At 73.2% G+C, this 56,011-nt stretch carries 52 protein-coding genes (2 of these 52 cut by a window edge); 29 read left to right on the top strand and 23 right to left on the bottom strand.

What is annotated here, in order from left to right; translation table 11 throughout:
• The 5 genes from bioB to R2D22_RS31680 form a co-directional block, all read left to right on the top strand.
• A protein-coding gene (gene bioB, locus R2D22_RS31700; RefSeq protein ID WP_318108399.1) for a biotin synthase BioB crosses the window boundary here: on the top strand, positions 1–265 show its 3' end. Its footprint begins 998 nt before the window's first position; the window shows 265 of its 1,263 coding nt (coding positions 999–1,263); the start codon falls outside the window, past its left edge; its stop codon occupies positions 263–265.
• Positions 258–1,538: an adenosylmethionine--8-amino-7-oxononanoate transaminase gene (locus R2D22_RS31695; protein ID WP_318108397.1), complete on the top strand. Its 1,281-nt coding sequence runs from the start codon at positions 258–260 to the stop codon at positions 1,536–1,538. The genes bioB and R2D22_RS31695 overlap by 8 nt, the downstream gene beginning before the upstream one ends.
• Before the next feature lie 589 nt (positions 1,539–2,127).
• On the top strand, positions 2,128–2,844 hold the full coding sequence (gene bioD / locus R2D22_RS31690; RefSeq protein WP_318108396.1) for a dethiobiotin synthase: 717 nt from the start codon (positions 2,128–2,130) through the stop codon (positions 2,842–2,844).
• Positions 2,845–2,846: 2 nt separating this feature from the next.
• On the top strand, positions 2,847–3,188 hold the full coding sequence (locus R2D22_RS31685) for a VOC family protein (protein WP_318110107.1): 342 nt from the start codon (positions 2,847–2,849) through the stop codon (positions 3,186–3,188).
• Between the two features lie 42 nt (positions 3,189–3,230).
• On the top strand, positions 3,231–3,902 hold the full coding sequence (locus tag R2D22_RS31680) for a class I SAM-dependent methyltransferase (protein ID WP_318108394.1): 672 nt from the start codon (positions 3,231–3,233) through the stop codon (positions 3,900–3,902).
• Positions 3,903–3,929: 27 nt separating this feature from the next.
• Here R2D22_RS31680 and R2D22_RS31675 read toward each other — a convergent pair whose 3' ends face one another.
• Positions 3,930–4,301 carry a fic family toxin-antitoxin system, toxin component gene (locus R2D22_RS31675; protein WP_318108393.1) on the bottom strand — a complete coding sequence of 124 codons (372 nt, stop codon included), beginning with the start codon at positions 4,299–4,301 and terminating at the stop codon, positions 3,930–3,932.
• Positions 4,298–4,585, bottom strand: a complete 288-nt coding sequence (locus R2D22_RS31670) for a toxin-antitoxin system HicB family antitoxin (RefSeq protein ID WP_318108392.1) — start codon at positions 4,583–4,585, stop codon at positions 4,298–4,300. The genes R2D22_RS31675 and R2D22_RS31670 overlap by 4 nt, the downstream gene beginning before the upstream one ends.
• Before the next feature lie 52 nt (positions 4,586–4,637).
• On the opposite strand from R2D22_RS31670, the gene R2D22_RS31665 reads away from it, so the two are divergent.
• From R2D22_RS31665 to mug, 7 genes are all read left to right on the top strand, one after another.
• Complete coding sequence (locus tag R2D22_RS31665; protein WP_318108391.1) at positions 4,638–5,501, top strand: TIGR03621 family F420-dependent LLM class oxidoreductase; 864 nt, start codon at positions 4,638–4,640, stop codon at positions 5,499–5,501.
• A gap of 75 nt (positions 5,502–5,576) precedes the next feature.
• Complete coding sequence (locus tag R2D22_RS31660; RefSeq protein ID WP_318108390.1) at positions 5,577–6,014, top strand: GNAT family N-acetyltransferase; 438 nt, start codon at positions 5,577–5,579, stop codon at positions 6,012–6,014.
• A 178-nt stretch (positions 6,015–6,192) separates the two neighbouring features.
• On the top strand, positions 6,193–7,536 hold the full coding sequence (locus R2D22_RS31655) for a hemolysin family protein (protein WP_318108388.1): 1,344 nt from the start codon (positions 6,193–6,195) through the stop codon (positions 7,534–7,536).
• Complete coding sequence (locus R2D22_RS31650) at positions 7,533–8,552, top strand: hemolysin family protein (RefSeq protein WP_318108387.1); 1,020 nt, start codon at positions 7,533–7,535, stop codon at positions 8,550–8,552. Before R2D22_RS31655 ends, R2D22_RS31650 begins: the two co-directional genes overlap by 4 nt.
• Positions 8,553–8,645: 93 nt before the next feature.
• On the top strand, positions 8,646–9,425 hold the full coding sequence (locus R2D22_RS31645) for an SGNH/GDSL hydrolase family protein (protein ID WP_318108386.1): 780 nt from the start codon (positions 8,646–8,648) through the stop codon (positions 9,423–9,425).
• Positions 9,426–9,527: 102 nt separating this feature from the next.
• Positions 9,528–10,970: an adenylosuccinate lyase gene (gene purB / locus R2D22_RS31640; protein WP_318108385.1), complete on the top strand. Its 1,443-nt coding sequence runs from the start codon at positions 9,528–9,530 to the stop codon at positions 10,968–10,970.
• Positions 10,967–11,515 (top strand): G/U mismatch-specific DNA glycosylase, encoded by a 549-nt coding sequence (gene mug, locus R2D22_RS31635; RefSeq protein ID WP_318110105.1) that lies wholly within the window; start codon positions 10,967–10,969, stop codon positions 11,513–11,515. The genes purB and mug overlap by 4 nt, the downstream gene beginning before the upstream one ends.
• 6 nt (positions 11,516–11,521) lie before the next feature.
• On the opposite strand, the gene R2D22_RS31630 is transcribed toward mug, so the two are convergent.
• Positions 11,522–11,959, bottom strand: coding sequence for a hypothetical protein (locus R2D22_RS31630; RefSeq protein WP_318108383.1), 438 nt, complete (start codon positions 11,957–11,959; stop codon positions 11,522–11,524).
• A gap of 122 nt (positions 11,960–12,081) precedes the next feature.
• Between R2D22_RS31630 and R2D22_RS31625 the strand changes: the two genes are divergently transcribed.
• Positions 12,082–13,239 (top strand): ROK family transcriptional regulator, encoded by a 1,158-nt coding sequence (locus tag R2D22_RS31625; protein ID WP_318108381.1) that lies wholly within the window; start codon positions 12,082–12,084, stop codon positions 13,237–13,239.
• A gap of 73 nt (positions 13,240–13,312) precedes the next feature.
• On the opposite strand, the gene R2D22_RS31620 is transcribed toward R2D22_RS31625, so the two are convergent.
• Both R2D22_RS31620 and sigJ read right to left on the bottom strand, forming a co-directional pair.
• Positions 13,313–14,053, bottom strand: coding sequence for a GntR family transcriptional regulator (locus R2D22_RS31620; protein WP_318108380.1), 741 nt, complete (start codon positions 14,051–14,053; stop codon positions 13,313–13,315).
• Positions 14,054–14,318: 265 nt separating this feature from the next.
• Positions 14,319–15,200 (bottom strand): RNA polymerase sigma factor SigJ, encoded by an 882-nt coding sequence (gene sigJ, locus R2D22_RS31615; protein ID WP_318108379.1) that lies wholly within the window; start codon positions 15,198–15,200, stop codon positions 14,319–14,321.
• Between the two features lie 114 nt (positions 15,201–15,314).
• On the opposite strand from sigJ, the gene R2D22_RS31610 reads away from it, so the two are divergent.
• The 7 genes from R2D22_RS31610 to R2D22_RS31580 all read left to right on the top strand — a co-directional run bounded on the left by R2D22_RS31610 (position 15,315) and on the right by R2D22_RS31580 (position 24,424).
• Positions 15,315–16,148 (top strand): alpha/beta fold hydrolase, encoded by an 834-nt coding sequence (locus R2D22_RS31610; protein ID WP_318108377.1) that lies wholly within the window; start codon positions 15,315–15,317, stop codon positions 16,146–16,148.
• Between the two features lie 226 nt (positions 16,149–16,374).
• A complete protein-coding gene (locus R2D22_RS31605; protein ID WP_318108376.1) occupies positions 16,375–17,964 on the top strand; it encodes an alkaline phosphatase D family protein in 1,590 nt (529 codons plus the stop codon).
• Positions 17,965–18,064: 100 nt separating this feature from the next.
• Positions 18,065–18,484: a hypothetical protein gene (locus tag R2D22_RS31600; RefSeq protein WP_318108374.1), complete on the top strand. Its 420-nt coding sequence runs from the start codon at positions 18,065–18,067 to the stop codon at positions 18,482–18,484.
• Positions 18,481–18,804, top strand: coding sequence for a winged helix-turn-helix domain-containing protein (locus tag R2D22_RS31595; protein ID WP_318108372.1), 324 nt, complete (start codon positions 18,481–18,483; stop codon positions 18,802–18,804). The genes R2D22_RS31600 and R2D22_RS31595 overlap by 4 nt, the downstream gene beginning before the upstream one ends.
• A gap of 58 nt (positions 18,805–18,862) precedes the next feature.
• On the top strand, positions 18,863–20,230 hold the full coding sequence (locus R2D22_RS31590; protein WP_318108371.1) for an SWIM zinc finger family protein: 1,368 nt from the start codon (positions 18,863–18,865) through the stop codon (positions 20,228–20,230).
• Positions 20,227–22,926 (top strand): DUF7824 domain-containing protein, encoded by a 2,700-nt coding sequence (locus R2D22_RS31585; RefSeq protein ID WP_318108370.1) that lies wholly within the window; start codon positions 20,227–20,229, stop codon positions 22,924–22,926. Before R2D22_RS31590 ends, R2D22_RS31585 begins: the two co-directional genes overlap by 4 nt.
• Before the next feature lie 76 nt (positions 22,927–23,002).
• The gene (locus R2D22_RS31580) at positions 23,003–24,424 is read left to right on the top strand and encodes a GNAT family N-acetyltransferase (protein WP_318108369.1); all 1,422 of its coding nucleotides are present in this window, start codon (positions 23,003–23,005) and stop codon (positions 24,422–24,424) included.
• Here R2D22_RS31580 and R2D22_RS31575 read toward each other — a convergent pair.
• Positions 24,351–25,550, bottom strand: coding sequence for a trans-sulfuration enzyme family protein (locus tag R2D22_RS31575; protein ID WP_318108368.1), 1,200 nt, complete (start codon positions 25,548–25,550; stop codon positions 24,351–24,353). The two genes, R2D22_RS31580 and R2D22_RS31575, sit on opposite strands and share 74 nt — an antisense overlap.
• Before the next feature lie 59 nt (positions 25,551–25,609).
• Here R2D22_RS31575 and R2D22_RS31570 point away from each other — a divergent pair, with 59 nt between their 5' ends.
• The 3 genes from R2D22_RS31570 to R2D22_RS31560 all read left to right on the top strand — a co-directional run bounded on the left by R2D22_RS31570 (position 25,610) and on the right by R2D22_RS31560 (position 28,404).
• A complete protein-coding gene (locus R2D22_RS31570; protein WP_318108367.1) occupies positions 25,610–26,107 on the top strand; it encodes an Lrp/AsnC family transcriptional regulator in 498 nt (165 codons plus the stop codon).
• Positions 26,108–26,156: 49 nt separating this feature from the next.
• On the top strand, positions 26,157–27,848 hold the full coding sequence (locus tag R2D22_RS31565; protein ID WP_318108366.1) for a DUF885 domain-containing protein: 1,692 nt from the start codon (positions 26,157–26,159) through the stop codon (positions 27,846–27,848).
• 109 nt (positions 27,849–27,957) lie between these two features.
• A complete protein-coding gene (locus tag R2D22_RS31560) occupies positions 27,958–28,404 on the top strand; it encodes an Lrp/AsnC family transcriptional regulator (protein ID WP_318108364.1) in 447 nt (148 codons plus the stop codon).
• On the opposite strand, the gene R2D22_RS31555 is transcribed toward R2D22_RS31560, so the two are convergent.
• From R2D22_RS31555 to R2D22_RS31545, 3 genes are all read right to left on the bottom strand, one after another.
• Positions 28,394–31,570: an SMC family ATPase gene (locus tag R2D22_RS31555; RefSeq protein WP_318108362.1), complete on the bottom strand. Its 3,177-nt coding sequence runs from the start codon at positions 31,568–31,570 to the stop codon at positions 28,394–28,396. The two genes, R2D22_RS31560 and R2D22_RS31555, sit on opposite strands and share 11 nt — an antisense overlap.
• Positions 31,567–32,736 (bottom strand): exonuclease SbcCD subunit D, encoded by a 1,170-nt coding sequence (locus R2D22_RS31550; RefSeq protein WP_318108361.1) that lies wholly within the window; start codon positions 32,734–32,736, stop codon positions 31,567–31,569. Before R2D22_RS31550 ends, R2D22_RS31555 begins: the two co-directional genes overlap by 4 nt.
• Before the next feature lie 102 nt (positions 32,737–32,838).
• Positions 32,839–33,465 carry a YigZ family protein gene (locus tag R2D22_RS31545; RefSeq protein ID WP_318108360.1) on the bottom strand — a complete coding sequence of 209 codons (627 nt, stop codon included), beginning with the start codon at positions 33,463–33,465 and terminating at the stop codon, positions 32,839–32,841.
• 151 nt (positions 33,466–33,616) lie between these two features.
• On the opposite strand from R2D22_RS31545, the gene R2D22_RS31540 reads away from it, so the two are divergent.
• Positions 33,617–34,039, top strand: coding sequence for a CoA-binding protein (locus tag R2D22_RS31540; RefSeq protein ID WP_318108359.1), 423 nt, complete (start codon positions 33,617–33,619; stop codon positions 34,037–34,039).
• Between the two features lie 18 nt (positions 34,040–34,057).
• On the opposite strand, the gene R2D22_RS31535 is transcribed toward R2D22_RS31540, so the two are convergent.
• The 4 genes from R2D22_RS31535 to R2D22_RS31520 all read right to left on the bottom strand — a co-directional run bounded on the left by R2D22_RS31535 (position 34,058) and on the right by R2D22_RS31520 (position 41,294).
• Positions 34,058–35,629, bottom strand: a complete 1,572-nt coding sequence (locus tag R2D22_RS31535) for an ATP-binding protein (protein ID WP_318108358.1) — start codon at positions 35,627–35,629, stop codon at positions 34,058–34,060.
• Positions 35,630–35,633: 4 nt separating this feature from the next.
• Positions 35,634–40,004, bottom strand: a complete 4,371-nt coding sequence (locus tag R2D22_RS31530) for a tetratricopeptide repeat protein (RefSeq protein WP_318108357.1) — start codon at positions 40,002–40,004, stop codon at positions 35,634–35,636.
• A 110-nt stretch (positions 40,005–40,114) separates the two neighbouring features.
• Positions 40,115–40,678, bottom strand: coding sequence for a YbaK/EbsC family protein (locus R2D22_RS31525; RefSeq protein WP_318108356.1), 564 nt, complete (start codon positions 40,676–40,678; stop codon positions 40,115–40,117).
• Between the two features lie 43 nt (positions 40,679–40,721).
• The gene (locus tag R2D22_RS31520) at positions 40,722–41,294 is read right to left on the bottom strand and encodes a helix-turn-helix domain-containing protein (RefSeq protein ID WP_318108354.1); all 573 of its coding nucleotides are present in this window, start codon (positions 41,292–41,294) and stop codon (positions 40,722–40,724) included.
• A gap of 92 nt (positions 41,295–41,386) precedes the next feature.
• Here R2D22_RS31520 and R2D22_RS31515 point away from each other — a divergent pair, with 92 nt between their 5' ends.
• On the top strand, positions 41,387–42,253 hold the full coding sequence (locus R2D22_RS31515) for a DMT family transporter (protein WP_318110103.1): 867 nt from the start codon (positions 41,387–41,389) through the stop codon (positions 42,251–42,253).
• Between the two features lie 23 nt (positions 42,254–42,276).
• Here the strand turns inward: R2D22_RS31515 and R2D22_RS31510 are convergent, their stop codons facing one another.
• A complete protein-coding gene (locus R2D22_RS31510; protein ID WP_318108353.1) occupies positions 42,277–43,020 on the bottom strand; it encodes an acyltransferase in 744 nt (247 codons plus the stop codon).
• 117 nt (positions 43,021–43,137) lie between these two features.
• Here R2D22_RS31510 and R2D22_RS31505 point away from each other — a divergent pair, with 117 nt between their 5' ends.
• Positions 43,138–43,671 (top strand): gamma carbonic anhydrase family protein, encoded by a 534-nt coding sequence (locus R2D22_RS31505; RefSeq protein ID WP_318108351.1) that lies wholly within the window; start codon positions 43,138–43,140, stop codon positions 43,669–43,671.
• A gap of 76 nt (positions 43,672–43,747) precedes the next feature.
• Here the strand turns inward: R2D22_RS31505 and R2D22_RS31500 are convergent, their stop codons facing one another.
• The 3 genes from R2D22_RS31500 to R2D22_RS31490 form a co-directional block, all read right to left on the bottom strand.
• On the bottom strand, positions 43,748–44,404 hold the full coding sequence (locus R2D22_RS31500; protein WP_318108350.1) for a DedA family protein: 657 nt from the start codon (positions 44,402–44,404) through the stop codon (positions 43,748–43,750).
• A gap of 62 nt (positions 44,405–44,466) precedes the next feature.
• A complete protein-coding gene (locus R2D22_RS31495; RefSeq protein ID WP_318108348.1) occupies positions 44,467–46,944 on the bottom strand; it encodes a beta-glucosidase family protein in 2,478 nt (825 codons plus the stop codon).
• A gap of 141 nt (positions 46,945–47,085) precedes the next feature.
• Entirely contained in the window at positions 47,086–47,538 is a 453-nt protein-coding gene (locus R2D22_RS31490) for a DUF4442 domain-containing protein (RefSeq protein WP_318108347.1), read from the bottom strand.
• 82 nt (positions 47,539–47,620) lie between these two features.
• Between R2D22_RS31490 and R2D22_RS31485 the strand changes: the two genes are divergently transcribed.
• A complete protein-coding gene (locus R2D22_RS31485; protein ID WP_318108346.1) occupies positions 47,621–48,709 on the top strand; it encodes a DUF8017 domain-containing protein in 1,089 nt (362 codons plus the stop codon).
• An 84-nt stretch (positions 48,710–48,793) separates the two neighbouring features.
• Complete coding sequence (locus R2D22_RS31480; protein WP_318108343.1) at positions 48,794–50,113, top strand: MFS transporter; 1,320 nt, start codon at positions 48,794–48,796, stop codon at positions 50,111–50,113.
• Positions 50,114–50,153: 40 nt separating this feature from the next.
• Here the strand turns inward: R2D22_RS31480 and R2D22_RS31475 are convergent, their stop codons facing one another.
• The 5 genes from R2D22_RS31475 to R2D22_RS31455 all read right to left on the bottom strand — a co-directional run bounded on the left by R2D22_RS31475 (position 50,154) and on the right by R2D22_RS31455 (position 54,227).
• A complete protein-coding gene (locus R2D22_RS31475) occupies positions 50,154–50,999 on the bottom strand; it encodes a spermidine synthase (RefSeq protein ID WP_318108342.1) in 846 nt (281 codons plus the stop codon).
• Positions 51,000–51,003: 4 nt separating this feature from the next.
• Positions 51,004–51,870 carry a patatin-like phospholipase family protein gene (locus R2D22_RS31470; protein ID WP_318108340.1) on the bottom strand — a complete coding sequence of 289 codons (867 nt, stop codon included), beginning with the start codon at positions 51,868–51,870 and terminating at the stop codon, positions 51,004–51,006.
• Between the two features lie 181 nt (positions 51,871–52,051).
• On the bottom strand, positions 52,052–53,221 hold the full coding sequence (gene tuf / locus R2D22_RS31465; RefSeq protein WP_318108338.1) for an elongation factor Tu: 1,170 nt from the start codon (positions 53,219–53,221) through the stop codon (positions 52,052–52,054).
• Positions 53,222–53,332: 111 nt separating this feature from the next.
• Positions 53,333–53,476 carry a hypothetical protein gene (locus R2D22_RS31460; protein ID WP_318108336.1) on the bottom strand — a complete coding sequence of 48 codons (144 nt, stop codon included), beginning with the start codon at positions 53,474–53,476 and terminating at the stop codon, positions 53,333–53,335.
• Between the two features lie 52 nt (positions 53,477–53,528).
• Positions 53,529–54,227 carry a DNA alkylation repair protein gene (locus R2D22_RS31455; RefSeq protein ID WP_318108335.1) on the bottom strand — a complete coding sequence of 233 codons (699 nt, stop codon included), beginning with the start codon at positions 54,225–54,227 and terminating at the stop codon, positions 53,529–53,531.
• 68 nt (positions 54,228–54,295) lie between these two features.
• Between R2D22_RS31455 and R2D22_RS31450 the strand changes: the two genes are divergently transcribed.
• Positions 54,296–55,060 (top strand): TVP38/TMEM64 family protein, encoded by a 765-nt coding sequence (locus R2D22_RS31450; protein ID WP_318108333.1) that lies wholly within the window; start codon positions 54,296–54,298, stop codon positions 55,058–55,060.
• 4 nt (positions 55,061–55,064) lie between these two features.
• On the opposite strand, the gene R2D22_RS31445 is transcribed toward R2D22_RS31450, so the two are convergent.
• Positions 55,065–56,011: the 3' portion of a thiolase family protein gene (locus tag R2D22_RS31445; protein ID WP_318108332.1), read on the bottom strand. Its footprint extends 223 nt past the window's final position; 947 of the gene's 1,170 nt are visible here — the last part of the coding sequence; the start codon falls outside the window, past its right edge — the gene reads right to left on this strand; it ends in the stop codon at positions 55,065–55,067.

Here is a 56,011-nt window from a genome sequence, read left to right as displayed (position 1 = left end):
CCGGGCGGACGCGCTCGCCGCGGCGGGCGGCGGCGGCTGCGGCTCGGCCGCTTCGGCCGGTGGCTGCGGCTCGGCCGCGGACGCGGACTCCTCCGGCGAGGGTGCCGGCTGCGGCTCGCACGCGGGCGGCGGCTGCGGCCCGTGCGGCGGTCACGCGCCGGAGCCGGCCGCGGTCCCCGACACGGCGGCGGCGAACCCGGCCCGCACCGACCTGGTGGCCGTGCGCCGCCGCGGCGCGGGGACGGACCTGGCGCCGAATGCGTAGCGGCGAACTGCTGGCCCTGGACCGGGCGCACGTCTGGCACCCGTACGGCCCCATGCCGGGCCGTACGGACCCGCTGGTCGTGGCGTCCGCCGCCGGGGTCCGGCTCAGGCTGGCCGAGCCGGCGGAGGGCCGGGACGAGCTGATCGACGGCATGTCCTCCTGGTGGTCGGCGATCCACGGCTACAACCACCCCGTGCTCAACGAGGCGGCGCGCGGGCAGCTCGACCGGATGAGCCACGTGATGTTCGGCGGGCTCACCCACGAGCCCGCGGTCCGGCTCGCGGCGAAGCTGGTGGAGATCACCCCCGAGCCGCTGCAGCACGTCTTCCTCAGCGACTCGGGCTCTGTGGCCGTCGAGGTCGCGGCGAAGATGTGCCTGCAGTACTGGCGCTCGGTGGGTCGGCCCGCCAAGCAGCGGCTGCTGACCTGGCGCGGCGGCTACCACGGGGACACCTGGACGCCGATGTCGGTGTGCGACCCCGACGGCGGCATGCACGAACTGTGGTCCGGAGTGCTGACCCGCCAGGTGTTCGTCGGTCCGCCGCCGGTGGAGTACGAGGAGTCGTACGCGGAGCAGCTGCGCGAGGCGATCGGGCGGCACGCGGACGAACTGGCCGCGGTGATCGTCGAGCCGGTCGTGCAGGGCGCGGGCGGGATGCGGTTCCACACGCCGGAGTACCTGCGGGTGCTGCGGGAGGCCTGCGACGAGCACGGCGTGCTGCTGGTCTTCGACGAGATCGCAACCGGGTTCGGACGGACGGGCACGCTGTTCGCGGCGGACGCGGCCGGGGTCTCGCCGGACGTGATGTGCGTGGGCAAGGCGCTGACCGGCGGCTACCTGTCGATGGCGGCGACGCTGTGCTCGTCGGAGGTGGCGGACGGGATCTCGCGCGGCGAGGTGCCGGTGCTCGCGCACGGCCCGACGTTCATGGGCAACCCGCTCGCCGCGGCCGTGGCCTGCGCCTCGATCGACCTGCTGCTCGCGCAGGACTGGCAGCACGAGGTCAAGCGCATCGAGGCGGGCCTGCGCGAGGGACTCGCGGCGGCGGAGAGCCTGCCGGGCGTCCGGGAGGTCCGCGTGCAGGGCGCGATCGGCGTGGTCCAACTGGACCACGACGTCGACATGGCAGCGGCAACCACCGCCGCGGTACGGGAAGGCGTCTGGCTCCGCCCGTTCCGCGACCTGATCTACACGATGCCGCCGTTCGTGACGACCGACGAGGACGTCGCGAGGATCTGCGCGGCGGTACGCGCGGCAGCGGCAGCGGGCTGAGGCCTCGGCGCGTCGGGGGCCGTGCCCGCAAGGGCGCGGCAGCACCGGACCCGACGCACGCCTGCGCGGCGGTACGCGTGGCCGCGCAGGCGGGCCGACCGCAACGTGCGGGACGGGCGCGCGGCAGGGCTGTCGCCCGACGTGGTGGGGCGTTCGCCCCGCAAGTCGCGGGCGACCGGACTTGGACCCGCGCCTGCACGGCGGTACGCCGCCGCGCAGGCGGACCGACCGCAGCGTGCGCGACGGGTCGCAGGGCGAGGTCGGCGCAGACCTGGCGCGCGAACGCGCGGCTGAGCTGTCGCCCCGCAGGTCGCTGGCCGACTGCGCGGCGGTATGCGCCGCCGCGCAGGCGAGGGCTGACCCATACGCCGTGCGGGACGCCCGCAGGGGCGTACCCACGCTTCACCACCAGCCCCCGCCCCTGCTGTGGGCATACGTTCCGCAGGGGCGACGGGGGACCCCCTGCTCGAGCGAAGCCGAGAGCTTGGGGGAAGGTGGGCACAACGGGGCGGTGCTCTTGCGGGCGCCTCCGCTTCATGCGCCTCCCGTGACCGCGGGACGGGCGTCGTCACAAGAGAGGGACACGCACATGGCCGTCATCGTCGTCAGCGGCACCGGCACGGAGATCGGTAAGACGATCGTCACCGCGGCCGTGGCCGCCGTGGCCACCGCCGCCGGCCGCTCCGTCGCCGTGCTGAAGCCCGCGCAGACCGGGCTTCGCCCGGACGAGCGCGGCGACGCCGACGAGGTCGTCCGACTCTCCGGCGCCGTCGGCTCGGCCGAACTCGCCCGGTTCCCGGAGCCGTTGGCCCCGGGGACGGCGGCCCGCCGGGCCGGCATGGCCCCGGTCGGGCCGGCCGAGGTCGCCGCCGCGGCCCGCAAGCTCGCCGAGGAGTACGACCTCGTGCTCGTCGAGGGCGCGGGCGGCCTGCTCGTCCGCTTCGACGAGGCGGGCGGCACCCTCGCCGACGCCGCGCGCCTGCTGTCCGCGCCGGTCCTGGTCGTCACCCCCGCCGGCCTCGGCACGCTGAACTCCACCGCCCTGACGGCGGAGGCGCTGCGTGCCCGGGACATCGAGCAGCTGGGCGTCGTCGTGGGCAGCTGGCCGGCCGAGCCGGACCTCGCCGCCCGCTGCAACCTGGCCGACCTGCCGGAGTCGGCGGGCGCCCCGCTGCTCGGCGCGGTTCCGGACGGCGCGGGCGCGCTCGCGCCCGAGGAGTTCCGCGCGCGGGCGGGCGAGTGGCTCGCGCCACTGCTCGGCGGCACATGGGACGCGGACGCCTTCGCCCGCTCCGCGGGCTGCTGATCGTGCGGGCGAAGGTCAGCGAGCTCGTCGTCGACTGCGCGGACCCGGCGGCACTGGTGCGGTTCTGGGCGGCGCTGCTGGGCGGCACCCCGGTGGACCGCAGCGCGGACTGGTCGTACGTCGAGCCGCCGGGGTTCGTGCGGATCGCGTTCCAGCAGGTCCCGGAGGGCAAGACGGTGAAGAACCGGCTCCACCTGGACCTGGAGGCGGGTCCGCCCGCGGCCGCCGCCGACGCGGCGGTGCGCCTCGGCGCGGAGCGCGTCGGCGGGATCGTCACCGACACGCAGGGCGCCTTCCAGGTGATGCGGGACCCCGAGGGCAACGAGTTCTGCTTCGTGGACTGATCCGCGGGGGAGAATGGGCGTATCCGCCCGAGGAGGTCCGTCATGTCACCGCGCGCCCCGAAGGTTCCGCGAGACGCCGTGCACCATCCGCTGTTCGCACGCTTCTACGCGCGGTTCAGCGTCCAGGCGGATCTGAAGGGCGGGGTCGCGGCTCACCGCGAGGCGTTGCTGGCCGGCCTGTCCGGCCGGGTGATCGAGATCGGCGCGGGGAACGGGCTGAACTTCGCGCACTATCCGGGCACGGTCTCGGAGGTCGTGGCGATCGAACCGGAGCGTCATCTGCGGCAGTTGGCGACGGAGGCGGCGCTGCGCGCCGGAGTCCCGGTGGACGTGGCGCCGGGGGCCGCGGAGGCCCTGCCGGTGAAGAGCGAGGCGTTCGACGCGGCGGTGGCCTCGCTGGTGCTGTGCACCGTACGGGACCTCCCGAGGTCGCTGCAGGAGCTGTACCGGGTCCTTCGCCCGGGCGGCGAGCTGCGGTTCTTCGAGCACGGGCGGGCGCCGGGCCGGGCCATGGCGACCGCGCAGCGGGGCCTGGACCTGACGGTGTGGCCGCTGCTGTTCGGCGGCTGTCACACGGCCCGGGACCCGATCGCCGCCATCGAGGCGGCGGGGTTCGAGGCAGTTGACTACCGACGGTTCGTCATCCCGGAGAAGGGGCCGCGGATGCCCAGCTCGTACTGCGTACTGGGCTCGGCGCGACGGCCGCTCGCGTAGCGGACCGGCCCCTCGCCAAGGCCGCGCTCAGCGCGTCCAGTGGCGCAGCTCGTCGGCGATGGTACGCACGTCGCCCTTGCCGTCCTTGACCAACCGGGCCAGATCCCGGACCTGTTCGGGCGAGGTGACTACCTTCAGTCCGCAGGCGACGAGATAGCCGTAGGCGACGGCGGACGCGTACATCGCGTTGGAATGCTCCAATGCCGGTACGTGCAGCAGCAGTTGGAGTAGCGCCGCGGCACGGGCGTGCGGGTCGGGATAGACGGACACCCCGAAGATCTCCGCCTCGTGGCGGGCGACGGCGGCGACGAGCGCGCCCCAGTCGGTCACCTGCGGGTCCCCCGGGGTCTGGTGCTCGGCGACCATGAGCAGCCAGGACAGGTCGATCGTGACGTTCACGCGCGGGCGCCGCGCTGCGGATCACGTTCCGACGCGCTCTGCGGATCACGTTCCGACGCCCGCTCCGATCCGCGCTCCGACCCGAACTCCTCAGCGAACACCGTCTCGTACTGCCGCATGAAGTCGGCGGCGGCCTCGACGAACGTGCGGCCGGTTTCCCCCGCGTCCTGCTGGACGAGTTCCTCGATGTACCGGTTCACGCTCATCCCGCGCTGCTGGGCCCGTCGCCGGGCGGCTTCGGCGGTAGTTTCGTCCACGCGTACGTTCAGCTGCGTCTTGGCCACACGGCCACGCTAGCGCGGACCCGCTAGCACCGACAAGGGGAGGGACACCACCATGAGCTCGTCCGCCTTACCGTTCCGCTTCGGCGTCAACATGCTCACCCACGGGACCGGCGAGGAGTGGCGGGCCCGCTGCCGGCGCGCCGAGGAACTCGGGTACGACGTGATCCTGGTCGCGGACCATCTGGGCATGCCCGCGCCGTTCCCCGCGCTGGTCGCCGCCGCGGCCGTCACGAGCCGCCCGCGGCTCGGCACCTTCGTGCTGAACGCGGGCTTCTGGAACCCGGCCCTGCTGGCCCGCGAGGTCACCACCACGCAGGCACTGACCGACGGCCGGCTCGAGGTCGGGATCGGCACGGGCTATGTGCGGGAGGAGCACGACACCGCGGGCCTCGACTTCCTCCCGCCCGGCCGGCGGGTGGACCACCTGGAGCGCACGGTGGAGGAGTTGGACCGGCACCTGGACGGCCAGGCGCCCCCGCTCCTGATCGGTGGCAACGGCGACCGGGTGCTGCGGCTCGCCGCGCGCCGCGCCGGGGTGGCCGCCTTCGCCGGCGGACGCACCGAGGGCGGCCGGGTGCACGTGCTTTCCGCCGAGGAGATGGACGAGCGGGTGGCCGCGTACGAGCGCTTCGAGGCGGAGTCCGGCCGGGAGGCCCCGGCCGAGCGGAACCTGCTGATCCAGCGGGTCACGGTGACCGACGACCGCGCGGCAGCGGTGGCGGAGTTCCTGCCCGTCGTTCCCTACCTGACCGAGAAGCAGGTCCTGGACCTGCCGCTGCTCGCGTACGGGACCGCCCGGGAGATCGCCGACCAGCTGCGGGAGCGGCGCGAACGGTACGGCTTCTCGTACTACACGGTCCTCGACAACGCGATGGAGGAGTTCGGGCCGGTCCTGGCCGAGCTGCGCAAGGACTGACCGCCGGGACCGCGGGCGGTTCCACGGTGTGGAATCCGCTCGCGGTCCGGGCCCGGGCGCTGCTTGGCTGACCCCATGAGTGATCTTCGCATCCGCTGCGCCGCTTCCTCCGACATCGACGCCGTCCTCGTGTTCTGGCGCGAGGCCGCCGAGGGGACGAGCATCACCGACGACCGCGACGGGGTGGCCCGGCTCGTCGCCCGCGACCCCGAGGCCCTGCTCCTGGCCGAACGGGACGGCGTCCTGGTCGGCACCGTCATCGCCGGGTACGACGGATGGCGCTGCCACCTGTACCGGCTGGCCGTGCACCCCGCGCACCGGCGGCAGGGCGTCGGCGGCGCGCTGCTGGCGGCGGCCGAGGAGCGCTTCGTACGGCTCGGCGGGCGGCGGGTCGACGCGATGGTGCTGAACCGCAACGAGCTCGGGCAGCGGGCCTGGCGGGCCGCGGAGTACGGGCCGCAGGACCAGTGGACCCGCTGGGTCAAGCCGCTGTCCGCGCAGGAGCCGGTCTGACGGCGCCCGACCACCCCGCTTTGCCCGTCCTTTACCATGGTGACTTCCCCGCCGGGCGCGACCGCGTCCGCGATCCGACGACCGAAAGGTGTGAGCGTCCGTCCATGGGCGAGCCTCCCAGTAGCCGACATCGAGCGATCCCCCTCCCCCTGGCCGATCATGGGACGGAGGTGAACCGATGACCGAAGTGCTTCTGCTCGTGGTGGCGCTCCTGCTCGCGTTGGCGTGCGGCGCCTTCGTCGCGGCCGAGTTCTCCCTGACCACGGTCGAGCGCTCCGAACTCGAGCGGGCCGCCGAGCGGGGTGAGCGGGGGGCCTCCGGCGCGCTCAAGGCCGTCCGGTCGCTCACCTTCCAGCTCTCCGGCGCACAGCTCGGCATCACCGTGACCAACCTGATCGTCGGCATGCTCGCCGAGCCGTCGATCGCCGCGCTGCTGAGCGGGCCGTTCGAGGCGATGGGCCTGTCCGAGACCACCGCCTCGTCGGTGGCGCTGGTCCTCGGCACGGCCCTGTCGACCGTCGTCCTGATGGTCGTCGGTGAGCTGGTCCCGAAGAACTGGGCGATCTCCACGCCGCTGGCCGTCGCCAAGGTGGTGGCCACCCCGCAGCGGATCTTCACCGCCGCGTTCAAGCCGCTGATCAGCCACCTCAACAACACCGCGAACCGGATCCTGCGCCGCCTCGGCATGGAGCCGACGGAGGAGCTGGCCTCGGCCCGCTCGCCCAAGGAGCTGGTGGCGCTGGCCCGGCACTCCGCGAAGGAGGGCGCACTGGAGGCGGACACGGCCGAGCTGTTCGTCCGGACGCTGAACCTGGCGGAGCTGACGGCGGAGAACGTGATGACGCCTCGGGTCCAGGTCACCGCCCTCGACGTGCAGGCCACGGCCGAGGACGTCGCCAACGCGACCCGCGCCACCGGCCTGTCCCGCTTCCCGGTCTACCGGGGCAACCTCGACTCCGTCGTCGGCATCGCCCACATCAAGGACGTACTGGCCATACCGGCCGACGAGCGGCGCCGCAGGCGCGTCGGCGACATCGTGCGCGAGCCGCTGCTGGTGCCCGAGACGCTGACCGTGGACCGGCTCCTCGACCGGCTGTCCGGCAAGCGGACGATGGCGGTCGTCATCGACGAGTACGGCGGCACGGCGGGCGTGGTGACGCTCGAGGACATCGTCGAGGAGGTCGTCGGCGAGGTGCGCGACGAGCACGACCCGCACGAGACCCCGGACCTCGCCCGGGCCGGCACGGACGCGGACGGACGCGAGCTCTGGTCGGCGGACGGCGCGGCCCGTACGGACCAGCTGGAGGCCATCGGCATGCGCGTCCCGGACGGACCGTACGAGACGCTGGCCGGCGTGCTGGCGACCGACCTGGGGCGCATCCCCGAGGTCGGCGACAGCGTCGAGCTGGTCGGCTGGCGGCTGGATGTCGTGGACGCCTCCGGTCGGCGGGCGGCGCGGGTGCTGATGCACGCGCCGCTGTCCTCGGAAGCGGAGCACGAGACCGGGGAGGCGGGCCGATGATCGCGATCCAGTTGCTGATCGGCCTGCTGACGCTGGTCGTGAACGCCTTCTTCGTCGGCGCGGAGTTCGCGCTGATCTCCGTGCGCCGCAGCCAGGTCGAGCCGCTCGCGGAGGCCGGGAACCGGCGGGCGCGCAGCGTCGTGTGGGGCCTGGAGCACGTCTCGGCGATGCTCGCCGCGGCCCAGCTCGGCATCACGCTGTGCACCCTGGTGCTCGGCATCGTCGCCGAGCCGGCCATCGAGCATCTGCTGGAGCCGGTGTTCGACGCGATCGGCGTGCCGCACGGCGTGGCCGCCACGATCTCGTTCGCGATCGCGCTGGCCCTGGCGACGTACCTGCACATGCTGCTCGGCGAGATGGTGCCGAAGAACATCGCGCTGGCCGAGCCGACGCGCACGGCGCTCGCCCTCGGCCCGCCGCTGGTGACGCTGGCCCGGGCGCTGCGACCGGTGATCTTCGCGATCAACGCCTTCGCCAACGGGCTGCTGAAGCTGCTGCGGGTCGAGACGAAGAACGAGGTCTCGGCCACGTTCTCGGACGACGAACTCGCGCGTCTGGTCACGGACGCCGGGGACGCCGGGCTGCTGGACGACCGGGCGGCCGAGCGGCTGCACGACGCGCTGGAGCTGGGGCGCCGCCCGGTGCGCGACGTGGTGATGCCGGTGGAGCGCGTGGTGTACGCGCGGGTCGGCACGACCCCGGAGGAGCTGGAGGCCCTGTCGGCCGACTCGGGCTTCTCCCGCTTCCCGGTCGTCGACGCGGGGCGGCAGATCCTCGGCTACCTGCATGTGAAGGACGCCCTGGACATCACGCCGCGCGACCTGCCGTTCCCGGTGCAGGCGATGCGGCCGATCGCCCGGGTGCGGGCGGCGACCCCGCTGGACGACGTCCTGACTGCGATGCGGCGCAGCCGCACGCACCTGGCGGCGGTCCTCGACGAGGACGGCAAGCTGGCCGGTCTCGTCACCATGGAGGACGTGCTGCGGGAGCTGGTGGGCCGGCCGCTCGCGCCGTAGCCCCGGAGGCGGTGTGCGCGGGCCGGCGACGGATCCACCCGCGCGCACCGCACGGACCGACCCGCCCATACCGCGCGGTATGATCGCTCCGCCATGGAGATGAATGCCAACTACACCAGTCTCGTCGCGGTGGGCGACAGCTTCACCGAGGGCATGTCGGACCTTCTGCCCGACGGGACGTACCGGGGCTGGGCCGACCTCTTGGCCGCCCGGCTCGCGGCCCGCACCCCCGGCTTCCGCTACGCGAACCTCGCCGTGCGCGGCAAGCTGATCGGACAGATCGTCGACGAGCAGGTGGACGCGGCCGCCGCGATGAAGGCGGACGTGGTCACGCTCGTCGGCGGCCTCAACGACACCCTGCGGCCGAAGTGCGACATGGGCAGGGTGCGCGGGCTGCTCACCGAGGCGGTCGAGAAGCTGGCGCCGTCCTGCGGGCATCTGGTGCTGATGCGCAGCCCGGGCCGGAACGGCCCGGTCATGGAGCGCTTCCGCCCCCGGATGGAGGAGCTGTTCGCCCACGTCGACGAGCTGGCCGCCCGGCACGGCGCGACCGTGGTCGACCTGTACGGGGCCCCGGCCCTCGGCGACCAGCGGATGTGGGACGTGGACCGGCTGCACCTCACCGACGAGGGGCACCGCCGGGTGGCGGAAGCCGTGTGGCAGACGCTGGGCCTGCCGGCCGAGGAGGACTGGCGCGCGGTGCTGCCGCCGGCCGTCCGGCCCGGCTGGGCAGCCCGGCGGATCGGAGACGCACGGTTCGCGAGGGAGCACCTCGGGCCGTGGGTCGCACGCCGGCTGACCGGCCGCTCCTCGGGCGACGGCCTGCCGGCCAAGCGGCCGGAGCTGCTGCCGTACGAGCCGCCCGCCTTCTGACCCGGGCCCGCCCGGACCGGCGGACGTGACGGGCGTCTCGTAGCAAGCTCCCAACCGGGCCATGGCGCTGGCCTGCAGAAACCGCCAGTAGAATCTGGACACGTGACTGCTGTGACTGCGAAGCCCCGTATCCCCAATGTCCTGGCCGGCCGCTACGCCTCCGCGGAGCTCGCCGTCCTCTGGTCCCCCGAGCACAAGGTGAAGCTGGAGCGCCGGCTGTGGCTCGCGGTGCTGCGCGCCCAGAAGGACCTCGGGATCGAGGTGCCGGACGAGGCCCTCGCCGACTACGAGCGCGTCCTCGACCAGGTCGACCTCGGCTCGATCGCCGAGCGCGAGAAGGTCACCCGGCACGACGTGAAGGCCCGCATCGAGGAGTTCAACGCCCTCGCCGGCCACGAGCACGTCCACAAGGGCATGACCTCGCGCGACCTCACCGAGAACGTCGAGCAGCTGCAGATCCGGCTCTCCCTGGAGCTGATGCGGGACCGCACGGTCGCCGTCCTCGCCCGCCTCGGCAAGCTGTCCGGCGAGTACGCGGAGCTGGTCATGGCCGGCCGCTCGCACAACGTCGCCGCCCAGGCCACCACCCTCGGCAAGCGCTTCGCCACCGCCGCGGACGAGCTGCTCGTCGCGTACGGCCGCCTGGAGGACCTCCTCGGCCGCTACCCGCTGCGCGGCATCAAGGGCCCGGTCGGTACCGCCCAGGACATGCTCGACCTGCTCGGCGGCGACGCCGACAAGCTCGCCGACCTCGAGCAGCGCATCGCCGGCCACCTCGGCTTCGCGCACGCCTTCACCTCGGTCGGCCAGGTCTACCCCCGCTCGCTCGACTACGACGTGGTCAGCGCGCTGGTGCAGCTGGCCGCCGCGCCGTCCTCGGTCGCGAAGACGATCCGCCTGATGGCCGGTCACGAGCTGGTCACCGAGGGCTTCAAGCCCGGCCAGGTCGGCTCGTCCGCGATGCCGCACAAGATGAACACCCGCTCCTGCGAGCGCGTCAACGGCCTGATGGTCATCCTGCGCGGCTACGCGTCGATGGCCGGCGAGCTGGCGGGCGACCAGTGGAACGAGGGCGACGTGTCCTGCTCGGTGGTCCGCCGGGTGGCACTGCCGGACGCGTTCTTCGCGCTCGACGGTCTGCTGGAGACCTTCCTCACCGTGCTCGACGAGTTCGGGGCCTTCCCGGCCGTCGTCGCCCGCGAGCTCGACCGCTACCTGCCGTTCCTCGCCACGACCAAGGTCCTCATGGGCGCGGTCCGCGCGGGCGTCGGCCGTGAGGTCGCCCACGAGGCGATCAAGGAGAACGCCGTCGCCTCCGCCCTCGCCATGCGCGAGCAGGGCGCCGAGCGCAACGAGCTGCTCGACAAGCTGGCCGCCGACGAGCGCATCCCGCTGGACCGGGCGCAGCTCGACGCCCTGATGGCGGACAAGCTCTCCTTCACCGGCGCCGCCGCCGGCCAGGTCGCCGCCGTGGTCTCCCGCATCGAGGAGATCGTCAAGCAGCACCCGGAGGCCGCCGGCTACACCCCCGGAGCGATCCTCTGACCCGGTTCACCCCGGAGCAGCTTCAGGCCGCCCGCGACAACGTCGTCCCCGACGTGGTCGCGGGCGGCCTGTCCGTGCTCTTCTGCGGCATCAACCCCGGACTGCTGACAGCCGCGACCGGGCACCACTTCGCCCGGCCCGGGAACCGGTTCTGGCCGGTCCTGCACCTGTCGGGGTTCACTCCGCGCCTGATGCTGCCCGAGGAGCAGCGGGAGCTGCTGTCGTACGGGCTCGGCATCACGAACGTGGTGGCGCGGGCGACCGCGCGGGCCGACGAACTGACCGCCGAGGAGTACCGCGAGGGCGGCCGGATCCTGGCCGAGAAGGTCGAGCGGCTGCGCCCGCGCTGGCTGGCCGTCGTCGGCGTGACCGCGTACCGGGCGGCCTTCTCGGAGCCCAAGGCCCGCATCGGCCGGCAGGAGCGGATGATCGGCGGGACGCGGATCTGGGCGCTGCCCAACCCCAGCGGGCTCAACGCGCACTGGACCGCCGCGGCCATGGCGGAGGAGTACGGACGGCTGCGGGCCGCCGCGGCGGAGGACTGAGCGGCGTCAGGGCGGGTCGACGGTGGTGACCGCGGCCACGAGCCGGAGCGGCATCTCCTTGTCCCCGTACGCGACCCCGAGCACGATCCAGCGGCCGTCGACGCGCCAGAGGTGGACGTCCGGCACCGCGTTGCACAGCAGGTCCCAGGGGTCGGGTATGTGCTCGCCCGCGAAGCCCCGGGTGAGCAACGAGTCCAGGCTGAAGACCTGCGGTTCTCCCCAACGCACGGTGAGGAGCAGGGCCAGTCCCTCCCGTTCGGCCTCCCACTGCTCCTCGACATCCTCCCGGCACGATCCGTCGTCGTCCCGGAAGTCGTCGCTGGTGCTTAACTCCGCGACGTGGAAACCGGGACCGCTCTCGCCCACGTCCGATCGTCCGCGTCGGTCGGGGAAGGCACGCGTGCGCAGCAGGTCGAGGGTGGCGAGGTGCCGGGCGGCCGTCATGGATCCAGTAAAGCGAACCGCTCTGACAGCCGAGGGTCCGTCAGACGTCCACGTGCCTCGCCGTTCTCCGGAACCATTGAGTACGATCCGGCAGACACGCGCGCGAGCTGGGAGGACACACTGTGGGGCGGCTGACCGGCGGGGACCCGTCGCTGCTGCGGCGGATCAATTCCGCGGTGGTACTCCATGCTCTGCGGGGCGCCGACGCGCTCACGCTCACCGACCTGACCCGGGTGACCGGTCTGTCCCGGCCGACGGTCGAGGGCGTGACCGAGGGGCTGATCGCCGGCGGTCTGGTCGTCGAGGCCGCACCCGAGGAGGGCGAGACGCGTCGGCAGGGCCGGCCGGCCAGGCGGTTCCGGTTCCGCGCCGAGGCCGGGCACCTGCTGGGCATCGAGATCGGACCGCACCGGGTCGCCGCGCTGCTGTCCGGCCTCGACGGCCGGATCATCGGCGCCGGCGCGCGCGAGGTCTCCGAGACGGCCTCGGCGGACGAACGCCTGGAGCGGGTCCGGGCCGTCGTCGCGGACGTGCTGCGGCGCGCCGGGGTGGCCCGGAGCAACCTGCGGGCGGTCGGCGTCGGCACGCCCGGGATCGTCGAGACGGACGGCACGGTCCGGCTCGGCACGGCGCTGCCCGGCTGGACGGGCCTCGCGCTGGGCGAGCGGCTGCGCCGCTCGTTCCGCTGCCCCGTCCTGGTGGAGAACGACGCGAACGCGGCGGCGGTCGCCGAGCACTGGAAGGGCGCCGCCACCGACTCCGACGACATCGTCTTCGTGCTCGCCGGGCTCAGCCCGGGCGCCGGCTCGCTGATCGGCGGTCGGCTGCACCGCGGTTACGGCGGCGCGGCGGGCGAGATCGGGGCGCTGCACCTGCTGGGCCGCGAGGTCGCCCCGGAGACGCTGCTGTCGACGACGGACGAGCCGCTGCACCCGCTCGACGAGCAGGCGGTGGCGGAGGTCTTCGCGCTGGCGCGGGGCGGGGACGCGCGGGCCGAAGCGGCGGTGGAACGCTTCATCCAGCGGCTGGTGCACGACGTCGCCGCCTTGGTGCTGGCCCTGGACCCCGAACTGGTGGTGGTCGGCGGCTGGGCGGCCGGCCTGGACGGCGTACTGCAGCCGCTGCGCGAGGAGTTGGCCCGGTTCTGCCTGCGCCCGCCACGGGTGGCGCTGTCCCTGCTGGGCGAGGCTGCGGTCGGTACCGGGGCGCTGCGACTGGCGCTGGACCATGTCGAGGAGCAGCTGTTCGCGGTCGACGGGTCGGTGACGTCGCGCCGCTGAGACGGAACGGAAGCGGCCCCGGCGTTCGACGAACGCCGGGGCCGCTTCCGTGTGTTCCGGGTGGGCCGGGAGGTCAGGAGGCCATGACCAGGTCGCCCGAGTCCCCGAAGGTCAGCTTGCAGGTGTCCGCGCGGTAGGTGGCAACCGAGACCGCGGCCGTGCGGCCCTCGGAGAGGTAGCGGGTGGTGACGACGAGGACCGGGGCACCGGGGAGGCGGTCCAGCTCCTTGGCGTCGTCGGCGCGGGCGGAGCCCAGTTCGACGGAGCGGTCCTGGCCGTCGAGGACCAGGCGCTGCAGCTCGCGCAGGACGCCGCGGGCGCGGGCCGGACCGGCGGGCGCGTCGGCGGCGGGCTGACCGGGGACGCGGGCGAGCGGCACGTACAGCAGCTCGGCGGCGACGGCCTGGCCCTGCGTCACGCGCAGCCGGCGCACCACGTGGACGGGCTCGTCGGGCTCGGCCTCAAGGAGCCGGGCGACCGCGGCGGGCGGGGTGGCGGTGACGCAGTCGACGGACTGCCAGACGTCCTCGCCGGCGCCCGGCCAGGCCTGCTGGGTGGTGGAGACGTCGACGCCCATGCGCGGCGGGGCGACGGTGGTGCCGACCCCGCGGCGGCGCTGCAGCCGGCCCTCCAGCTCGAGCTGCTCGAGCGCCTGGCGGAGCGTGGCGCGGGCGACGCCGAAGCGGGCCGCGAGCTCGCGCTCGTTCGGCAGGATCTCGCCGACGGCGAAGTCCGAGTCCAGCGCCTCGCCGATCACGGTCTTGAGGTGCCAGTACTTCGGCTCCGGCACCGATTCCAGCTGCGTGGTCCCCACCCTGATCCTCCGCAATCGCCGTGTCCTCGGCGGCTTTTCCGCGCCCTTGTTTATTAAAGGTTCCTGCACTAACTCTGCGACCATAAGGCGGCACACCCCCTTGGTCAAGACCAATCCTGCGTCGGGTCGACTCAGTGGCAGCGCTCCGGGACCGATCGTTCACAGGACGTTCGTGCCGCCGTGAGCCGGGCGCAGCAAACCACCCCGCGTCCGGGCGGACGCGGGGCGGGCGGGGCGGGACGGTGAAGGGACGGCGGGGGCAGTCCTACGCGCGCACGGCCTGGAGCTTGTCCGGGTTGCGCATGAGGTAGACGCACTGGACCGCGCCGTCCGCGATCTCGATCTGGAAGACGACGGAGACCTTTCCACCGGCGTGGCCGACCAACGCCGGGGCGCCGTTGATCTCCTCGAAGCGGTACGTGAGGTCCCCGGCCTCGGCGCGGGAGACGGCGTACAGGAAGCGGCCCACCTTGTCGGCGCTCTCCATGATCCGCAGCGGCCCCTTGGCCTTGCCTCCGCTGTCGCCGACCAGCCGGACGTCGGGCGCGAGGAGCGCCATCAGGTCGGCGAGGTCGCCGCCGGCGGCTGCCGCGAGGAACCGCTCGGTCAGGTCGCGCCGCTCGGCGGGGTCGACGTCGTAGCGGGGGCGGCCCTCGTCGACGTGCTTGCGGGCCCGGCCGGCGAGCTGGCGCACGGCCGCTTCGGTCCGGTCGAGCGCGGCGGCGATCTCGGCGAACGGGAAGCCGAAGGCCTCCCGCAGCACGAACACCGCCCGCTCCAGCGGGGAGAGGGATTCCAGGACGACGAGGACGGCGAGCGAGACGGAGTCGGCGAGCAGCGCGCGTTCGGCGGTGTCGGGCACGGCAGGGCCGAAGTCGGTGACGACGGGTTCGGGCAGCCAGGGGCCGACGTAGGCCTCGCGGCGGGAGCGGATCTGGCGCAGACGGTCGACGGCCAGCCGGGTGGTGACGCGGACGAGGTAGGCGCGCGGTTCGCGGACGTCGTCGCGGTCCGCGGCGGACCAGCGCAGCCATGCCTCCTGGACCACGTCCTCGGCGTCGGCCGCGCGGCCGAGCATCCGGTAGGCCACCCCGGTCAGCATCGGGCGGAGCTCTTCGAACAGGTCGGTCACAGTGTCGATCGCCACGCCTCCATACCAGCCGAAGGGGCTGCGTCGTGTCCAGTTCGGTCTGCCCTCTTGAACTCCATGCTACTGAACGGTAATTCTTGTTGACAGGGCGTCTAAGACAGGAGCAGTCGCATGTCCGCACAGGTCGAGTTCACGGTCGAGTCCCCCGCCGGACCCCGCACGGTCTCGGTGACGTACGACCGCCGCGGCACGGGCGAACCGCTGCTGCTGCTCCACGGCATCGGCCACCACTGGCAGGCCTGGGAGCCGGTGATCCCCGTCCTCGCCGCCGAACGCGACGTCGTCTCCGTCGACCTGCCCGGCTTCGGCGCCTCCGCCCCGCTGCCGGACGGCTGCGCCTACGACCTGTCGACCGTCGTCCCCGTTCTCGGCGGGCTCTGCGCGGCGCTCGGCCTGGACCGGCCGCATGTCGCGGGCAACTCGCTCGGCGGTCTGCTCGCGCTGGAGCTCGGCCGGCAGAAGCTGGTCCGCTCGGTGACCGCGCTCTCCCCCGCGGGCTTCTGGTCGGAGAGCGAGCGGCGGTACGCCTTCGGCACCCTGCGCGCGATGCACGCCGCCGCCTCCGCGATGCCGGTGCCGCTGATCGAGGGGCTTTCACGTTCGGCGGCCGGCCGTACCGCCCTCACCAGCACCATCTACGCCCGCCCGGCACGCCGTTCGCCCGAGGCCGCGGTCGCCGAGACCCTCGCCCTGCGCTCCGCCACCGGCTTCCGTCAGACGCTCGCGGCGGGCCGCACCGTCCGCGTCACCGAGGACATCACCGGCCTCCCGGTCACCATCGGCTGGGGCACCCGCGACCGGCTCCTGCTGCGCCGCCAGGGCGTCCGCGCCAAGCAGGCGATCCCGGACGCCCGGCTGATCCGGCTGCCGGGCTGCGGCCACGTGCCGATGAACGACGACCCGGCGCTGGTCGCGCGCGTCATCCTGGACGGCAGCAGCCGCTGACCGAGCGGCGCGAGCGACCTTGACGGCCCGTCCAACCTGGGCGGCGCGAGCGACCTGAGAGCCGGGGCCGTTCGCGCTGACGTCTCGTCACCCGGGGGGCCCGCGCGGATGTTCCGGTGCGCGCGTTCGAGTCGTTGTTCATGTGGGGTTCGCGTCCGCGCCGCCGCGGGCCGTTAGGCATGGCACGGCGGGGCCGGCCCCGCCCGAACCCGCTTGGAGGCGCTCGATGTCGTACGGCTCATCCGGTCCGAACCCCGCCCGGCGCAGCGTGCTGCGCGGCTCCGTCGCCGCGACGGCCGCCCTCTCCCTCGGCTCCGCCGGGGCGCTCGGCGCGTCCGCCCCGGCGCTCGCGCTGTCGGGCCGGCCGCGCGCCGCCTGGGGTGTGCAGGCCGGTGACGTGACCGCGTCGTCGGGCCTGGTGTGGGTGCGCTCCGACCGGCCGGCCCGGATGCTCGTGGAGACCGCGGCGAGCGAGTCGTTCCGGGGTGCGCGGCGCTGGTACGGGCCGCTGCTCGGGGCCGGCAGCGACTTCACCGGCACGACGGCGCTGCGCGGGTTGCCGCCGGGCGAGCAGATCCACTACCGGGTCACCCTGGCCGACCCGGACGACCCGCGCCGCATCGGCGAGCCGGTCACCGGCACCTTCCGCACGGCTCCGGCGCGCCGCCGGGACGGGGTGCGCTTCCTGTGGTCCGGCGACATCGCCGGGCAGGGCTGGGGCATCAACCCGGACATCGGCGGCTTCCGGGCGTTCGAGGAGATGCGCGGGCTCGACCCGGACTTCTTCCTGTGCAGCGGCGACACGGTCTACGCGGACGGCGTGGTCCAGCCGAGCGTGACGCTGCCGGACGGCCGGATCTGGCGGAACGTGACGACAGAGGAGAAGGCGAAGGTCGCGGAGACCCTGGACGAGTACCGCGGCAACTTCCGCTACAACCTGCTGGACCACAACGTCCGGGCGTTCAACGCGCAGGTGCCGTCGATCGTGCAGTGGGACGACCACGAGGTGCGGAACAACTGGTACCCGGGGCAGATCCTGGACGATCCGCGGTACACGGAGAAGGACGTGGACGTGCTGTCCGCCCGCGCGCTGCAGGCGTTCGGCGAGTACTTCCCGGTGTCCACGCTGCACGCGCGCGGCGCGGACCGGCGGATGCACCGTGTTGTCCGGTACGGACCGCTGCTCGACGTCTTCGTCCTGGACATGCGCTCGCACCGGAACGCCAACTCGCCCGGCCGGCAGGCCGACGACACCACCGGAATCCTGGGCGCCGAGCAGCTGGAGTGGCTGAAGAGGGAGCTGGGCCGCTCGCGTGCAGTGTGGAAGGTGCTGGCCGCCGACATGCCGCTCGGCCTGGTGGTACCGGACGGGGCGACGAACATCGAGGCGATCGCGCAGGGCGACCCGGGCGCGCCGCTGGGGCGAGAGCTGCAGATCGCGGAGTTGCTGCGGTTCATCAAGCACCGCCGGATCACCGGCACGCTGTGGCTGACCGCCGACGTGCACTACACCTCGGCACAGCACTACGCGCCCGAGCGGGCCGCGTTCCAGGACTTCGCGCCGTTCTGGGAGTTCGTCTCGGGGCCCCTGGCGGCCGGCGGCTTCCCGGCGAACCGCCTCGACGCGACGTTCGGGCCGGAGCGCGTCTTCGTCCGGGCGCCGGAGCGCGCGAACCTGTCTCCGATGGAGAGCCCGCAGTACTTCGGCGAGGTCGACATCGACGGCGACAGCGGCGAACTGACGGTCCGGCTGCGGGCGGAGGGCGGGACGGTCCTGTTCACGAAGGTGCTGCAGCCGGGGCGGGTGGGCCAGTGACGAACCGGGCCCAGGCCACCTGATCACCCCTCAGTCTTGCCTCGATCGCATTCACTTGCCATAGTGGAAAGTAGTTGCCATCGAGACGAGGGGGATCGTCATGTCCGAACACACCGACGCGGCCGAGGCGTTGGGCCGCATCGCCCGCATGGAGGACGCGTCGCGCCGACAGGGCGGCTGGTACACCCGCTACCTGCTGGTCTTCGGCGCGACACAGCTGTTCCTGGTGCCGGCCGTGCTGTTGGGGCACGGCACGGCCCTCGCCGCGGTCGCGCTGTGCGTGCACGTGGTGGCCGTCGCCGGGCTGAGCCTGTACGCGGCTCGGCAGCGGACCGTACGGCGGGGCTTCGGACTCCGGCACGGACTGGCGATCGGGACCTGGGCCGTGGTCTACGGGGCGGCGGTGGTCCTGGGCGGCACGATGTTCGTGGACAGCGTGCCGTTCACCGCGGTCGCCACGATCTGCTGCGTGCTGCCGCTCGCCGCTATGGCCCTGCTGGAGAGGCGGGGTTCCGCGTGAGCGACACCGACGGAGGCGACGCGCCGGGCAGCCATCCCCGGCACGACCTGGAGCCGCTGCTGACCTCGCCGGTGCGACTGTCGGTCGTCGCCGCCCTCGCGCCCCAGCAGAAGGCCGAGTTCGCGTTCGTGCGGGACCTGGTGGAGGTGACCGACTCCGCGCTGTCGAAGCAGGTGGCGGCTCTGGAGGAGGCTGGGCTCGTGGCCGTGGACAAGGGCAGGGTGGGCCGGCGGGTGCGGACCTGGCTGTCGCTCACGGCACAGGGACGGGCCGTGTACCGGCGCCATCTGGACGCATTGCGGGCGATCGCGGGCGGGTGACGGCCGGGCCGCGGCCAGGACTTGGCCGTTGTCAGTGGCGGGTCCTACGGTCGTTGCCATGACGCGATCCGTACAGGCGCTCGCCTACGCACGCCCGTCCGCCCTGGAGTCGTCCGCCGGCGGGCGGGCGCTCGGCCTCGAGACGTCCGGGGGGCTCACGCCCACCGGGGTCGAGGCGCACCCCCGCTTCTTCGCCGGGTTCCTCAGCTCGCCCCGGGTCGCCGCCCGGGGGCTGCTCGCGGTGGCGGACGTCGCGGCCGCGCGCTACTACCAGCGGCCGAGTCCCGGGTCGCTGGATCCGGTGGTGACGGGCAACGGCGACCGGCTGCGGTTCGAGTCGTTCTCGGGGTGCGGCGGGGTGTACGCACGCCTGGACGTTCTCCGGGAGGGCCTGGACGGGGCGGAGACCGGGCACTGCACGACGAACGTCGACGTCAACAACCCACTGCGAGAGGCGCTTTCCCGGATGACCGGGGACGATCCGCTGCATCTGCGGGTCGGCCCTGAGGGGTTGGCGGCGACCACGCTCGGCGGGCGCCTGGTGGAGAAGAAGGTGCCGCTGCCGGACCGTTGGCTGCGCGGCTTCGCCGAGGCACAGGTGGTGTCCGCCGGGTTCGATCTGCGGGCCGAGCTGACCGGCGCGGAGGCGGTGCGGTTCCTGCGGGGGCTGCCGCGCTCGGGCGGCCGGGGCCGGGCGCCGCTCTGGGTCGTGCCGGCCGGCCGGACACTACGGCCGACGACCCGGCCCGGCCCGGGCGCGGTCTGCCTGCCGGGACCGGAACGCCTGGCGACCCTGGAGCGGGTGCTGCGGGACGCGACCGCGCTGCGGGTGTACGGGCCCGCGCCCGACGGCGCGGCCACCGCGAGCGCCTGGGAGGTCGTCCTGCCCGGCATGCGGCTGACGCTCACCCTGTCGCCGGACCCCGCACGCGGCTTCTCCGGCGAGGGCGGCGTCCTGGAGGCTCTGGCCACGGAGGAGGCCGCGCAGGACGCCGAGTTGGTGGCGGTGCTGCTCGCCTGGGAGCCGCGGATCGACCCTGCCGAGCTGGCGGAGCGGTCGGGTCTGACCGGGGCGCGGGTGCGCGCCGCGCTGACCCGGCTCGGGACGGCCGGCCGCGTGGGCTACGACGTGGCGGACGCGGCGTACTTCCACCGGGAGCTGCCGTACGACGCCGATCGCGCCGAGCGGCACAACCCCCGCCTCGTGGCCGCCCGCGCCCTGGTCGCGGAGGGCGCGGTGACGCTCGACGGCGACCTGGCCTCGGTCGCCTCCGGCGAACAGCGGTACCGGATACGGGAGTCGGGAGGTGCGCTGAGCTGCACCTGCCAGTGGTGGGCCGACTACCGGGGCCGACGCGGCCCGTGCAAGCACGCGCTGGCGGTCCGCATGGCGCGCCGCGGCGGAACCACCGGAGGAACGCGATGATCACCAGCAGGAACCCGTCGAAGCAGCTCCTGAAGAACGTCCGCGCGGGGCGCACCGCCGACGTCCCGGCACTGCTGAAGGTCCTGGACGCGACCGAGCGCAAGGCCCTGCTGATCGAGTTGAAGGCCGTGCGGGCCGAGTTGCGCGGTGGCACGCGGTGGGACGGGGCGTGGCGGCGCGTGGTCCAGGCGCTCCGGGTCGCGGGCGTGGGCTGCCAGACGGGCGCGGCGGCCGCCGCGACGTGGCTGGCCGCGCGGGACATGGAGGACTGGGGCGGCGAGTCGCACGCGGCCACGGTGGAGGTCCTGGCGGACCGCGCCCCGGCCTGGCTCGGCAACCTCGCGCAGCGGCTCGCAGACCGGCGGGGCTTCGTGGAGTTCGAGTTCGGGCTCGTCCAGGAGCTGGTGCTGCGCTCCGGCGGCGAGGTGCCCGCCACGGACGCGTACGTGGCGGGGTGGACCGGGTCCCTCGACCACGCGAACCTGGCCGAGCAGCTGAGGGCCCACCCCCACACCCGGCTGCTCGTGCGCCGGCTCTTCGAGCTGACGGAGACCCCCGGGCCGCTGAGCCGGAACACCGCCCGGTGGGATGTCGAGCCCGCCACACACACGAGCTGGCTGGAGGCCCTGGACCTCCTGACGACGGAGGGTGTACTCGACCGGCGGGACCTGCTGGAGGGCTGCCTGGCCCGGCTGGTGCGCGGCGGACGGCCGCACGATCTGCGGTTCCACCTCGCGCTGCTCCAGCGGCTCGCGCCGACACAGGAGGAGCTGCAGGCGCACACCGCCGACCTGCTCGGCATGGCCGCCGACGGTCCGTCGACCGTGGCCGGCTACGCACAGGAGGCGCTGGCCGTGCAGGTGCTCGCGGGCGAACTCCCGGACTCGCTGCTGGCGGAGATGTCCGGCGCGCTGCTCTTCCGTACCGAGAAGAAGCTGGTGCGGGCACAGCTGACGCTGCTCGGGAAGGTGCTGAAGCAGCGGCCCACGGTGGCCCCGGAGCTGCTGCCGTTGGTCGCGGAGGCGTTCGGACACGCGGACAGCGACGTCCAGCTGCGGGCGCTGAAGCTGGTCGGCGCGCATCTGAACGCGGTGGACGAGGCGGTACGGGAGGGACTGGCCGGGTCGGCAGAGCTGCTGAGTGCGGTGCACCGGCCGTCGGCCGTCGAGCTCTTCGGCACGACCCTGTCGGCCGAACCGGACCTGCCGTACGAGGAGTTCCTTCCCCCGGTCCCGGAGCGGCGGCGGCTCGCACCGGCCGCGGACACGCTGCCGGAGCTGGTGGAGGAGCTGGTGCCGCTGGTCACGGGCCGCCGTCAGCCCGCGCCCGAGGACTTCGAGCGGGCGCTCGACGGCCTTGTCCGGTATGCGGCACAGGACCGCGAGGCCCTGGCGGAGGGCGTACGCGGACTGGTCGCCGACTCATGGTGGATGAACGAGTCGATCCCCCGCAGCACCGCCTACTTCCAAGGCTCCGCGCGGGGCGTCGAGGCGGTGCTGGCAGCACTGTTCGGGAAGGTGACGAAGGAGCTCATCGACGCCGGCCGGGCGCGGCAGCACCTCCACCCGGACTGCACGCGGCACGTCCTGGAGGCTGCGCTCGAGCAGCGGCTGTGGGAGCTCGCGGACCTGATCGGCACGCCCGCGCTGCCGTTCCTGGTGGCCACACCCACCTGGCACACGGGCGCGGTGGACGCGGCCGAGCTGGTGGAGCGGCTGCGGCGCTATCGGGACGCGGGCCTCGAACCCGCGCCGGCGGACTTCGCGCAGGCACTGCTGCGGGTGCGCCGCACCGGACCGGAAGCGGCCGAGGCGGCTCGCGCGGCCGCGGATCTGGGCACGGCGGCCGGCGACCGGCTGGTGGAGTGGCTCGCCGATGCGGCACCGCTCGATCCGGTGATGCAGATCAAGCCGCCGGTCGAGAAGCGGGCCAACGGCTACCTCTACTGGTCGGAGCGGATCGACCTGACCGGCTGCGCGCGGCCCGGGCTGCGGCAGGACTTCCCGGGCGCGTTCAGGTGGCTGGTGCAGCCGTTCGACGGGCAGCCTGTGAGCTGCCGGCTCTGGGTCCACGAGAGGGAGCACCTGCCGCTGGTCCTGCCGGTGGACCGCGAGGCCCTGGCCACCTGGCTGCTGCCGAGACTCGTCGCGGGCGTCGAATGGGGCGAGCGGGGCGCGACCTGGTGGCTCCCGGCGTTCGCCGAGGCGGAGGGCGAGCTCGGAGCGGCGGGGGCGCTCGCTCTCGCGTGCGGCATGGCGAGCCCCCATGCGGCGGACCGGCTGTCCGCGGTGGACGCGCTGCTGGTGCTGGCCGCCCGCCGGGACCTGGACGCGGCCGCCGTCGGGACGGCCCTCGCCGGGCTGGTGCAGGACGGCTTCGCGAAGCCGAACCGGGTGGCGGACGCGACCCGCACGGCGGCGGCGACCGGCGCGTTCGCAACCGTCTGGTCGGTGCTCGCGGCGCTGCTGCCGGCCCTTCTCGAAGCGGAGAGGTCGGTGCGGGGGCTCGGTGATCTGCTGGCGGTGGCGGCCGAGTGCGTGGAGCAGTGCCGGGCGGGCGGGGCCCTGGCGGGGCTCGACCGGGTGGCGGCGCGGGGCGGCTCGTCCCAGGCGGTCGTCCAGGCGAAGCGGCTGCTGATCGCCCTCGCCCAGGGGACCGATCAGACCGCGACACAACTGGCGAAAAACAGTCAGTAATCCCCCAGATCGGCGCTTAACCCGTCAGTCACAAAGCGTTCGTGATCACGCAACACCGCTCGGTCACAGTGAATGCATGACTGATGTGACATCTGCGAAGAGTGCCCGCCGCCCGCACCACTGGCGGCACGATCTGATCGAACTGGCCGCCCTGTTCACGGCCGTGGTCGTGGCCGACACGATCGCCAAGACCGTCGTGCACGGACCGGACGGTCCGTACCTGCTGGTGTTCTCGGCGATCGCGCTCGTCGCCACGGCGGCCTTCCACACATGGTGGGCCCGGCGGCACAGTCATGCGCCGCCCGCCGGTGATCCCGGCGGCAGCGGGACCGCCCCGCTGCCGCAGAGCACCGACCGCACCGAAGACACCGACCGCGCCGCCGACGGCGAGCCCGGCGGGACGACCCTGTGGCGGATGCGGACCACCGTCCAGGACGCCCCGGGCAGTCTCGCCGCGCTGTGCACGGCGCTGGCCCGGCACCGCGTGGACATCCTCACGCTGCAGACCCACCCGCTCGCCGACGGCACGGTCGACGAGTTCCTGCTGCGCGCCCCGGCCGCGCTCCCGGCCGCCCGGCTGACCCACGAGATCGCCGCGGCCGGCGGCCACAGCACCTGGATCGAGCGCGCGGACGCCCACGACCTGGTCGACACCCCGACCCGGCTGATCGGCCTGGCCACCCGCACCGCCCTGGACGCCGCCGAACTCCCGCTGGCCCTGCGCCAGCTGCTCGGCCGCTGCACCATCCACTCGCTGCCCGCCGTCTCGCTGTCCGGCCGCCCGACCGGCGAGACCGCACCCGTCGAGGGCGTCCTGGAGGAGACGGAGATGCGGCTGCGCGACCCGAACGGCGGGGTGATCACCATCGAGCGGCCCTATCTGCCGTTCACCCCCACCGAGTTCGCCCGGGCCCGCGCGCTCGTCGAGCTCGACGCCCGGCTCGGCCCGCGGATCCCGCGCAGCCAGGACGTCCTCACCCTCCCCGAGGGCAACGAGATCACCGTCCGGCGCGCCGACCAGAACGACCTGACGGCCGCCCGCGCCATGCACGACCGCTGCTCCGAGCGCACCCTCGGCCTGCGTTACCACGGGCCGGTGGCGGACGCCGACCGCTACCTGAACCACCTGCTCAGCCCCCGCTACGGCCGCACCCTCGCGGTGCAGACCGCCTCCGGCCGTCTCGTCGCCCTCGGCCACCTGCTCTGGGACGGCGACGAGACGGAGGTCGCCCTGCTGGTGGAGGACGACTGGCAGCGCCGCGGCATCGGCTCGGAGCTGCTGCGCAGGCTGGTGGCCCTGGCGGTGGAGGACGGCTGCGGGAGCGTCTACGCGGTGACGCAGTCGTCCAACACCGGCATGGTCGCGGCGATGCGGGCGCTGAACCTCCCCCTCGACTACCAGATCGAGGAGGGCACCCTGGTGATCACCGCGCGGCTGGACGCGGCTCCGGTACCCGGCCGCCTTCCGCACGAGCGGTTCCAGCAGACGGAGCGCTGAGCGCCTCCGTCAGGTCCCGCCACAGGTCCTCGACGTCCTCGAGGCCGACGGACATCCGCAGCAGCCGGTCGCTGACGCCCGCCGCGCGCCGGTCGCCCTCGGCCACGATGCGATGGCTGATGGAGGCGGGGTGCTGGATCAGCGTGTCGACGCTGCCCAGGCTGACCGCCGGCGTGATCAGCCGGACCCCGGCGATCACGTCGTGCGGGTCGCCGTACACCTCGAAGGCGATCATCGCGCCGCCGACCTTGGGGTAGTGGACCCGGGCGATCCGCGGGTCGGCGGCGAGCCGGCGGACCAGCTCCGCGGCCGTCGCCGACGCCGCCCGGACCCGTACCGGCAGCGTGGACAGGCCGCGCAGCAGCAGGTAGCCGGCCATCGGGTGCAGGACGCCGCCGGTGGCGAAGCGCACCTGGCGCAGCGTGCGGGCGAACTCCTCGTCGCAGGCGACGACGCCGCCGAGCACGTCGCCGTGCCCTCCGAGGTACTTCGTCGCGCTGTGCAGCACGATCCGTGCCCCGTGGCGCACCGGCTGCTGGAGCACGGGGGTGGCGAAGGTGTTGTCGACGAGCAGCGGGACCGCGCCGCACGAGTGGGCGAGGGCCGCGATGTCGACCTCGGCCAGGGTCGGGTTGGCAGGGGTCTCCACCACCACGAGGCCGGTGTCCGGGCGGATCGCGTCCGCGACGCCCGCCGGGTCGGTCCAGGTCACCTCGGTGCCGAGCAGCCCGGCGGTGAGCAGGTGGTCGCTGCAGCCGTAGAGCGGGCGGACGGCCACGACATGGCGCAGGCCGAGGCTCGCCCGGGCCAGCAGGACGGCGGTGAGCGCCGCCATGCCGCTGGCGAAGGCGACCGCGCTCTCGGTCCCCTCGAGCCGGGCGAGGGCGTCCTCGAAGCGGGCGGTCGTGGGATTGTCGAGCCGTGCGTAGACGGGCGGCCCGTCGGGCCGGGCGCCGGTGGTGGCGAAGTCGTCGATGCGGGCCGCTTCCGCGCGGGTGTCGTACGAGGGGTAGGTCGTCGACAGGTCGAGCGGCGGGGCGTGCAGGCCGAGTGCCGCGAGATCCTCACGGCCGGCGTGCACGGCTTCGGTGGCCAGAGCCCTGGGGGTGGAGGCGTCGTAGTCCATGGCCGCACTGTGAACGGATACCGGAAAGTAGCTCGAATGAGGCGTGTTACGTTCGCCGCATGGCCGATTCTGTCGTACTGGATCCGATCGATCTGCACATTCTTCGCCTCTTGCAGAACGACGCCCGGACCACCTACCGGGAGCTCGCCGCCGAGGTCGGCGTCGCCCCGTCGACCTGCCTGGACCGGGTGGCCCGGCTGCGCCGCACGGGAGTGATCCTGGGCAACCAGCTACGACTGAATCCAGCCAAACTCGGCCGCGGCCTGGAGGCTCTGCTCTCGGTCCAGGTTCGGCCCCACCGTCGCGAACTGATCGGTCCGTTCGTCGAACGTATTCGCGCCTTGCCGGAGTCGCGGGCCCTGTTCCATCTGACGGGTCCCGACGACTACTTGGTCCACGTGGCCGTCGCAGACACGGCTGACCTGCAAAGACTCGTGCTGGACGAGTTCACCTCACGGCGCGAGGTGGCGCGCGTGGAGACCCGGCTGATCTTCCAGCAGTGGGAATGCGGGCCGCTGCTGCCGCCGGTTCCGGGCGCTCTCTTGTCAGCCGAGTGAGATCGTTCGAGGGTGACGCGGAGACGCCGGAGGGGCCAGGATGAGCCGCATGCCAGAGACTTCCAGCAGCCCGCTGCCCCGCCAGGTCGCCGACACCTACGTCGACGAACTCATCGCCCTCGACCCGATCACCGGTACCTACCTGGGAGTCAAAGAGAGCGCCGGCCGTCTTCCGGACTTCTCCCCCGCCGGTCAGGAGGAAGTGGCCGAACTCGCTCGCCGCACCCTCGCCCTGCTCGACGAGGCCGAACGCCGTCCGGGCGCGGACGCGGACGCCGAACGCCGCTGCGGCCGGCTGCTGCGCGAGCGGCTGACCGCCGAACTCGCCGTCCACGAGGCCGACGAGGGTCTGTGCGCGGTGAGCAACATGCGCTCGCCCGCGCACAGCGTGCGGATCGTGTTCACCGTGATGCCGACCGAGACCGCCGAGGACTGGGCGGCCGTCGCCGCGCGGCTGCGCGCCGTCCCGGCCGCTCTGGAGGGCTACCGCGCCTCGCTCGAACTGGGTCTGGAGCGCAAGCTGCTGGGCGGCCCCCGCCCGACGGCCACGTTCGTCGAGCAGCTCACCGAGTGGTCGGGCAACGACGGTGCGGCGCGCGGCTGGTTCGAGGAGTTCGCCGGCGGCGGGCCGGAGGAGCTGCGGGCCGAACTGGACGAGGCCGCGCGCGACGCGACCGCCGCGGTGGCGGCACTGCGGGACTGGATGCGCGACGTGTACGCGCCGGCCGTCGCCGACGCCCCGGACACGGTGGGCCGGGAGCGCTACCGGCGCTGGTCACGGTACTTCAACGGCACGGACTTCGACCTGGACGAGGCCTACGCGTACGGCTGGGCCGAGTACCACCGGCTGCTCGGCGAGATGCGGACCGAGGCGGACAAGATCCTGCCGGGGTCGGGGCCCTGGGAGGCGCTCGCCCACCTCGACGTGCACGGCACGCACATCGAGGGCGTCGAGGAGGTCCGGGTCTGGCTGCAGGAGCTGATGGACGAGGCGATCGAGGCGCTGGACGGCACCCACTTCGAACTCGCCGAGCGGGTACGGAAGGTGGAGTCGCGGATCGCCCCGCCGGGCGGCGCGGCGGCCCCTTACTACACCGGCCCCTCGGAGGACTTCTCCCGCCCCGGCCGCACCTGGCTGCCGGTCGACGGCGAGACCCGGTTCCCGGTGTACGACCTGGTGTCGACCTGGTACCACGAGGGTGTTCCCGGCCACCACCTGCAGATCGCGCAGTGGGTGCACGTCGCGGACCGGCTGTCCCGCTACCAGGCGACGATCGGCGGGGTCTCCGCCAACGCCGAGGGCTGGGCGCTGTACGCGGAGCGGCTCATGGACGAGCTGGGCTTCCTGCCGGACCCCGAGCGCCGGCTCGGCTACCTGGACGGGCAGATGATGCGCGCCTGTCGGGTGATCGTCGACATCGGCATGCACCTGGAGCTGGAGATCCCGGCGGACTCGCCGTTCCACCCGGGCGAGCGGTGGACCCCGGAGCTGGCCCAGGAGTTCTTCCAGCAGCACAGCAGCCGTCCGGCGTCGTTCGTGGAGAGCGAGCTGACCCGGTACCTGTCGATGCCGGCGCAGGCCATCGGCTACAAGCTCGGCGAGCGGGCCTGGCTGCTGGGCCGGGAGAACGCGCGGGCCGCGCACGGCGACGCGTTCGACGCGAAGGCTTGGCACATGGCGGCGCTGTCCCAGGGGCCGCTGGGCCTGGACGACCTGGTGGACGAGATCTCGAAGCTCTGACACGGTCTCGGCCCCGACAGGGTCCCGGCCCTGACACGGCGGGTTCGCACCGTGGGACATCCCCGGACATCGCTTGATCGTCCGGGGATTTCCCTGTTCCCTGGCGCGCATGACGGGATACTCACCGGACGCCACGGACTGGCGCATCCTCGAAGCCCTGCAGAACCAGGGCCGGGCCAGCTTCACCGAACTCGCCAAAGCGGTCTCCATGTCGGCGTCCGCGGTGACCGAGCGCGTGCGGCGGATGGAGGAGGCCGGAGTGATCTCCGGGTACACGGCGGTGGTCGACCAGGAGCGGCTCGGGCTGCCGATCCTCGCGTTCGTCCGGCTTCGGTACCCGAACGGGAACTACAAGCCGTTCCACGACCTGCTCGACACCACGCCGGAGATCCTGGAGGCGCACCACGTCACCGGTGACGACTGCTTCGTCCTGAAGGTCGCCGCGCGGTCGATGAAGCACCTGGAGCAGATCTCCGGGAAGGTCGCCACACTCGGGTCGGTGACGACGAGCGTCGTGTACTCCTCGCCGCTCGCCCGGCGGGCGATCAGCCGCTGACGCGGAGCCGCACCGCGGAGCCGTGCCGCTCCTTGACCACCTCCAGCTGGGCGGGGATGCGGCGGCGCAGGTCGGGTACGTGGCTGACGATGCCGACGCTGCGGTCGCGCTCGCGGAGCGAGTCGAGGACGTCCAGGACCTCGTCGAGGGTCTGGTCGTCCAGGCTGCCGAAGCCCTCGTCGATGAAGAGCGTGTCGAGCCGGACGCCGCCGGCCTCGTCGGTGACGACGTCGGCGAGGCCGAGGGCCAGGGCCAGCGAGGCGAAGAAGGTCTCGCCGCCGGAGAGCGTCGCTGTGTCCCGCTCGTTGCCGGTCCACGCGTCGACGACGTGCAGGCCGAGACCGGCCCGCTTGCCGCCGGAGCGGGCATCGGAGTGGACGAGCGTGTAGCGGCCGGAGGACATGCGCTGGAGGCGGGCGGTCGCGGCGGCGGCGACCTGTTCCAGGCGGGCCGCGAGCACGTACGACTCCAGGCGCATCTTGCGCTCGTTGTCCGCGGAGGTGCCGGCCGTGAGCCCGGCGAGCCGGGCGACCCGGTCGTACTCCTCGCGGAGCGGGCCGAGCCGGCGGACCTCGTCGTCCGCCTGCCGGGACAGCCGGTCGAGCGCGGCGCACCGGTCGCGTACGGCCGCGAGGGCTGAGTCGGCGACGCGCAGCGCGCGTTCGGCGGCGGTGTGCGAGGTCTCGGCGTTCGCCGGGTCGGCCGGCGGGCGGTCGGCCGCGGCGCGGGTCTCCGGGTCGCGGAGCCGGTCGGCGACCGCGGCGTCCTCCGCCTGCCAGGCGTCGAGGCGGTGCTGCAGTTCGCGGCGGCGGCCGTCGTCGACGAGTGCCGCCGCGGCGGCGGCCGGGGTGTCGAACCCGGCGCGGAAGGCGGCGTCGGCGAGCCGGTCGTCGGCCTCTTTGAGCCGCTCGGCGGTCACCTCGACGGCCCGTACGGACTCGGCGGCGGCGACGAGGATCGCGATCCGCCGCTCCAGCAGCGTCGCGTGCTCGGCGACGCTCGCGGCCTCGCCCCGCCCCCGGGCGGCCTCGGCGTCGAGGGAGGCCCGCTGCCCGTCGAGCGCCTCGCGCCGCGAGGTCCGCGCGGCGACCCGCCGCTCGGCCTCCTGCCGCGCGGCCACCCGCTCCTCCGACTCCCGCTCCCCCCGCGCCAACGCCTCCCGCCGCGCATGCGTCTCAGCGGCGAGAGCCCTGGCGTCGGCGTACTCTCGCTCCAACTGCCGCACCTCGTCGTCGAGTTCGACAACGGTGGGATCGGCGAGCGTGGAGGACACGTCCACCCAGCCCGCATCGAGAGCCACGGCCGCAGGCCGCCCGTGGAGCCCCGAGGAGCACGCGGCAACCCCCACCGGGACGTCGGCGGTCCGGTCCGTGCCGGCAGCCGTCGGCTCCGCGCCCGTGCCCTGGGACGGGATGGTTCTGCCCGCTGCGGCGGGGCCGTGGCCCGTCAGGACTTCCGCTCGGGCCGTGGCCCAGGACTCGCGGGTGACCGCGAGGTCGCGTTCGGCCGTGGCGTGGGACTGTTCCGCCTTCGTGAAGGCCTCGTACGCGGCGTCCTCCGTGGCGCGGTCGACGTGGCCGGCCTCGGTGCGGGCGGGGGCCGGGTGGACCATCGAGCCGCAGACCTGGCAGGGGGCCTCGTCGGTCAGGGCGGCGGCCAGTTCGGCGGCGATCCCCTGGAGGCGGCGGGACTTGACGTCGAGCCAGGTCTCCTTCGCCGTGTTGCGGGCCTCGCGCGCCGCCGTCAGGAGGGACGCGCCCTCCGTCACCCGCTTCGCCAACTCGTCCCGGCGGCAAGCCGCTTCGAGGCGGCGACGGGCGGGCTCCAGGCGGCCCGCGAGGTGTTCCGCGCGGGTCGTCGCCTCCTGTGCGGCGTCGACCCGGTCCTGGAGGACCGTGCGCCGGGTCTCCCAGTCGGCCAGCCAGGCGTTCGCGTCCTGCAGGGTCTCGTCGTCGGCCCGGGCCTGGCGATCCAGGACCGCCAGCTCCTCGCCGATCTCGGCGCTGCGCCGCTCGGCGCGGCGCGCCGCGTCGAGCCCGCCGAGCCGCTCGCGCAGCTCGGCCTCCAGACGGGAGAGCCGCTCCGCGCCCTCGTCGACGAGATCGGGGTGCAGCTCGGACCTGGTCCGCTCCCGGACGCTCGCCGCCGTGGCGTGCGCGCGCTCGGCCTCGTCCCGCAGGTCCAGCGCGGGCGCGACGAGGTCGGCCTTGCGCGCCCGGTCGAGCGTCGCCTGCCAGGCGTCCCGCTCGCCGCGCCGTGCGTCGAGCTCCGCCCGCCGGCGCAGCGCCTCGGCATGACGCTGCTGGAGGGCGGCGAGTTCCCGCTCCTCGTCGAGCCGCCGGCGGGCCGCCGCCTGCCGACTCTCGGCCGCGGCCAGCCCGAGGTCGGCGACGTCGAGCGCCTCGCGCGCCTCGGAGCGCGCGACCGCGGCCCGTACCTGCACCGCCTCGGCGAGCCCGGGCTCCCCCGGCCGCTCCTCGACCGCGCCGCCGCCGGCCGCCTCGGCCATGCGCTGGGCGAGCGCGAGCAGCCGCTCGTCGCCCTCGCGCACCTGCTGTTCCGCGGCCCGCCGCAGCTCGGCGAGCCGGTCCTCGACCGCGGCGAACCGTCGGGTGTCGAAGAGCCGGCCGAGCAGCTTGCCGCGGGCCTCCGCGTCGGCCCGCAGGAAGCGGGCGAAGTCGCCCTGCGGCAGCAGCACGACCTGGCAGAACTGCTCGCGGCTCATCCCGAGGAGCTGGGTGATCTCCTCGCCGATCTCCTGGTGCGAGCGGCTGAGCCCCTGCCAGGCCCCGGTCCCCGCGTCGTACTCCCGCAGCCAGCTCTGCGCCTTCTCGGTGGTGAAGCCGCCGCCGCGCTTCTTGGGGCGCTGCTGCGCCGGACGGCGGGTGATCTCCAACCGCCTTTCCCCCACGGTGAGTTCGAGGAGCACCTCGGTGTACGTTCCGGGCGGGGTGTGGTCGCTCCGCAGCGAGGTCCCGGGACTCTGCCGGGCGCCGGGCACGGCCCCGTACAGGGCGTAGCAGACCGCGTCGAGGACCGACGTCTTGCCCGCGCCGGTCGGTCCGTGGAGCAGGAAGAGCCCGGCCGACGACAGCGCGTCGAAGTCGATCTCCTGCGTGCCGCCGAACGGGCCGAAGCCGGTGACGACCAGCCGGTGCAGCCTCACCTATTCACCTCGCGCTCCGCCGCGTCCACCCGTACGTCCGCGAACGCGCCGTGCAGCACGGTGCGTTCGGCGCCGTCGGGGCCCGCCCCGCCGCGCACGTGAGCCACGAAGTCCTCCGCGATCTGCTGGTCGGTGCGGTCCCGGAGCCGCTGGGCGTACGAGGCGTACGGGGCGCCCTCGGTGCGCTCGGGTTCGAAGACCAGGTTGAGGGTGTGCGGGAAGCGGGCGGTGAGCCGGGCCATGGGTTCGGCGGGCCGCACGGGGTCGGTGAGCGTCGCCTCCACCCACGCCTCCTCGTGGCGGGCGAGCGCGGGGTCGGCGAGCAGGTCGTCGAGCCGCCCCCGGATCCGCCCGAGGGCGCGCGGCACGGGGCAGTCGATCCGCTCGGCGGCCTCGATCGTCCCGTCGGCTCCGAGGTCGATCAGCCACATCGTCTTGCGGTGATCGGTCTCGGAGAAGGAGTACGCGAGCGGGGACCCGGAGTAGCGGACCCGCTCGGTGAGGGCCTGGCTGCCGTGCAGGTGGCCGAGGGCCACGTAGTCGACGCCGTCGAACACCCCGGCGGGCACGGCGGCGACGCCGCCGACGGTGATGTCCCGCTCGCTGTCGCTGGCCTCGCCGCCCGCGACGAAGGCATGGGCGAGGACGACCGACCGGGTGCCCGGCGCCCGCGCGGCGAGGTCGGCCCGGACCCGGTCCATGGCGGCGCCGAGCACCGCCTCGTGTCCGGCCCTCGCCGCGCCGAGCTGCTCGCGGACGAGCGAGGGCTCCAGGTACGGCAGTCCGTACAGCGCCACGTCGCCGTGCGCGTCGGAGAGCACCACGGGGCTGCCGGCCCCGGCCGGGTCGGTCCGCAGGTGGATCCCCGCGCGCTCGATCAGGCCCGCGCCGACGCCGAGCCGGCGGGCGGAGTCGTGGTTGCCGGAGATCATGACGGTCGGCACGCCGACCTCGGCGAGCCGGTGCAGCGCACGGTCGAACAGCTCGACTGCGGCGAGCGGCGGCACGGCTCTGTCGTAGACGTCTCCCGCGACCAGTACCGCGTCCACCTCGCGCTCGCGCACCGTCGCCACCAGGTGGTCGAGGAACGCGGCCTGGGCGTCGAGCAGGCTCACCCGGTGGAACGACCGCCCCAGGTGCCAGTCCGACGTGTGCAGGAGTCTCATGATCGAGGAGCGTATCGGTGGGGTCGGACAAAGGCGGCGGCTTGCGAAAATCCGCAGGTCCCGGGCCCGACAACCGCCTCGCCCGCCACGCCGCGCAGCGCGTCACGCATCGCCGTACGCCTCGCCGCCGAGCTCCAGCGTCGCCGTGCCGGCGGTCGCGTCGGCGAGCCAGCCGCGGAAGGACTCCACGTCCGCGTCCGGCAGCCCGATCTCGATCGTCACTGCGGCCGCGTACCGCACGTCGCGCACCGCCCGCCCGGTGGCCCGCAGGTCGTTCTCGAGCTTGCCCGCCCGCTGATGGTCGACGGTGACGGTGGCGAGCCGGAAGCGCTGCCGGGTGATCGTGCCGAGCGCGTCCAGGGCCTCGCCGACGACACCGCCGTACGCCCGGATCAGTCCGCCCGCGCCCAGCTTCACGCCGCCGTAGTAGCGAGTGACGACGGCCACGACGTACCGCATCTCGCGGCGCATCAGCATCTGCAGCATCGGGACGCCCGCGGTGCCGCCGGGCTCGCCGTCGTCGCTGGCCTTCTGGACGCTCGCGTCGGCGCCGATGACGTACGCGAAGCAGTTGTGTGTGGCGGTGGGGTGCTCCTTGCGGATGCGTGCGACGAAGTCCTGCGCCTCCTGCTCGGTCGCGGCGGGCGCGAGCGCGCAGAGGAAACGCGAACGGTTGATCTCGGACTCGTGCACGCCCTCGCGGGCCACCGTGCGGTACTGCTCCTGCATCCCGCCACCCTATGCGCCCGCCGCGGCCCCGCCGTCCCCGGTTCCCGGCGGGCAGGGTCCCGGTCCGCCGGGGAGACTGGCGGACGAGGCCCGGGAATCACCGGGGGCCGCGACATGTTCTGCACGAGTGACGAGCCACAGGAGGCAGCGCATGAGCGTCGAGACCGCGATCACCGAGTCGGACACCGTGAGGAAGATCCTTACTGCCACGGGCGACACGTGGGCCGTCGTGGGCCTGTCGTCGAACCAGGCGCGCGCCGCGTTTGGAGTGGCCGCGGTCCTGCAGCGTTTCGGGAAGCGGGTCGTCCCCGTCCACCCGAAGGCGGAGACCGTGCACGGCGAGCAGGGCTACGCCTCGCTCGCCGACATCCCCTTCCCGGTCGACGTGGTCGACGTCTTCGTGAACAGTGAGCTGGCCGGCGCCGTCGCGGACGAGGCGGTGGCCGTAGGAGCGAAGGCGGTGTGGTTCCAGCTCGGCGTGGTCGACGAGGCGGCGTACGCGCGGACGCGTGAGGCCGGGCTCGACATGGTCATGGACCGCTGCCCCGCGATCGAGATCCCCCGGCTGGGCTGAGCCGGCGGGACTTCCCGCTCAGCCGTCGGCCAGCCGGTCGAGGAGGTCCATGAGTTCCTCGCAGTACACCCCGAACATCCGCTGCTCGACCGGCGTCACCACGGACATCCGGTTGTGAACCATGGGATTGCGTACCTTGGCGAGCAGCGAGAAGCGTTCGCTCCAGTACGCCTTGTCCTTGCCGATCAACTTGCCGAAGATGTCCCGGTGCGAGGCCATCAGGTCGAACAGGTCACGCGGATAGGTGAAATCGAGGAGCCGGGTCGAGGCCCGCGCGCCGTAGGCCCGTAGCTCCCTGGCCCGGAGCTCCTCGCACTTGTCGAGGGTGGCGGCGAGCTTGGGACGTTTGGCCCTGAGTTCGTCCGGCCATTCCTCGCCGTACCGCTCGGTGAACCCGGCTTCGACGAGCTCACGGACCCGCCCCTCGACGGCCATCCACTGGTCCCAGTGACCGAGCTGCCGACCGATGAGGGTGAGGTACTCCTGGAAGTCCTGGGAGAAGGCCCGGTAGGTGCCGTCCCGGACCACGATGAGTCCCTGCTGGAGCAGCACCTGGGCGTCGTCGGGCGTGACCACGAGCTGCGGCCCGAGGACCACCTCCAGCAGGGCACGGAGTCGGCCGTCGGCATCCAGCAGACCCGTGAGGTCCCGGTAGTAGTAGGAGAACTCGGCCGGCAGCGGCTCGACATGGCGGTCGAGGGCCTGAACCAACGGCTGGGGCGCCGCGTCGGCGGAGCAGACCCGGTCCAGGAGCACACTGGCCAGATACGGGTGTCCTCCGCTGAGTTCCGCGAGGCGTTGCGTCGTCCGCACGAGATCGTCCGGATCCACGCCGTCGACGCGCCGTACCAGCTCCGTCAGATCGGTCTCGTCGAAGCAGGTGAGGAACACAGACCGGAAGATCCCCGCGAAGGTGGACTCATCCGGATCCGCCATGTCGACGATCTCCCGGAGCTCCCTACGGGAGGTGGTGACCAGACCGATGTTCCAGTCCAGGTTGTAGGCGAATTCGCGCAGCGCCTGGAACGTCCCCGGCTGCGAACGAAAGACTTCGCGGGCGGCGTCGAACTCGTCCATGATCAGTACGACGCGCCAGCCCCGTCTGCGGACCAGCCTCAGGAACTCCTGCGTCTCGGTCTGGGCCTCGACCCACCGCATCCCCGGGGCCACGGCGCGTTCGTACGCGGCGGTGATCCGGCGGTCCTGCTCGGGCGCACGCTCGCCCAGGGCCTCCCACACGTCCTCGACGAGCCGGCGCACGACCTGGTCGATCCCGCCCCCGGTCCGGACGTTCATCCACACCGGGATCAGCCGGGGGTACTCCGCCAGAACTTCGGGGCGCATGAAGAGGTGGTACGCCAGGCTGGACTTACCGATCCGCGGCGGCCCGATGATGGCCGTGGCTCCGGCGGTCGGCTGGTCCAGGACCCTCTGGCGCAGCACGCGGATCTGGTCGGCCCGGCCCACGTGGGCGGCCCCGTGCACCGGGTGTCCGACAGTGGCGAAGGGGTTGTCGCGGACGGTGGGGACACTCCCCTGCCGCGGCACGTGCGCGCCGCCGGCCTCTGTCCGGTTGTCTGCCTCGGTCATCGCGTCACGCCCTCCGGTACCAGAGCCACTCGGCGAAGAGACCGACCTTGATCCGGTACCGGTCCGCCGACTCCCATTCGATCACGTCACGGCGCACCAGGTCTTCCAACACCCGATTCCCTTCGGACAGTTCTCTCGACTTGCGCCCGTCGATGTACAGGTTCCTGCGGTGCCCGGAGAGACCACGCTTGAGCACGGCGAGGACGACGCCGTCGCGCATGTCGCTGACGTCGGCGTCTCCGGGGGTCAGCAGGTTGTCGAACTGCTCCTGGAGCAGGGCTCGCTCGCCGCTGATGAGCGACACGGCCACAGCGTCGACGTCCGCGGGACCGATCAGTGGCTGACGCTCCGCGTTCATACGCTGCACCAGACGACTGCAGAGGAGCTGGATGTAGTACGGGCTGCGGGCCGTCAGTTCGATGATCCGCTGGACGGAGTCTCCACGGAACCGGTTCCCACCGTCCGCGAGGGCGATCGGCTCGGTGATCAACGCCTTCGCGGAGTTCTCGTCCAGGTACGAGACGGGCTCCTGCCGGGCCACCTGGAACTCGTTCGGAAACGCTTTGAGGAAACGGGGCATCAGGTCGTTCCCGACGACGACGCTGGAGAACATACGGCTCTCCAGCATCGCCTTCCAGGACTTCATGAACTCCCTGGGCAGCGAACCCCGCTCGATCGCCGAGTAGAGCACCGTGAACTCGTCGAGAAGCAGCACCATCCGCCAGTCGCCATGAGCCTCGCTGAGCCGCATGCGCCGCTGGATGCCGTTGAGGTAGTCGTCGAAGTGCAGATGCGGGGAGCCGCTGTCGGTGAACTCCCGGAGCACCGGCCGGTCCAGATCGAGCGGCGGGTATCCCGCGTCCTCCAGGTCCTCCAGACGGTGATAGAAGGCGCTGGCGATCCGGTAGAGCAGGCTGGCGTGACTGAGGTCCGTGGCGATGTCCAGCAGACTCAGCTTCGCGGCCAGCAACGGCGGTTCCAGGGCGTTCTGGAGGTGGTGCAGCACCGAAGACTTGCCGACGCGCTTCTGGCCGTAGATCACGACGCACTTGGCGTCGGCCCCGCGGAGCGTGTCGGCGAGACGCTCGATGAGCGGGTCGCGTCCGAAGAACATCTTCTCGTCCTGGACGGGCGCGCCCTCCGCGAACGGGTCCTGGATGGGCTCCCAGTCGGGGGCGTCGCTGAGGGGCAGGGAGAGGGCGCCGGGCTCGGTGGTGAGCCGCCGGTCCGAGCGGAGCGTGAACTCCAGGCAGTACCGCAGGGTCGCGACCTGCTCGCGGATGGCCCTGGGCGTCAGCACCAGCGGCACCGTGCACGTCTCGGTCTGCTCGTCACGCAGGCTGTGCGCGACCGGGATCGCCGCGTCCAACGGCTCGTAGTCGTCGTTGTCCAGGACCCGCAGCCGGACGTCGACGGCCGGGGACCTCCTGGGCAGATTGGTGACACTGAGCTGCACATGGATCAGCGAGGCCGCGTTCGGCGTGTACGCGGAGAGAACGGGTTCGACGTCCAGATCGGTGGGTTCGGCGGCACGCTGGACGTCCCGGAAGTGGGCGGCCAATGCCAATTCCAGGTTGTCGAGCAGCGGGACCAGGAATTCCAGGCTGATCCGGGTGGGCAGCCGCTCGATGGTGCTGACCAGCTCGCGGATCGTGGCGCCGATGCGAGATTCCAGCCGCTCCTGCTCCAGGTAGGAGGGCTGCTCCAGGTAGCCGCGCAGTTCGGCCAGGATGCCGGCCGCTTTGATGAACCGGTCGCGGTCCAGAGGGGTCGTGTACGCCACATCGGCGGCCCCTTCCAGGGCCTGCTGGTCCTTCGTCAGAGTGCCGAGCGGTTCGTTGCGGTTGAGCAGAGGCTGGAGGGTGTTGCGCTGGGCGTCGAGGAGCCGCACATGATGGCGGAACGCCTCGTCCCACAGCTCGTTGTAGGCGTTCTGCGTCGTGGAGGAGTCGGAGACCTGGAGGTAGGCCCGCAGTTCACGGACGAGGACTTCGCGGATCCGGGTGTCCCGGTAGGTCCGCGAGATGATCTCGCGCCGGACTCGTTCCGAGCTGACCGAGAGCAGTCCGACCAGCCCCATCGCCAGGGGCTCGTGACGGCTCTTGTCCCCCAGGACCCAGCTCATGCAGAGCTCGAAGGAAGGGCGGGTCTCGGGCTGCTGCCAGTCCGGGGCGAGATAGGAGGTCACGAACTGCTTGACCTTCAGCTCACCCATGTCGTCCCAGCCGCCGAGCGAGACCGCCTCGGTGTAGTAGGCGCGGATCACGTCCGGCGGCTTGCGTTCGGCGGTGCACAGGTCGCCCATGGCTGCGCCGAAGCCGCGCAGCGAGCGCCGGAAGCGGTCGTCGGAGGTCTGGTTGAGATCCCGGAGGATGCGGGCGGCGGAGAGGTTGTACGCGGCGCGGTCGGCGGGCCTGGAGGGGCCGAGGCGTTCGATGAGCTTCACCAGCTCCTGGACGTCTTGCTCGCTGAGGGAGCCCTCCTGGATCCGTACGGCGCTGACCCCCGCGTACTCGCAGCGATCGATGTGCATCTGCACGATGCTGCTGACGGAGTCCGCCTGCTCGGGGTGCCATTCGCTCTTGGCGACGAGTTCGTCCAGCTTGTCCCACACGCCGGTGCGGTCGGCCTTGGCGACCTCGTCGGCGATGGAGCGGAACTCGGGGTTATGCGGCCCGTGTTGAAGCAGGCGCTGAGCGGCTCCGTTGGCGCGCTCGACGTCGCCCAGCCGACGGTAGAGGACGATGAGCCTCTTCAGGAGCCCGGTGCGGGTCTGGTTGCTGTGGGCGCCGCCGAGCAGTTCTTCGAGCAACGGGGCTGCTTCGGCCCAGCGCTGCCGATCGCTCAGGATCGTGATGATCATGTTCTGGTGCTGAAGGTTCTCCTGCACCAGGGCGTCCGGGGCGCGGAGGAGCTCCAGAGCCTCGTCGCTGCGCTCGCTTCGGTGCAGACCCCAGGCGAGGGAGCGGCGGGCGCGCTCGTTTCCCGGGTCCTCCTCCAGGGCTTGCCGATAGAGCGCCTCGGCCTTCTCCCAGTCCTTCTCACGGGTGTCGGCGTGGTGCGCCCTGGCGTACAGGGAATCGCGGCCACGGGCCCGCCGGGGTCGCTCCGGCCGGCTGGGCAACGGCCGGTCCGCGGCCCGCGCCGCGAGTTCCCGTTCCGCCATGACCACGACGTCCAGGAGTCCCTGGTGGCTGGGGAAGAGGTCGAGTGCGGTCCGCGCGATGCGCAGGGCGTTGTCGAGGTATCCCCGCTGGAACTGGCGCTGAGCCGCCTGCAGTTGACGCTGGGGGTCTGGGCCGGCCAGGGTGGCGGGAGCCTTGGGAACAGCCGTCGGACCGGGCTTCGCGGCGCCGACGCCGGGCAGGCGCGGCGCCACGACAGCAGCCGGGGGCCGCTCGGCGGGGAACGGTGGGGCGCCGACCTCCGCCCCGGCACTCGTGTCGTCGCCGTCCCGGGCCGACAGTCCGATCCGCTCCAGGACGCCTGGACTCAGCGCGTCCAGGACGCGGCACAGGTCGCCGGACGTCGGCGCCGCGCGGGAGAGGAGCGGTTCGAGAGGAGCTGCCCGCTCGGGGAAGAGACGCCGGACGAGGTGCAGTGCTGCACGGGTCGCGACCAGACGCGGACCGGCCTCTGCCGCCACGGCGCCGGACAGGCCACGGGCCGCCTCGTCGTCGCCCCCGGTGCGCAGAGCAAGATCGACGAAAGCCCGGAGCAACACGTCGTCGCCGTCGTGCGCGGGCGAGTCGTGCAAAGCGTCGCCGAGCGCCTGCAGAGCATCGGAGGCCTGCCCGCTGCGGGCTCGCAGCACAGCCAGGTCCCAGGCGTAGCGGCCGCCGAGGTGGGCGGCCTCCTCCAGCCATTCCCTTGCCTTGCTGCGCGTCGCCTCGCTCTCCTTCCACTCCAGCAGGAGGAGCGCGGCCAGATGCAGCGCGGGTGGGTAGTCGAGGGTGAGCCCCGCCTGGGCGAGATCGCGTACCGCGAGGCCGACCTTGCCCCCGTCCCGAGCGAGCCGCGCCGACTCGATCCGGTTCCTGGCCCGATTGAGGGCCTGCTGAACGTCATTGGTGACGCCGTACGACAGAGGTACGGCCTCATCGAGCCGGAAGGACGGCGAGGTGAACGTCAACTCGACTGAGTCCGACCGAAATTCACCGTCCAGGACCTCCCACGCCCCGGACAGCGTCAAAGGCGCCGGTGCGCTGGCGATCTCGATCATCTCGACCGCGGAGGTGCTCAACAGCGCCGGACCCGTGTCGGCCGCCAGCACCAGGCTGTCGTTATCGATCGCCTTGAGCCGGCCCTGCACCCGACGCCCAGCACCAAGGTGGACGATCACGTCCGTACCCACCGGGAAGTACTGCTGGATCATGCCTGAATCCACACTGCACGATATCCGAGGAACTCACCCGAGGCAGACCTTCGTCACGGATGGTCCACGTCAACCGTCTCTCGAACCGCGCCGGTTGAAAGCGTTGGCGGTCAGCCGGCGCCGACGCCGAGGCCCTCCAGGACGACCGCGCCGGGCAGTTGGGCGAAGGCCTTGCCGGGGAGGATGAGCTTGCCGCGGCGGCGGCCGCTGCCGACGAGGACCCACTCGGTGTCGACGACGGCCGCGTCGACGAGGACAGGCCAGGCGGCCGGGAGCCCGATCGGGGTGATGCCGCCGTACTCCATGCCGCTGTCGCCGACGGCGGTGTCCATGTCGGCGAACCGCACCTTGCGGGAGCCGAGGTGCTTGCGGACGACTCCGTTGACGTCGACCTTGGTCGCTGAGCGGACCACGCACGCGGCCAGGGTGGTCGTCTCGCCGCGCTTGCCCGCGACGATCACGCAGTTCGCGGACCGGTCGAGGAGCTCCGAGCCGTGGTGCCCGACGAAGACCGCGGTGTCGGCGATGGCCGGGTCGGTGTCCACGTACAGGATCTGCTCGGCGGGGACCGGGCCCTGCCAGGCGCGGACGGCGGCGGCGACGGGCTCCGTCAGCCGGTCCAGGCAGCCGGGGGCGGGAACGGCGTTGTCGAAGTTTCCGATCGGTGCGCGCATGACGGCACGCTAACAGCGTCCGTTCCGTCCCCGACCGGACGTCTCAGCGTACGGGCGGCACCGAGACGGCCAGGGTCAGCTCGACCGGCTCGCTGCCGTCGTTGCGGTACTCGTGCGGCACATGGGCCTCGAACACGGCCGAGGTGCCGGCCGGCACGACGTGCGGCTCGCCGTCGACGACCAGGGTGAGCTCTCCCCTGGTCACGTGCAGGAGTTCGGTGGTGCCCTCGGGGTGCGGGTCGGAGGGACTGCCGTCGCCGGACATCAGGGTCCAGGTCCACAGCTCCAGCGGGCCACGGGCCTCCGTCCCGACGAGCAGGGTGGAGTGGCTGCCGGCCTCGGTGGACCACATGCGGACGGCCTGCTCCGGCGGTACCAGCCGGACGTGCGGCCCCTGTTCGTAGTCGAGCAGCGTGGTGATGGAGACGCCCAGCGCGTCGGCCAGCTTCACCGTGGTGCCGACGCTGGGGTTGGTACGCGCCTGCTCGATCTGGATGATCATGCCGCGGCTGACTCCGGAGCGCGCGGCGAGGGCGTCCAGCGTGAACCCGCGTTCGCCGCGCCACCGCTTGACGTTGCGGGCGAGCGACTGCGTGAGCTGATCGAGGTCAGACACAATCCGTCCAATATATTGGATGACAGGGTTCAACAGACTGCACTACCGTGAAGTGCACCCCGATGTTCACCGCACTGTACTGCGAGGATCCCATGACAGCCCTGTTCGCCCTGGCCACCAGTCTCCTGTGGGGACTGGCCGACTTCGGCGGCGGGCTGCTCACGCGCCGCATGCCCGCGCTGACCGTGGTGGTCGTCTCCCAGACGGTCGCCGTCGTCGTGCTCGGCGCCATCGTGGTCGCCACCGGCGGCTGGACCGAGGCCGGACCGCGCCTCTGGTACGCGGTCGCCGCCGGCGCGGTCGGACCCGTGGCGATGCTCTGCTTCTACAAGGCCCTCGCGCTCGGCCCCATGGGCGTGGTCTCGCCGCTCGGCTCGCTCGGCGTCCTGGTGCCGGTGTCGATCGGGCTGCTGCTCGGCGACCGGCCGGGGGTGCTCCAGTTCGCCGGGATCGGCGTCGCGATCGTGGGCGTTCTCCTGGCCGGCGGGCCCGAGCTGCGGGGCGCGCCCGTGCAGCGGCAGGCCGTCGTCTACACGCTGATCGCGGCGTTCGGCTTCGGTTCGGTGATGGCACTGATCGCCGAGGCGTCCACCACGCTCACCGGCCTCTTCCTCGCCCTTTTCGTGCAGCGGGTGACCAACGTGGTGGTCGGCGGCGGCGCCCTGTACGCGTCCGTCCGGCGCGGCGGCCGGGCGCTGCCCGAGGAGGGCGGCCTGCGTGCGATCACGGCCGCGCTGCCGGCGCTGGCCTTCGTCGGCCTCGCCGACGTCGCCGCCAACGGCACGTACTCGATCGCCGCGCAGATGGGTCCGGTGACCGTGGCGGCCGTGCTCGCCAACCTGTACCCGGTGGTGACGGCGCTCGCCGCACGCGGGGTGCTCAAGGAACGACTGCGCGCGGTGCAGGCGGCCGGCGCGGGACTCGCACTGGTGGGAACGGTTCTGCTGGCGACGGGCTGAGGCGCTCGGGGTGGCGCGGCCGCTCAGCCGTCCTGGAGGTCCAGCTCCGCCAAGGCGGCGAGCTGCTCCGGGGTGATGCCGTCAGGGATCGGCAGCGGCGTGGGCGTGCGCAGCGGAGGCTGCCAGCCGCGCTCCGGGTCCCAGCTGCGGACCACCTTCGCCGGGGCCCCGGCCACCACCGCGTGGTCCGGCACCTCGCCGCGTACGACAGCGCCCGCCGCGACCACGACGTTCCGGCCGAGCTTCGCGCCCGGCAGGATCACCGCTCCCGTGCCGAGCCAGCAGCCCGGTCCGATCTCCACCGGGTCGGTGCGCGGCCACTGACGGCCGACCGGCTCGTGCGGATCGTCGTAACTGTGGTTCGTCGAGGTGATGTAGACGTACGGCCCGCAGAACGTGTCCGAGCCGATCGTGACCCGGGTGTCGGCGATGACGTGGCTGCCGCGGCCCAGGACGACGCCGTTGCCGAGGGTCAGGATGGGGTCGGGTCCGAGGTCGAGGCCCGGCATCATGCCCGCGGTGAGCGTCACCTGCTCGGCGATGATGCAGTGCTCGCCGAGTTCGATCCACTGCTCGCCGAAGACCGTGCCCTGCGGGAAGGCCAGCCTGGTGCCCGCGCCGAACCGACGGAACCTCAACCGCCCGGGCGTCTCGGCCGAGACGGCGCCCGCCTGCTGCATCCACCGCCAACCGTCCTGCAGGGCGCGGGCGACCACGCGCCGCCGCCAGGCGGTGAAGGACGAGAACGTGTTTCTGTTCTTGGGCACCCGGACACGGTAGTCGGCCGCTTCCTCGCTGATCAGTGCGGTGCGCTGTGATGTCCGTCATGGGCATCTCGTAGGGTGCCCGTGGCGCGACCGACAGCGAGGAAGGCGGAACGGACGATGACGGAGCGGGCGTTGATCATGGGTGTGGGCGGCAAGGAGCCGCAGGTCGATCCGGCGGCGTTCGCCGCGCCGACGTCCGTGGTGATCGGCGACGTGACCATGGCCGCGGGTTCGAACGTCTGGTACCACGCCGTGCTGCGCGCGGACTGCGGCCCGATCGTGCTCGGGGCGGACTCCAACATCCAGGACAACTGCACGGTCCATGTCGACCCGGGCTTCCCGGTGACGATCGGCGAGCGGGTCACGGTCGGGCACAACGCGACCGTGCACGGCTGCACGATCGAGGACGACGTGCTGGTCGGCATGGGCGCGACCGTGCTGAACGGCGCCGTGATCGGCGCCGGCTCGCTGATCGCGGCGCAGGCCCTGGTGCCGCAGGGCATGGTCGTGCCGCCGGGCTCGCTCGTCGCGGGCGTTCCGGCGAAGGTCCGCCGGGAGCTGACGGACGAGGAGCGCGAGGGCATCAAGCTCAACGCGGAGATGTACCTGCACCTGGCGAAGGCCCACCGCGAGGCGCACGAACAGGGCTGACCCGGGGTACGCGGAAGGGCCCGGCACTCGATGCGAGTGCCGGGCCCTTTCCCGTACGTGTGCGGCGTCAGCGGTGTCAGTCCGTGGTCGCCGCGACCGTCTCCGCGGCCGGCTTGCTCTCCGCCCGCTGCACCGCCTTCTTGGCCCGGTTCTTCAGGACCAGCATCGAGGTGAGGCCGATCAGCACCGCGAGGACCAGGCCCAGCCAGGAGAACCGCTTCAGCCAGGCCTCGGCAACGATGCCGACCGAGTAGATGACCGCGGTGGTGCCGCCGGCCCAGAGGATCCCGCCGAAGACGTTGGCGATCAGGAACTTCCAGTACGGCATCTTCAGCACGCCCGCCAGCGGCCCGGCGAAGATCCGCAGCAGCGCCACGAACCGGCCGAAGAAGACGGCCCACATGCCCCACTTCTCGAACGAACGCTCCGCCAGCGCGATGTTGGCCTCGCTGAAGTGCTTGGGGAACTTCCCGCCCAGCCAGGCGAGCAGCGGGCGGCCGCCCTTGCGGCCGATCGCGTAGCCGATCGAGTCGCCGATGATCGCGCCGGCCGTGGCGCAGGCGCCGAGCACGTACGGGTCGATCTCCCCGTGCTGCGAGGCCAGCAGCGCCGAGCTCACCAGCACGATCTCGCCCGGCAGCGGGATGCCCAGACTCTCGAGTCCGATCACCACCCCGACCAGTGCGTAGACGGCGACCGCGGGGATCGTCTCCAGCCACTCCTGGACGTGCAACGCGGTTCCTCCCGTTCGGCGTGGCGTGCGCCGCGTCGCGCACCCCGTGGCAGCCTACCCGGTCACCCGGAACGCACCTCGGCCCGCGCGGACAGCCGGACGTCCCGCGAGGAGGCCCCGACCTGGAGGGTCCGCTCGCCCGTGCCGAGCACCCAGCCGTCGCGCGCCGGGTCGAAAGACGACAGGGTGCGGGCGGCGACCGGAACGGTGATCCGGCGCCGCTCCCCCGCCGCGAGCTCGAGCCGCCGGTATCCGGCGAGGAACCGCGCCGGCTGGTCGAGCTCCAGGTCGGGCGAAGGTCCTGCGTAGATCTGGGCGACCTCCGTACCGGCGCGGGTGCCGGTGTTCCGCACGGTGAACGTGACGTCGAGACCGCCGCCGGCGCGCGGCACGACCACCAGGCCGCTGTACGCGAAGGAGGTGTACGAGAGTCCGTGGCCGAACGGGAAGAGCGGCGCCACGCCCTGGGCGTCGTACCAGCGGTGGCCGACGTGGACGCCCTCGGAGTACTCCTCGGTGCCGTCCTTCCCGGGGTAGCGGTGCGGATCGCCGGCCGTGGGGTGCCGGCCCTCGGCCGCCGGGAAGGTCTGGGTGAGCCGGCCGCCGGGGTCGGCGTCGCCGAACAGGACGGCGGTGGTGGCCGCCGCGCCCTCCTGGCCCGGGTAGTACATCTGCAGCACGGCGGCGGTCCGCTCCAGCCAGGGCATCGTGACCGCGGACGAGGTGTTCAGGACGACGACGGTCCGCGGGTTGACGGCGGTGACCGCCTCGATCAGCGCCTGCTGGTGCCCGGGCAGGGCGAGCGAGGTGCGGTCGCGGCCCTCGGTGGCGTCCTCGTACGCGAAGAGGACGACGGTGTGCGCGGCGCGGGCGGCCGAGACCGCCTCGGCGAGGTCGGCGGCGCGGCCGGCGGAGGTGATCGCGCGGAGGCTGAAGCGCTGGCCCGCCTTCCCGCCCGGGGCGGTCACCTTCAGCCGGTGCTCGCCCGCCGTGAGCGGGAACTCGGCGCGGCGGACGTGCAGGCCGTCGGGCGCGCGGCCGAGCAGCCCGCCCGTGAAGTACTCGGCGACGCCCGGACGGACGGGGAAGAGTTCGGTGCCGTCGACGGAGACCGTCGGCCGTTCGCCGCTGTAGTGGACGACGAAGGTCCAGGTGTCGCCCTCGGGCACGGTGAAGACGGCCTCGTGGCTCCAGGTCGCGCCGGCGGCCACCGTCCGGTTCTCCAGGGAGGCGGCGGGGGTCAGCGCGGGCAGCGGTTTGCCGTAGAGGTCCTCGCCGAGCGCGTACGTCACCTCGGCGCCGGCCCCGGCCCGGGCGCGCAGGGCGTCGACCGGGCGGGCGGCCGCGTCGGGGACGACGTGCGCGCTGCCGCCGCCGCTGACGAAGGGGACGGCGCCGGTGGGGCCGACGACCGCGAGGGAGCGGGCGGCGGGGGCGGACAGTGGCAGCGCGCCGTTCTCGTTGCGCAGCAGGGTCGCCCCGGCGGTGGCGACCCGCAGGGCGAGGTTCGCCCCGGAAGCGGCGTCCCGGGCAGGGCGTTCGGCAGGGGTCGCGCCGAGCAGGCCGAAGCGTTCGCGTACGGCGAGGACGCGGCGCACGGCACGGTCGACGGCGGCCTCGGGGACCTTGCCGTCCGCGACGGCGGCCTTCAGGGGGTCGCCGAACCGGACGCCGGCGGGCATCTCCATGTCGAGGCCGGCGGTGAGCGCGGGGGCGGTGCTGTGGGTGGCGTCCCAGTCGCTCATCACCCAGCCGTCGAAGCCCCAGCGGTCGCGCAGCACGCCGGAGAGCAGGGCCGCGTTCTCGCTCGCGTGGACGCCGTTGACCTTGTTGTACGCGGCCATGACCGCGCCCGTACCGGCGGCGACGGCAGCTTCGAAGCCGCGCAGCTCGGTCTCGTGCAGGGTCCGTTCGGAGGCCCGGGCGTCGACCGAAGTCCGGTCCCGCTCCTGGTTGTTGAGGGCGAAGTGCTTGACGGTGGCGACGAGTCCCTCGGCCTGGATGCCGCGGACCTCCTCGGCGACGAGGTCGGCGGAGAGCAGCGGGTCCTCGGAGAAGGTCTCGAAGTTCCGGCCCGCGTACGGGGTGCGGATCAGGTTGACCATCGGGGAGAGCAGCACGTCCTGGCCGAGCGCGCGGCCCTCGCGGCCGATGACCCGGCCGTAGGCGCGGGCGAGGCCGGGGTCGAAGGCGGCGGCGAGCATCACCGGCGCGGGCAGGGCGGTTGCGGTCTTCCGTACCCGGACCCCGGCCGGCCCGTCGGCGAGCCGGAGTTCGGGGATACCGAGGCGCGGGACGCCGGGCACGTATCCGGCCTGTCCGAGGCCGTTCGGGTCGCGGGCGCCGTGCAGCAGCGAGATCTTCTCGTCGAGCGTGAGCTGTTCGAGCAGTTCGTCGAGCCGCCGCCGGCCCCGCGCTCTGGCGGGCAGGGCGGGCGCCATGGTGGCCGCCAGCGCCACCGCCGCCCCGAGCAGCCCGAGCGCACTCCGCCGCGTGACGCCGCGCAGGACGGCCCTCTCCTCGGATACGTCCTCGGTCATCGAGTGGCTCCTTCGCGCAGCACGGACGGGTCACAGCGCACTATGCGCGACATTTCGCCCATTTCGCTGCCGCCACCCCCTCAGCACGACCGCCCCCCCACCCATTCGGGGTGCGGGGGCGGCGGCACGCGGGACGAACCGTCAGCTGTTGGGGCGGAGGGTCCAGACGACCGTCATCTCGCCGGTGACGGCGCCGTCCTCGCGGGTGATGGCGATGTGGACGGGGAACTCGGGGCGGGTGCCCGCGTCGAGTTCGGCGACGACCTCGGCGGCGGGGCGGCCGAGGGTGGCGGTGGCGGTCACGACGCCCATGGCGAGCTTCTTGTAGCCGATCTCGGCCTTGACAGCGAGCGGCACGGCGCGGGTCAGCTGGGCGCCGAAGGCGGCCAGGACGATCGCGCCGCTGGCGGACTCGGCCAGCGTGAACATCGCGCCGGCGTGCGGGCCGCCGACGTGGTTGTGGTAGTCGGCATTGTCCGGCAGGCGCACGACGGCGCGCTCGGCGGTGGTCTCCAGGAACTCCAGGTCGAGGGTCCTGGCCATCGGGACCGTGGCGGCGAGCATCTCGCCGACGGACATCTGGTCTGCGCTCATGGCCGCGATGTTACCCACGAGTAGTACGCCTTGGCCATCCCCGTACCCCACCCGGCCCGCGCCCCCTCTATGGTTACTGGCCATGTGGCCAGGACAGCAGCCGCCCGGGGGCGAGCAGAACCCGCAGGACCAGAACCAGAACCCGTACCAGCAGCCGGGATACGGGCAGCCGAACCCGTACCAGCAGCCGACGGTGCAGCAGCCCGGCTACCAGCAGCCGGGCTACCCGCCGCCGGGGCAGCAGCCCGGCCAGCCGGGGCAGCCGCCGCAGCAGGGGTACGGCCAGCCGAACCCGTACCAGCAGCCGACGGTGCCGCAGTACGCGGTGCCGAGCGGGCCGCAGCCGGGCGGCCCGGACGGGCAGAAGAAGCAGACGACGATCATCGCGATCGTCGCCGCCCTCGCCGTGGTCGTGGCCGCCGGCGTCACCGGCTTCCTGGTGCTGAAGGACGACGACAAGGGCAACAAGGCCGGCGGCGACCCGAAGCCGCCGGTGAGCGCGCCCGCCTCGCCCTCCCCTTCGACGTCCGGCATCGACAACCCGCGCGGGGGTGAGGAGGCCAAGCCGACGATCCCCGGCTGGAAGCCCGTCTTCAACCCGCGGCACGGCACGCTGTTCGACGTGCCGGCGAGCTGGGAGGTGGCCGGCAGCGGCGTCTCGATGATCATCGAGGACCACAAGAAGGACGACGGCTCGGCGTACATCGTCATGTCCGCCCCGGCCGAGTACAAGTCCAAGTGGTGCAGCGAGGACTCCGACAAGGACGGGCACATGGAGGACAGCAACCTCGCTGCCACCGGCACCCGCGGCGGCCAGGGCGCCACCAACACCGCCGAAAACGTCCGCAACGAGGCCGGCGCCTGGGTCTTCGGCCCGTTCGCGCAGGACGAGCCCGAGGCCAAGGTCAAGCAGCTCATCAAGATCAGCCCGGCCGAGGCCTACACCTCGAAGTCCGGTCTGAGCGGCCACGTCGCCACCGCCAAGGCCACCGGCCTGACGAAGAAGGGCAAGTGCGACACCGACGGCAAGTCGATCGCGTTCAGCTTCAAGAACGCGAAGGGCGACTTCGCCACCTGGGTGCTGTACGCGAACGCCGGCATCAAGGACGAGGTGCCGGACTCGCTGATGCGGCAGATCCTGAGCACGGTCCGGCTGTCCTCCGGTACGTGAGGGCCGGCCCGACCGTCGGCCGGTGAGAGGGTCGGCCGGTAATCGGTTTGGCAGACAGGTGCGTCGGCGGGAATAGTCCCTGAAGTGAGTACTCCCGCCGCCGTACCCCCTGCCCGCTCCGGACGCCCCCGCCGGGCGCCCGAGTGGGCCGGGCGCAACTACACCCTGCTGACCGCCGCCGCGATCGTCACCAACCTGGGCACCCACGGCGCCCTGATCGCCACGACCTGGGCGGTGTTCGACGCGGGCGGCGACGCGGGCGACGTGGGCCTGGTGGCGGCGGCCCGGATCGTCCCCCTCGTACTCTTCCTGCTGATCGGCGGCGCGGTCGCCGACCGGGTGCCCCGGCACCGCGTGATGGTCGCCGCGAACGCCCTCAACTGCGTCTCGCAGGCGGTCTTCGCCGCGCTGGTCCTGCTCGGCGAACCGCAGATCTGGCAGATGATGCTCCTGACCGCGCTGTGTGGCACGGGCCAGGCGTTCTTCAACCCGGCCGCCGAGGGCATGCTGATGTCCAGCGTGAGCGGCGAGCAGGTCGGCCGGGCCTTCGCGCTGTTCCGGATGTCCATGCACGGCGCGGGGCTCGGTGGCGCCGCGCTCGGCGGCGTGCTGGTCGCGGCCGTCGGCCCCGGCTGGGTGCTCGCCGTCGACGCGGCCGCGTTCGCCGTCGCGGGCGGACTGCGGGCCTTCCTCGACGTCAGCCACATCGCCGAGCGCGAGCCGGGCGGCGGGCTGCTCTCCGATCTGCGCGAGGGCTGGCACGAGTTCATCGGCCGCCCGTGGCTCTGGTCGATCGTCGCCCAGTTCTCCATCGTGGTCGCGCTGGTCGGCGCGGCCGAGTCGGTGTACGGGCCGCTGGTCGCCCGGGACGAGCTGGGCGGCGCCCGCCCCTGGGGCCTGGCGCTGGCCGCGTTCGGCGTCGGCACGCTGGCCGGCGCGCTGCTGATGATGCGCTGGAAGCCGCGCCGGATGCTGCTCGTCGGCACGCTGGGCGTCTTCCCGATCGCGCTCCCGTCGGCGGCGCTCGCCGTACCGCTGGACGTGGTCGGCCTGTCGGCGGCGATGTTCGTGAGCGGCGTGGCCATCGAGGTGTTCGGGGTGGCCTGGATGACGACGCTGCACCAGGAGATCCCGGAGGAGAAGCTGTCCCGGGTCTCCGCGTACGACTGGTTCGGCTCCACGGCCATGCTGCCGGTGTCGACGGCCCTGGCGGGCCCGGCGGAGAGCCTGCTCGGCCGCAGCAACGCGCTGTGGGGCGGGGCGGGGCTGATCGTGCTGGTGACGGCGCTGGTCCTGCTGGTGCCGGACGTACGCAATCTGACCCGCCGTGGCGACTCGAAGCAGGTGGCGGGCGCGGGGGGCGCGGGGTCCGAATCGTCCGTGGAACTGGCCGAGCGGAGCTGAGCGGCGCGGGGTCGGCCTCGCGCCGCTTCCGTCCCTCCCCTCAGCCGACGCTGAAGGCGCCGTCCGGCGGCACGGGGGACGGCACGGCGTCCTCGTCGCGTACCGGTCGCGCGTCGCCGGTGAAGCCGGCCAGCGACGTTCCCTCCTCCACCCGCGCCGGGAAGGCGTCGGCCGCCGCACGCCGCGTCAGGTAGGCGATGTCGAGCGGGGCGTCGGAGGCGACCAGGACCGCGTTGCCGAAGCGGCGGCCCCGCAGGACGGCCGGCTCGGCGATCAGCGCGAGTTCGGGGAAGACCTCCGCGAAGGTGGCCAGTTGGGAGCGGAGGAAGGCGAAGGGCGCCCCGTCTGCCAGGTTGGCCGCGTAGATCCCGCCCGGCCGCAGCGCCCGCCGGGCCGCTGTCGCGTAGGCGGTGGAGGTGAGGTGGGCGGGCACCCGGGAGCCGCCGAAGACGTCGGCGACGATCAGGTCGAAGGACGCGGCGGGAGCCGCCTCCAGCCAGGCGCGGGCGTCCGCGCCGTGCACGGTGACGTCCGCGTCCGCCGGCAACGGCAGATGCTCGGCGACGAGCGCGCGCAGACCGCGGTCGGCCTCCACGACGTCCTGGCGCGAGCCGGGCCGGGTGGCCGCGACGTACCGGGGCAGGGTGAGCGCGCCGCCGCCCAGGTGGAGGACGTCGAGCGGGGCGCCCTCGTCGGCGGCGCGGTCGAGGACGTGGGCGATCCGGCGCGCGTACTCGAACTCGAGGTGGGTCGGCTCGTCCAGGTCGACGTACGACTGGGGCGCGTCGTCCACGGTGAGCAGCCAGGCCCGCTCGCGGTCGACGTCCGGCATGAGACGGGCGGTGCCCCCGTCGACGTCCCTGATCACGGGAATCTGCTCGTTCACGTCCCTATTGTGCCCAGAGCGCGGCGACGGCCGGCGCGTGGGCGGCGGCCTGCGCCCGTCCGGCGCGGGCGGCGGGAGCGCGGTGGGAGGGGTCGAGCGAGTTCCGGCCGAGGGCCTGCTTGGACGCCCTGTCAGGAGTGATGACCTCGACCCGCGCGCCCGCGGCGGCGAGTGCCGCGCCCTGGCGCGCCGGGGACAGGACGACGTTGTTGCCGGAGGCGTTGGGGGCGATGACGACGACCCGCTCGTATCCGGCGGCGAGGTGGGCGTTGGCTGTGGAGTGCACGCCGCCGTCGATGCGGCGGCGGCCGTCGAGCGTGGCGGGCGGCCAGAGGCCGGGGATCGCGCAGCTCGCGGTGACGGCGTCGACGAGCGGGACGCCGCTGTCGGCGTCGTAGGCGGCGAGTTCGCCGTTCAGGGCGTCGACGGAGCTGATCAGGAGGGGGCGGTCGGGCCACCGGGTCACCGGGTCGAGGCGACGGCCGACGGTGGCGCGGCGGGCGGCCTCGTCGACGGTGGCCGCGCCGAGCGCCAGCCTGCCGAGCTTGCGGCCGTACTCCTCGGGGGTACGGGAGGTCAGGACGGCGACGGCGTAGCGCAGGATCGTGAGCGCGCCGAGCCGCGCGGGCGGTTCGGCCGGGGCGCTACCGTCGAGCTCCCCCTCGTACAGCTCGGCGATCGAGGACTTCCCGGCGGCGAGCCGCGCGGCGACGACGGCGCCGGCGGAGCTGCCGATGATCAGATCCGCCGAGGCCGCGTCCACCCCCGCGTCGGCGAGCCCGTACAGCACCCCGGTCTCCCAGGCCCCACCGACCAGCCCACCCGCCCCGAGCACGAGCGCCGTCCGCCGCTTCCCCCGCGTCTGCGTCATCCCCCGAGTCTGCCCCAGCACGGAAGCCGGCTCCCCGCGGGGGTACGGAACACACGCCTCCGGCAGGCGAGTTCACCGGCGGGGGCCGTCGGGCCGGAGCCGTCAGGCCGGAGCCGGGCGTCCGCCGACGCCCGGCGCCACCCTGGCGGCGCGGGCCCCGGCCCGCCCGCGCCACCCGGGCTCAGTGCACCGTCGTGACCGTGCCCGCGCCCACCGTGCGGCCGCCTTCGCGGATGGCGAAGCCGAGGCCGGGCTCCAGCGGGACGTCGCGGCCCAGTTCGACGGTCATGGTGACCTTCTCGCCGGGGCGGGCCAGCTCCGTCGCGCCGAGGTCGACGTTGCCGACGACGTCCGCGGTGCGGATGTAGAACTGCGGGCGGTACCCGGTCCAGACGGGTGTGGTCCGACCGCCCTCATGGGCGGACAGCACGTACACCTGCGCGGTGAACCGGCGGCGCGGCTCGATGCTGCCGGGCTCGGCCACCACGTGCCCGCGGCGCACCGCGTCGCGCGCGACGCCCCGCAGCAGCAGGGCGACGTTGTCGCCGGCCTGCGCGGACTCCATCGGCTTGCCGAAGGTCTCCACGCCGGTGACGACCGTGTCGACGTCCGCGCCGAGAACGGCGACGCGGTCGCCGACGCGGACCGTGCCCCGCTCCACCGCGCCGGTCACGACGGTGCCGCGCCCGGTGATCGTGAGCACGTTCTCCACCGGCATGAGGAACGGCGCGTCCACATAACGCACCGGCATCGGCACGTACGTGTCCACCGCGTCGAGCAACGCCTCGACCGCGGCGGTCCACCGTGGGTCGCCCTCCAGGGCCTTGAGCCCGGAGACCCGGACGACGGGCACCGTGTCACCGCCGTAGCCGTGCGCGGTCAGCAGCTCGCGGACCTCCAGCTCGACGAGGTCGGTCAGCTCGTCGTCCCCCGCGTCGGCCTTGTTGAGCGCGACGACGACGTGGTCGACGCCGACCTGCCGCGCGAGCAGCACGTGCTCGGCGGTCTGCGGCATGATCCCGTCCAGCGCGGAGACCACGAGGATCGCTCCGTCGAGCTGCGCGGCCCCGGTGACCATGTTCTTGACGTAGTCGGCGTGGCCGGGCATGTCGACGTGGGCGTAGTGGCGGGTGTCCGTCTCGTACTCGACGTGCGCGATGTTGATGGTGATGCCGCGCTGCGCCTCCTCGGGCGCCCGGTCGATCCGGTCGAACGGCACGAACACGCCGGTCCCCCGCTCGCTGAGGACCTTGGTGATGGCGGCGGTCAGAGTGGTCTTGCCGTGGTCGACATGACCCATGGTGCCGATGTTGAGGTGCGGCTTGGTGCGCACGTATGCCGTCTTGGGCATGGCTGACGTCGTTCCTTCCCGGAACCTGATGAATCGTCTCCTCTGCGGAGGGGGACCCCTGGGCGGAACCGACCCTCCCCCTGCGGGGTCCGCCGGACGTTCCGGGGAGAGTCAGCTTCGCGCGCCGTCGCAGGGCGCTGCGGCCGTGACCGCGGCTGCGGCCGCGAGGGCGGCAGCAGCGGCGGCGGCGAGAACGGCAGCCTTCGGCGCGTCCGCGACTGCGGACGGCGCTGCGGGGAAGGCGTACCGGAACATGTCGACGATCCTCGCGGAAGGACGCCTCGCCGTCGACCGAATTTCGGTGCGGTCAGAGGTTCTTGAGGGCTTCCCGCGCCGAGAGCGGGGAGAGGCGGGTGCGGTTCCGCTCGACGAAGGCGCGGACCTCGCCCGGGGCGGTCTTCGCGTATTCGCGCAGGGACCAGCCGATCGCCTTGCGGATGAAGAAGTCGGGGTGGTCGGCTCGGCGCAGGCAGTAGGCGAAGAGACGCTCGGTGTCGGTGGCGGCCTTGAAACGGAGCTGGTGCAGGAGAGCGGTGCGGGCGACCCAGAGGTCGTCGTCCTCGATCCACTCGTCCATCGTCGCCGCGAGCGCCGGGTCCGCTGCGACGAGGCCGCCGGCCACGTGGGCGGCGAGGTGGTCGACGGTGTCCCACCAGGAGTCGGTGGTGACGAGGCGCCGGACGACCGGCAGGAATTCCGAGGAACAGCGGCCGACATGGCGGCGCAGGTAGTCGACGGCGAAGTAGTGGTACTCGCGCTCGGGCAGGGCGAAGCACCGCAGGGCCACGGCCGTGCAGTCGGGCTCGTCCGGCCGGGGCAGGCCGTCGAGGACGGTGCGGGACAGCGCGCGCCGTTCGGGGGTGCGGATGCCGAGGAAGGGGGCGGCCCCCTTCATGTACGCGATCATCTCCTGCGCCCGGAACGGGTCTCCGGCCGGCGGGTAGACCTCGGTGAGGCGGGCCAGCACGGTGTCGGCGAGGGCGCTGTCGGGCACGGCGAAGGTCATGCGGCTCACACTAGGGGGGATGACGGACATTACGGCGATCACATGTCCCCGTCGGTTACTCTCCCCGGATGCTCGACCCCGTCACCCGGCCGCCGGGCTCTCTCGCTCTCCGCTGCTCACAGGCGCTGCTCTCGCCCTGGTCACGGCTGTCGCTGCTCGCCGTGATGCTGCTGAGCGCGGTGACCGCGGTGCTGCTGTACGAGCCGCAGCGGCTGCTCGCCGAGGGCTGGCCGCCCCAGGTGGCCGGCGCGGGCGCGGTGGTGCTGTTCGGATGCGCGTACGGCCTGTGCACGGCGGCCTTCGTGCCCCGTCCGATCCTGAACCTCGCGGCGGGGGCGCTGTTCGGCGTCCAGGCGGGTCTGGTGGCCGCGGTGGTGGGCACGGTCCTCGGCGCGGGGATCTCCTTCACGCTGGGCCGGGTGCTGGGCCAGGACGCGCTGCGGCCGCTGCTGCGCGGCCGCTGGCTGCGGGCGGCCGACGGACAGCTGAGCCGGCACGGCTTCCGCTCGATGCTGGCGATCCGGCTCTTCCCGGGGGTGCCGTTCGCCGCCGCCAACTACTGCGCGGCGGTGTCCCGGATGCGGTACACGCCGTTCCTGCTGGCGACGGGGCTCGGCTCGATCCCGAACACGGCGGCGTACGTGATCGCGGGCGCCGAGGCGTCCTCGCCGTCGTCGCCCGCGTTCCTGATCTCGACCGGTTTCATCGTGGTCACCGGGGTGGCGGGCGCGGCGGTGGCCTGGCGCAAGCGCCACCGCCTGCGCCCGGCGGAGACGCCGGCCGCCGGGACGGCCGGCGTCCGCACGGAGGATCGGACCCCGTCCCCCGTCTGACGCCTCAGAGCGCTTCGACGATCATCGCGTTGGCGAGCCCGCCCGCCTCGCACATGGCCTGCAGGCCGTACCGGGCGCCGCGCGCCCGGAGCGCGTGGACGAGGGTGGTCATCAGGCGGGTGCCGCTCGCGCCGAGCGGGTGGCCGAGCGCGATCGCGCCGCCGTGCACGTTCACCCGGGCCGGGTCCGCACCGGTCTCCTGCTGCCAGGCGAGGACGACGCTCGCGAAGGCCTCGTTGATCTCGAACAGGTCGATGTCGTCGAGCCCGAGACCGGACCGCCGCAGCACCTTCTCCGTGGCCGGGATGACTCCCGTCAGCATGAGCAGCGGGTCGGAGCCGGTGACGGCGAAGCTGTGCAGCCGGGCGAGCGGGCGCAGGCCGAGCCGTTCGGCGGTATCGGCCGCCATGATCAGGACGGCGGACGCCCCGTCGTTGACCGGGCTGCTGTTGCCCGCCGTGACCGACCACTCGATCTGCGGGAAGCGCTCGGCGAAGGCCGGGTCCTGGAACGCGGGGCGGAGCCCGGCGAGGATCTCCGGTGTGGTCGCGGGCCGCACCGACTCGTCGCGGCCGACCTCCCCGTACGGCGCGACCTCGGCGTCGAAGAGCCCCGCCGCCCAGGTGCGCGCGGCCTTCTCGTGCGAGCCGGCGGCGAACTCGTCCATCGCCTCGCGCCCGATCGACCACTTCGCGGCGATCAGCTCCGCGCTGATGCCCTGCGGGACGAGGCCCTCCGGGTAGCGGGCGGCGACACCGGGACCGAAGGGGTCCGCGCCGGGCGGCACGTTCGACCACATGGGGACGCGGCTCATCGACTCGACCCCGCAGGCGACGACGACGTCGTACGCGCCGGAGAGCACGCCCTGCGCGGCGAAGTGGACGGCCTGCTGCGAGGAGCCGCACTGCCGGTCGACGGTGGTGGCGGGCACGGACTCGGGGAGTCCGGCGC

The sequence above is a fragment of the Streptomyces sp. HUAS YS2 genome, from assembly GCF_033343995.1.
In the GTDB taxonomy this organism is placed as follows: domain Bacteria; phylum Actinomycetota; class Actinomycetes; order Streptomycetales; family Streptomycetaceae; genus Streptomyces; species Streptomyces solicathayae.
The sequence above is the reverse complement of the archived record's forward strand: the minus strand, read 5'-3'. Positions and strand labels throughout refer to the sequence as shown.

What these genes read in the sequence shown, in the direction of transcription:
- R2D22_RS31600 (WP_318108374.1), top strand. Translation starts at nt 18,065, where the DNA reads ATGTCCGAACACACCGACGCGGCCGAGGCGTTGGGCCGCATCGCCCGC.
- tuf (WP_318108338.1), bottom strand. Translation starts at nt 53,221, where the DNA reads ATGCCCAAGACGGCATACGTGCGCACCAAGCCGCACCTCAACATCGGC.
- R2D22_RS31540 (WP_318108359.1), top strand. Translation starts at nt 33,617, where the DNA reads ATGAGCGTCGAGACCGCGATCACCGAGTCGGACACCGTGAGGAAGATC.
- R2D22_RS31505 (WP_318108351.1), top strand. Translation starts at nt 43,138, where the DNA reads ATGACGGAGCGGGCGTTGATCATGGGTGTGGGCGGCAAGGAGCCGCAG.
- R2D22_RS31590 (WP_318108371.1), top strand. Translation starts at nt 18,863, where the DNA reads ATGACGCGATCCGTACAGGCGCTCGCCTACGCACGCCCGTCCGCCCTG.
- R2D22_RS31565 (WP_318108366.1), top strand. Translation starts at nt 26,157, where the DNA reads ATGCCAGAGACTTCCAGCAGCCCGCTGCCCCGCCAGGTCGCCGACACC.
- R2D22_RS31650 (WP_318108387.1), top strand. Translation starts at nt 7,533, where the DNA reads ATGATCGCGATCCAGTTGCTGATCGGCCTGCTGACGCTGGTCGTGAAC.
- R2D22_RS31695 (WP_318108397.1), top strand. Translation starts at nt 258, where the DNA reads ATGCGTAGCGGCGAACTGCTGGCCCTGGACCGGGCGCACGTCTGGCAC.
- R2D22_RS31575 (WP_318108368.1), bottom strand. Translation starts at nt 25,550, where the DNA reads ATGGACTACGACGCCTCCACCCCCAGGGCTCTGGCCACCGAAGCCGTG.
- R2D22_RS31530 (WP_318108357.1), bottom strand. Translation starts at nt 40,004, where the DNA reads ATGATCCAGCAGTACTTCCCGGTGGGTACGGACGTGATCGTCCACCTT.
- R2D22_RS31455 (WP_318108335.1), bottom strand. Translation starts at nt 54,227, where the DNA reads ATGACCTTCGCCGTGCCCGACAGCGCCCTCGCCGACACCGTGCTGGCC.
- R2D22_RS31680 (WP_318108394.1), top strand. Translation starts at nt 3,231, where the DNA reads ATGTCACCGCGCGCCCCGAAGGTTCCGCGAGACGCCGTGCACCATCCG.
- R2D22_RS31605 (WP_318108376.1), top strand. Translation starts at nt 16,375, where the DNA reads ATGTCGTACGGCTCATCCGGTCCGAACCCCGCCCGGCGCAGCGTGCTG.
- R2D22_RS31585 (WP_318108370.1), top strand. Translation starts at nt 20,227, where the DNA reads ATGATCACCAGCAGGAACCCGTCGAAGCAGCTCCTGAAGAACGTCCGC.
- R2D22_RS31610 (WP_318108377.1), top strand. Translation starts at nt 15,315, where the DNA reads ATGTCCGCACAGGTCGAGTTCACGGTCGAGTCCCCCGCCGGACCCCGC.
- R2D22_RS31545 (WP_318108360.1), bottom strand. Translation starts at nt 33,465, where the DNA reads ATGCAGGAGCAGTACCGCACGGTGGCCCGCGAGGGCGTGCACGAGTCC.
- R2D22_RS31485 (WP_318108346.1), top strand. Translation starts at nt 47,621, where the DNA reads ATGTGGCCAGGACAGCAGCCGCCCGGGGGCGAGCAGAACCCGCAGGAC.
- R2D22_RS31570 (WP_318108367.1), top strand. Translation starts at nt 25,610, where the DNA reads ATGGCCGATTCTGTCGTACTGGATCCGATCGATCTGCACATTCTTCGC.
- R2D22_RS31525 (WP_318108356.1), bottom strand. Translation starts at nt 40,678, where the DNA reads ATGCGCGCACCGATCGGAAACTTCGACAACGCCGTTCCCGCCCCCGGC.
- bioD (WP_318108396.1), top strand. Translation starts at nt 2,128, where the DNA reads ATGGCCGTCATCGTCGTCAGCGGCACCGGCACGGAGATCGGTAAGACG.
- R2D22_RS31660 (WP_318108390.1), top strand. Translation starts at nt 5,577, where the DNA reads ATGAGTGATCTTCGCATCCGCTGCGCCGCTTCCTCCGACATCGACGCC.
- R2D22_RS31495 (WP_318108348.1), bottom strand. Translation starts at nt 46,944, where the DNA reads ATGACCGAGGACGTATCCGAGGAGAGGGCCGTCCTGCGCGGCGTCACG.
- R2D22_RS31630 (WP_318108383.1), bottom strand. Translation starts at nt 11,959, where the DNA reads ATGACGGCCGCCCGGCACCTCGCCACCCTCGACCTGCTGCGCACGCGT.
- R2D22_RS31655 (WP_318108388.1), top strand. Translation starts at nt 6,193, where the DNA reads ATGACCGAAGTGCTTCTGCTCGTGGTGGCGCTCCTGCTCGCGTTGGCG.
- R2D22_RS31665 (WP_318108391.1), top strand. Translation starts at nt 4,638, where the DNA reads ATGAGCTCGTCCGCCTTACCGTTCCGCTTCGGCGTCAACATGCTCACC.
- R2D22_RS31450 (WP_318108333.1), top strand. Translation starts at nt 54,296, where the DNA reads ATGCTCGACCCCGTCACCCGGCCGCCGGGCTCTCTCGCTCTCCGCTGC.
- R2D22_RS31515 (WP_318110103.1), top strand. Translation starts at nt 41,387, where the DNA reads ATGACAGCCCTGTTCGCCCTGGCCACCAGTCTCCTGTGGGGACTGGCC.
- R2D22_RS31580 (WP_318108369.1), top strand. Translation starts at nt 23,003, where the DNA reads ATGACTGATGTGACATCTGCGAAGAGTGCCCGCCGCCCGCACCACTGG.
- R2D22_RS31645 (WP_318108386.1), top strand. Translation starts at nt 8,646, where the DNA reads ATGGAGATGAATGCCAACTACACCAGTCTCGTCGCGGTGGGCGACAGC.
- R2D22_RS31535 (WP_318108358.1), bottom strand. Translation starts at nt 35,629, where the DNA reads ATGACCGAGGCAGACAACCGGACAGAGGCCGGCGGCGCGCACGTGCCG.
- R2D22_RS31460 (WP_318108336.1), bottom strand. Translation starts at nt 53,476, where the DNA reads ATGTTCCGGTACGCCTTCCCCGCAGCGCCGTCCGCAGTCGCGGACGCG.
- R2D22_RS31560 (WP_318108364.1), top strand. Translation starts at nt 27,958, where the DNA reads ATGACGGGATACTCACCGGACGCCACGGACTGGCGCATCCTCGAAGCC.
- R2D22_RS31490 (WP_318108347.1), bottom strand. Translation starts at nt 47,538, where the DNA reads ATGAGCGCAGACCAGATGTCCGTCGGCGAGATGCTCGCCGCCACGGTC.
- R2D22_RS31550 (WP_318108361.1), bottom strand. Translation starts at nt 32,736, where the DNA reads ATGAGACTCCTGCACACGTCGGACTGGCACCTGGGGCGGTCGTTCCAC.
- R2D22_RS31470 (WP_318108340.1), bottom strand. Translation starts at nt 51,870, where the DNA reads ATGACGCAGACGCGGGGGAAGCGGCGGACGGCGCTCGTGCTCGGGGCG.